50 protein-coding genes and 1 pseudogene are annotated in these 55,530 nt (G+C 62.8%); 21 read left to right on the top strand and 30 right to left on the bottom strand.

The features are described from left to right. Window positions 1-124 precede the first annotated feature (124 nt). Window positions 125-586 carry a MarR family winged helix-turn-helix transcriptional regulator gene (locus PVZ78_RS03100; RefSeq protein ID WP_007931403.1) on the bottom strand — a complete coding sequence of 154 codons (462 nt, stop codon included), beginning with the start codon at window positions 584-586 and terminating at the stop codon, window positions 125-127. 75 nt (window positions 587-661) lie between these two features. Next, complete coding sequence (locus PVZ78_RS03095) at window positions 662-1,612, bottom strand: LysR family transcriptional regulator (protein WP_016704328.1); 951 nt, start codon at window positions 1,610-1,612, stop codon at window positions 662-664. 108 nt (window positions 1,613-1,720) lie between these two features. Here PVZ78_RS03095 and PVZ78_RS03090 point away from each other — a divergent pair, with 108 nt between their 5' ends. Then, the gene (locus tag PVZ78_RS03090) at window positions 1,721-2,470 is read left to right on the top strand and encodes a sulfite exporter TauE/SafE family protein (RefSeq protein ID WP_038577195.1); all 750 of its coding nucleotides are present in this window, start codon (window positions 1,721-1,723) and stop codon (window positions 2,468-2,470) included. Here the strand turns inward: PVZ78_RS03090 and PVZ78_RS03085 are convergent. Continuing rightward, the gene (locus PVZ78_RS03085; RefSeq protein ID WP_028683063.1) at window positions 2,460-3,314 is read right to left on the bottom strand and encodes a LysR substrate-binding domain-containing protein; all 855 of its coding nucleotides are present in this window, start codon (window positions 3,312-3,314) and stop codon (window positions 2,460-2,462) included. The two genes, PVZ78_RS03090 and PVZ78_RS03085, sit on opposite strands and share 11 nt — an antisense overlap. A gap of 97 nt (window positions 3,315-3,411) precedes the next feature. On the opposite strand from PVZ78_RS03085, the gene PVZ78_RS03080 reads away from it, so the two are divergent. Continuing rightward, window positions 3,412-3,633 (top strand): DUF1127 domain-containing protein, encoded by a 222-nt coding sequence (locus PVZ78_RS03080; protein ID WP_273828204.1) that lies wholly within the window; start codon window positions 3,412-3,414, stop codon window positions 3,631-3,633. A gap of 64 nt (window positions 3,634-3,697) precedes the next feature. Continuing rightward, window positions 3,698-4,909 (top strand): winged helix-turn-helix domain-containing protein, encoded by a 1,212-nt coding sequence (locus tag PVZ78_RS03075; RefSeq protein ID WP_103331000.1) that lies wholly within the window; start codon window positions 3,698-3,700, stop codon window positions 4,907-4,909. 50 nt (window positions 4,910-4,959) lie between these two features. On the opposite strand, the gene PVZ78_RS03070 is transcribed toward PVZ78_RS03075, so the two are convergent. Further along, window positions 4,960-6,306 (bottom strand): class II 3-deoxy-7-phosphoheptulonate synthase, encoded by a 1,347-nt coding sequence (locus PVZ78_RS03070; RefSeq protein WP_009050120.1) that lies wholly within the window; start codon window positions 6,304-6,306, stop codon window positions 4,960-4,962. Between the two features lie 162 nt (window positions 6,307-6,468). Between PVZ78_RS03070 and PVZ78_RS03065 the strand changes: the two genes are divergently transcribed. Continuing rightward, window positions 6,469-7,224, top strand: a complete 756-nt coding sequence (locus PVZ78_RS03065) for a spermidine synthase (RefSeq protein WP_009050119.1) — start codon at window positions 6,469-6,471, stop codon at window positions 7,222-7,224. A 77-nt stretch (window positions 7,225-7,301) separates the two neighbouring features. Here PVZ78_RS03065 and PVZ78_RS03060 read toward each other — a convergent pair whose 3' ends face one another. Further along, complete coding sequence (locus PVZ78_RS03060; protein WP_009050118.1) at window positions 7,302-8,093, bottom strand: crotonase/enoyl-CoA hydratase family protein; 792 nt, start codon at window positions 8,091-8,093, stop codon at window positions 7,302-7,304. Next, entirely contained in the window at window positions 8,059-8,394 is a 336-nt protein-coding gene (locus PVZ78_RS03055) for a hypothetical protein (RefSeq protein WP_164485202.1), read from the bottom strand. Before PVZ78_RS03055 ends, PVZ78_RS03060 begins: the two co-directional genes overlap by 35 nt. An 85-nt stretch (window positions 8,395-8,479) precedes the next feature. Between PVZ78_RS03055 and PVZ78_RS03050 the strand changes: the two are divergent. After that, window positions 8,480-10,187: pseudogene (locus PVZ78_RS03050) on the top strand (DEAD/DEAH box helicase). Window positions 10,188-10,298: 111 nt separating this feature from the next. Here the strand turns inward: PVZ78_RS03050 and PVZ78_RS03045 are convergent. Beyond that, complete coding sequence (locus tag PVZ78_RS03045) at window positions 10,299-11,066, bottom strand: DODA-type extradiol aromatic ring-opening family dioxygenase (protein WP_124301947.1); 768 nt, start codon at window positions 11,064-11,066, stop codon at window positions 10,299-10,301. A 101-nt stretch (window positions 11,067-11,167) separates the two neighbouring features. On the opposite strand from PVZ78_RS03045, the gene PVZ78_RS03040 reads away from it, so the two are divergent. Then, window positions 11,168-11,824 (top strand): thiopurine S-methyltransferase, encoded by a 657-nt coding sequence (locus PVZ78_RS03040; protein ID WP_273828203.1) that lies wholly within the window; start codon window positions 11,168-11,170, stop codon window positions 11,822-11,824. A gap of 65 nt (window positions 11,825-11,889) precedes the next feature. Here PVZ78_RS03040 and htpX read toward each other — a convergent pair whose 3' ends face one another. Beyond that, window positions 11,890-12,780, bottom strand: a complete 891-nt coding sequence (gene htpX, locus PVZ78_RS03035) for a protease HtpX (RefSeq protein ID WP_007931437.1) — start codon at window positions 12,778-12,780, stop codon at window positions 11,890-11,892. 303 nt (window positions 12,781-13,083) lie between these two features. Beyond that, window positions 13,084-14,295 (bottom strand): pyridoxal phosphate-dependent aminotransferase, encoded by a 1,212-nt coding sequence (locus PVZ78_RS03030; protein WP_009050115.1) that lies wholly within the window; start codon window positions 14,293-14,295, stop codon window positions 13,084-13,086. Between the two features lie 224 nt (window positions 14,296-14,519). On the opposite strand from PVZ78_RS03030, the gene msrB reads away from it, so the two are divergent. From msrB to PVZ78_RS03015, 3 genes are all read left to right on the top strand, one after another. Beyond that, window positions 14,520-14,912, top strand: coding sequence for a peptide-methionine (R)-S-oxide reductase MsrB (msrB, locus tag PVZ78_RS03025; RefSeq protein ID WP_009050114.1), 393 nt, complete (start codon window positions 14,520-14,522; stop codon window positions 14,910-14,912). A 112-nt stretch (window positions 14,913-15,024) separates the two neighbouring features. Beyond that, window positions 15,025-15,510 carry a glutathione peroxidase gene (locus PVZ78_RS03020; protein ID WP_110175685.1) on the top strand — a complete coding sequence of 162 codons (486 nt, stop codon included), beginning with the start codon at window positions 15,025-15,027 and terminating at the stop codon, window positions 15,508-15,510. After that, window positions 15,507-15,968, top strand: a complete 462-nt coding sequence (locus tag PVZ78_RS03015; RefSeq protein ID WP_028683058.1) for a MarR family winged helix-turn-helix transcriptional regulator — start codon at window positions 15,507-15,509, stop codon at window positions 15,966-15,968. The genes PVZ78_RS03020 and PVZ78_RS03015 overlap by 4 nt, the downstream gene beginning before the upstream one ends. Here PVZ78_RS03015 and PVZ78_RS03010 read toward each other — a convergent pair. Then, entirely contained in the window at window positions 15,952-18,273 is a 2,322-nt protein-coding gene (locus tag PVZ78_RS03010; protein ID WP_009050111.1) for a hybrid sensor histidine kinase/response regulator, read from the bottom strand. The two genes, PVZ78_RS03015 and PVZ78_RS03010, sit on opposite strands and share 17 nt — an antisense overlap. Window positions 18,274-18,437: 164 nt before the next feature. Here PVZ78_RS03010 and PVZ78_RS03005 point away from each other — a divergent pair, with 164 nt between their 5' ends. Together PVZ78_RS03005 and PVZ78_RS03000 are read left to right on the top strand one after the other, a co-directional pair. Beyond that, window positions 18,438-19,328 (top strand): ATP-binding protein, encoded by an 891-nt coding sequence (locus tag PVZ78_RS03005; RefSeq protein WP_009050110.1) that lies wholly within the window; start codon window positions 18,438-18,440, stop codon window positions 19,326-19,328. Then, window positions 19,325-19,807, top strand: coding sequence for a GAF domain-containing protein (locus PVZ78_RS03000; RefSeq protein ID WP_053269649.1), 483 nt, complete (start codon window positions 19,325-19,327; stop codon window positions 19,805-19,807). The genes PVZ78_RS03005 and PVZ78_RS03000 overlap by 4 nt, the downstream gene beginning before the upstream one ends. Window positions 19,808-19,814: 7 nt before the next feature. Here the strand turns inward: PVZ78_RS03000 and PVZ78_RS02995 are convergent, their stop codons facing one another. The 10 genes from PVZ78_RS02995 to PVZ78_RS02950 form a co-directional block, all read right to left on the bottom strand. Beyond that, window positions 19,815-22,763: an HD domain-containing phosphohydrolase gene (locus tag PVZ78_RS02995; RefSeq protein WP_110175684.1), complete on the bottom strand. Its 2,949-nt coding sequence runs from the start codon at window positions 22,761-22,763 to the stop codon at window positions 19,815-19,817. Between the two features lie 219 nt (window positions 22,764-22,982). Then, window positions 22,983-25,187, bottom strand: coding sequence for an ATP-binding protein (locus PVZ78_RS02990; RefSeq protein ID WP_273828202.1), 2,205 nt, complete (start codon window positions 25,185-25,187; stop codon window positions 22,983-22,985). An 8-nt stretch (window positions 25,188-25,195) separates the two neighbouring features. Then, window positions 25,196-25,822 carry a response regulator transcription factor gene (locus tag PVZ78_RS02985; RefSeq protein ID WP_009050106.1) on the bottom strand — a complete coding sequence of 209 codons (627 nt, stop codon included), beginning with the start codon at window positions 25,820-25,822 and terminating at the stop codon, window positions 25,196-25,198. 290 nt (window positions 25,823-26,112) lie between these two features. Then, window positions 26,113-31,071, bottom strand: coding sequence for a hemagglutinin repeat-containing protein (locus tag PVZ78_RS02980; RefSeq protein ID WP_273828201.1), 4,959 nt, complete (start codon window positions 31,069-31,071; stop codon window positions 26,113-26,115). Window positions 31,072-31,182: 111 nt separating this feature from the next. Further along, complete coding sequence (locus PVZ78_RS02975) at window positions 31,183-32,907, bottom strand: ShlB/FhaC/HecB family hemolysin secretion/activation protein (protein WP_428480579.1); 1,725 nt, start codon at window positions 32,905-32,907, stop codon at window positions 31,183-31,185. Between the two features lie 742 nt (window positions 32,908-33,649). After that, window positions 33,650-34,981, bottom strand: a complete 1,332-nt coding sequence (locus tag PVZ78_RS02970) for a deoxyguanosinetriphosphate triphosphohydrolase (protein ID WP_009050103.1) — start codon at window positions 34,979-34,981, stop codon at window positions 33,650-33,652. A 68-nt stretch (window positions 34,982-35,049) separates the two neighbouring features. Continuing rightward, complete coding sequence (locus PVZ78_RS02965) at window positions 35,050-36,213, bottom strand: EAL domain-containing protein (RefSeq protein WP_009050102.1); 1,164 nt, start codon at window positions 36,211-36,213, stop codon at window positions 35,050-35,052. Window positions 36,214-36,352: 139 nt separating this feature from the next. Next, window positions 36,353-36,694 carry a hypothetical protein gene (locus PVZ78_RS02960; RefSeq protein ID WP_038634107.1) on the bottom strand — a complete coding sequence of 114 codons (342 nt, stop codon included), beginning with the start codon at window positions 36,692-36,694 and terminating at the stop codon, window positions 36,353-36,355. Next, entirely contained in the window at window positions 36,691-37,077 is a 387-nt protein-coding gene (locus PVZ78_RS02955; protein WP_009050100.1) for a phage holin family protein, read from the bottom strand. The genes PVZ78_RS02960 and PVZ78_RS02955 overlap by 4 nt, the downstream gene beginning before the upstream one ends. A 1-nt stretch (window position 37,078) precedes the next feature. After that, window positions 37,079-37,393, bottom strand: a complete 315-nt coding sequence (locus PVZ78_RS02950) for a DUF883 family protein (protein ID WP_009050099.1) — start codon at window positions 37,391-37,393, stop codon at window positions 37,079-37,081. A 330-nt stretch (window positions 37,394-37,723) separates the two neighbouring features. On the opposite strand from PVZ78_RS02950, the gene PVZ78_RS02945 reads away from it, so the two are divergent. Beyond that, a complete protein-coding gene (locus PVZ78_RS02945) occupies window positions 37,724-38,932 on the top strand; it encodes an ammonium transporter (RefSeq protein ID WP_009050098.1) in 1,209 nt (402 codons plus the stop codon). 49 nt (window positions 38,933-38,981) lie between these two features. Here the strand turns inward: PVZ78_RS02945 and PVZ78_RS02940 are convergent, their stop codons facing one another. Then, window positions 38,982-40,940 carry a monovalent cation:proton antiporter family protein gene (locus PVZ78_RS02940; protein WP_009050097.1) on the bottom strand — a complete coding sequence of 653 codons (1,959 nt, stop codon included), beginning with the start codon at window positions 40,938-40,940 and terminating at the stop codon, window positions 38,982-38,984. 204 nt (window positions 40,941-41,144) lie between these two features. Here PVZ78_RS02940 and PVZ78_RS02935 point away from each other — a divergent pair, with 204 nt between their 5' ends. The 4 genes from PVZ78_RS02935 to PVZ78_RS02920 all read left to right on the top strand — a co-directional run bounded on the left by PVZ78_RS02935 (window position 41,145) and on the right by PVZ78_RS02920 (window position 43,278). Next, the gene (locus tag PVZ78_RS02935; RefSeq protein ID WP_273828200.1) at window positions 41,145-41,381 is read left to right on the top strand and encodes a glutaredoxin family protein; all 237 of its coding nucleotides are present in this window, start codon (window positions 41,145-41,147) and stop codon (window positions 41,379-41,381) included. Window positions 41,382-41,493: 112 nt separating this feature from the next. Further along, window positions 41,494-41,922 carry a S24 family peptidase gene (locus tag PVZ78_RS02930; RefSeq protein WP_009050095.1) on the top strand — a complete coding sequence of 143 codons (429 nt, stop codon included), beginning with the start codon at window positions 41,494-41,496 and terminating at the stop codon, window positions 41,920-41,922. A 56-nt stretch (window positions 41,923-41,978) separates the two neighbouring features. Continuing rightward, the gene (locus PVZ78_RS02925; protein ID WP_028683052.1) at window positions 41,979-42,299 is read left to right on the top strand and encodes a hypothetical protein; all 321 of its coding nucleotides are present in this window, start codon (window positions 41,979-41,981) and stop codon (window positions 42,297-42,299) included. A gap of 88 nt (window positions 42,300-42,387) precedes the next feature. Then, entirely contained in the window at window positions 42,388-43,278 is an 891-nt protein-coding gene (locus PVZ78_RS02920; RefSeq protein ID WP_028683051.1) for a pseudouridine synthase, read from the top strand. A gap of 85 nt (window positions 43,279-43,363) precedes the next feature. Here the strand turns inward: PVZ78_RS02920 and PVZ78_RS02915 are convergent, their stop codons facing one another. Then, on the bottom strand, window positions 43,364-43,585 hold the full coding sequence (locus tag PVZ78_RS02915) for a YgdI/YgdR family lipoprotein (RefSeq protein WP_007923269.1): 222 nt from the start codon (window positions 43,583-43,585) through the stop codon (window positions 43,364-43,366). Window positions 43,586-43,656: 71 nt separating this feature from the next. Further along, window positions 43,657-44,265, bottom strand: a complete 609-nt coding sequence (gene mobA / locus PVZ78_RS02910; RefSeq protein WP_009050093.1) for a molybdenum cofactor guanylyltransferase MobA — start codon at window positions 44,263-44,265, stop codon at window positions 43,657-43,659. A 79-nt stretch (window positions 44,266-44,344) separates the two neighbouring features. Here mobA and moaB point away from each other — a divergent pair, with 79 nt between their 5' ends. Next, entirely contained in the window at window positions 44,345-44,884 is a 540-nt protein-coding gene (moaB, locus tag PVZ78_RS02905) for a molybdenum cofactor biosynthesis protein B (protein WP_007923271.1), read from the top strand. After that, the gene (locus PVZ78_RS02900; protein WP_053269642.1) at window positions 44,868-46,094 is read left to right on the top strand and encodes a molybdopterin molybdotransferase MoeA; all 1,227 of its coding nucleotides are present in this window, start codon (window positions 44,868-44,870) and stop codon (window positions 46,092-46,094) included. Before moaB ends, PVZ78_RS02900 begins: the two co-directional genes overlap by 17 nt. A 58-nt stretch (window positions 46,095-46,152) precedes the next feature. On the opposite strand, the gene PVZ78_RS02895 is transcribed toward PVZ78_RS02900, so the two are convergent. Beyond that, the gene (locus PVZ78_RS02895; RefSeq protein WP_009050091.1) at window positions 46,153-46,416 is read right to left on the bottom strand and encodes a hypothetical protein; all 264 of its coding nucleotides are present in this window, start codon (window positions 46,414-46,416) and stop codon (window positions 46,153-46,155) included. A gap of 224 nt (window positions 46,417-46,640) precedes the next feature. On the opposite strand from PVZ78_RS02895, the gene yegS reads away from it, so the two are divergent. Then, window positions 46,641-47,543 carry a lipid kinase YegS gene (gene yegS / locus PVZ78_RS02890; RefSeq protein ID WP_273828199.1) on the top strand — a complete coding sequence of 301 codons (903 nt, stop codon included), beginning with the start codon at window positions 46,641-46,643 and terminating at the stop codon, window positions 47,541-47,543. Here yegS and PVZ78_RS02885 read toward each other — a convergent pair. The 3 genes from PVZ78_RS02885 to PVZ78_RS02875 form a co-directional block, all read right to left on the bottom strand. After that, window positions 47,540-48,199, bottom strand: coding sequence for a response regulator (locus PVZ78_RS02885; RefSeq protein WP_009050089.1), 660 nt, complete (start codon window positions 48,197-48,199; stop codon window positions 47,540-47,542). The genes yegS and PVZ78_RS02885 overlap by 4 nt on opposite strands. Continuing rightward, window positions 48,196-49,089 carry a sensor histidine kinase gene (locus tag PVZ78_RS02880; protein WP_009050088.1) on the bottom strand — a complete coding sequence of 298 codons (894 nt, stop codon included), beginning with the start codon at window positions 49,087-49,089 and terminating at the stop codon, window positions 48,196-48,198. Before PVZ78_RS02880 ends, PVZ78_RS02885 begins: the two co-directional genes overlap by 4 nt. Window positions 49,090-49,592: 503 nt before the next feature. Next, entirely contained in the window at window positions 49,593-50,060 is a 468-nt protein-coding gene (locus PVZ78_RS02875) for a hypothetical protein (RefSeq protein ID WP_009050087.1), read from the bottom strand. Between the two features lie 540 nt (window positions 50,061-50,600). On the opposite strand from PVZ78_RS02875, the gene PVZ78_RS02870 reads away from it, so the two are divergent. Together PVZ78_RS02870 and PVZ78_RS02865 are read left to right on the top strand one after the other, a co-directional pair. Continuing rightward, window positions 50,601-51,536 (top strand): chemotaxis protein CheV, encoded by a 936-nt coding sequence (locus tag PVZ78_RS02870; RefSeq protein ID WP_009050086.1) that lies wholly within the window; start codon window positions 50,601-50,603, stop codon window positions 51,534-51,536. A gap of 99 nt (window positions 51,537-51,635) precedes the next feature. Beyond that, the gene (locus PVZ78_RS02865) at window positions 51,636-52,439 is read left to right on the top strand and encodes an MOSC domain-containing protein (RefSeq protein ID WP_198919204.1); all 804 of its coding nucleotides are present in this window, start codon (window positions 51,636-51,638) and stop codon (window positions 52,437-52,439) included. Window positions 52,440-52,521: 82 nt separating this feature from the next. Here PVZ78_RS02865 and ppnP read toward each other — a convergent pair whose 3' ends face one another. The 3 genes from ppnP to PVZ78_RS02850 form a co-directional block, all read right to left on the bottom strand. Next, a complete protein-coding gene (ppnP, locus tag PVZ78_RS02860; protein WP_007930001.1) occupies window positions 52,522-52,806 on the bottom strand; it encodes a pyrimidine/purine nucleoside phosphorylase in 285 nt (94 codons plus the stop codon). A gap of 82 nt (window positions 52,807-52,888) precedes the next feature. Next, on the bottom strand, window positions 52,889-53,431 hold the full coding sequence (locus tag PVZ78_RS02855) for an exonuclease domain-containing protein (protein WP_273828198.1): 543 nt from the start codon (window positions 53,429-53,431) through the stop codon (window positions 52,889-52,891). Window positions 53,432-53,500: 69 nt separating this feature from the next. Further along, window positions 53,501-55,462 (bottom strand): acetyl/propionyl/methylcrotonyl-CoA carboxylase subunit alpha, encoded by a 1,962-nt coding sequence (locus PVZ78_RS02850; RefSeq protein ID WP_273828197.1) that lies wholly within the window; start codon window positions 55,460-55,462, stop codon window positions 53,501-53,503. Window positions 55,463-55,530: the final 68 nt, after the last annotated feature.

Raw genomic sequence — 55,530 nt, 5'->3', positions numbered from 1 at the left:
AATGATTTAAATAATATTTTTATCGAGAAATTTTTTCGTCGATACGCTGGTGGCGGCATCGAAATAGAGAGGATCGCGAGCAAGCGCTGCTGCAGGAGGGGCAGGCGTGCTCGCGAGAGCGCGGTTAAAGGCTGTCTTGCAGATGGCCGCGCAGGTTCAGCAGGTCGGCCTGCAGTTTGCGCAGCTGTTCCAGGGTCAGGCCGCTGGCGCCGAGGATGCATTGGGGAACGCCGCGCGCCCGGTCATACAGGGCCCGGCCTTGCTCGGTCAGCTCGATGATCACCACCCGTTCGTCTTCGCGGCTGCGGGTACGGCTCAGCAATCCCTCGGCCTCCAGGCGCTTGAGCAAGGGCGTCAATGAACCGGGATCGGTCAGCAGGCGGCTGCTGATTTCGCCGACGGTCAGGCCGTCCTGCTCCCAGAGCACCATCATCGCCAGGTACTGGGGATAAGTCAGGCCCAGCTCCTGCAGCAGCGGTTTATAGACTTTGGTCATCAGCAGCGAAGTCGAGTGCAGGGCGAAGCACAACTGGTTATCCAGCAGCAGATCGTCGCATTTTTCCGGGGTGGAGCCTTTGGTGTTCATGGTCGGGCCTTGATCGATACTCGCCCTGAATCTAGCGGGCGAATCTTTAATGCGCCAGATAATTCTCGCCGGCTCTCAGCCCATGGCGCTCTGCAGGGCCAGATCCCATGGCGGAATCGGGCTGAAGCGAGTCTTCAGGTATTCCAGCAACAGACGGCTGCGGGCGTTGGTGTGCTGTTCCAGGCGCAAGGCATAGATACCGGCGCTTTCCGGTTTGGGCAGGCCGGTTTCGCAGAACAGCGGCAATAGCTCCCCGCGCAACAGGTATTCGCTGGCCAGCCAGGTCGGCAGGTGGGCGATGCCCAGCCCGGCCAGGGCTCCGGACAACAGGGCCTCGGCATTGTTGGCGCTCAGGCGGATGCGTTGTGGGCGGTGAGTCTGCAATTGCCCGTCCAGTTCGAAGCGCCAGGCGAACAGCGGAGCCAGGCCGTCCCAGTCCAGGCCATCATGCTGACTCAGCTCGGCGGGATGGACCGGAGTGCCGCGAAGCTTGAGGTAGGCCGGGCTGGCACAGGCGATGCGCACGATGCTCGCCAGCGAGGTCGCCACCATGCGGGTATCGACCCTTTGCCCGGCGCGCAGCACCAGGTCGACCTTGCCCAGGTGCGAGCCCTGCATGTCGACGAAGCTGTCGATCAGGTGCAACTGCACATCCAGCCCCGGATAGAGCATCAGGAAATCGGCGATGGCCGGCGCCAGGTGTCGCCGGCCGAACGCCGCGGGCGCGTCGATGCGGATCAGGCCTTCCGGCGCATGGCTCAAGGACACGGCTTCCGCCCGGGCCAGTTGCAGTTCGGCGACGATGCGCCGGGCGCGTTCGGCGAAGGCCTGGCCAGCCGCCGTCGCCACCACCGCGTGGGTGGTGCGCATGAACAGCTTGCTGCCGACCGCGTTTTCCAGGCTGTCGATACGCCGGGCCACCGCCGAAGGGGTCAAGGGATGCCGGCGCGCGGCGGCGGAAAAACTCCCGGCTTCCAGGACATCGAGAAACAGGCCGAGCTGGTCGGTGAGGGCGTTGGGGTTCATGGCGGGCATTTGCCTGTGCGAAATTGGCAAAGCCATTGTGCGTTGCTGTGCGTTTCCGCACCAGAGCCGACTGCGTAGCATGCAAGGCCTGAGGTGAGGAGAGCGGCGGTGATCGATTTAGCGATGTATGTGGTGTTGGGCGCGGCGCTGGGCACGGTGGGCGGCTTGTTCGGGATCGGCGGCGGCCTTATCGCGATTCCGGTGCTGGGTGTGCTGTTCGGGCTGGACCAGCAGATCGCCCAGGGCACGGCGTTGGTGATGGTGGTTCCTAACGTGATGCTCGCGTTGTGGCGCTATCACCAGCGCAACCGGATCGAGGCGCGGCATGCGCTGCCATTGGCCTTGATGGGTTTCTGTTTTGCCTGGCTCGGTTCGATCTGGGCGGTGGGCATCGATGCCCAGGTCATGCGGATCGGCTTCGTCGCGTTCCTGGTGGCCTTGTCGGCCTACAACCTGCTGCGCATGTTCCTGGCCAATGTCCCGGCTTCGGCGCAGATGCGTTACCCCTGGCCGTGGCTCGGTGTGCTGGGTGCAGCTTCCGGAACCATGGGCGGGCTGTTTGGGGTCGGTGGCGCGGTGGTTGCCACGCCGGTGCTGACCAGCGTGTTCGGCACCACCCAGGTGGTCGCCCAGGGGTTGTCGCTGGCCCTGGCCTTGCCCAGCACCGGGGTAACGCTGGTGACCTACGGAGTGCATCAGGAAGTGGACTGGATGATCGGTCTGCCGCTGGCGGCGGGTGGTCTGCTGAGCATCAGTTGGGGGGTGAAAATCGCCCACGCGCTGCCCGAGCGAATGCTGCGCGGGCTGTTCTGCGGTTTCCTGGTGGTCTGTGCGGTGATGCTCGCCTTTAAAGTTTGAAGCCTTCAACTATGTGCTCGGCCAGGCATTCGGTGATGGGCGAGGGCGTGTTGAGGTTGCGCACCAGCATGATGCTGGCTTCGGGCAGCTGGGGCAGGTCTTCGGCGGCGCCCAGGATGCGCATGTCCGGGGTGATCAGGCTTTCCAGTTGCGCGGTGATCGCCAGGCCGGCGCTGACCACGGCCATCAGTGCCGACAGGCTGGAGCTGTTATAGGCAATGCGATAGTCGCGCCCGGCGGCGTCCAGCGCATTGCAGGCCCACTGTCTGCAGAAGCAATCGCTGTTGAACATCGCCAGGGGCAGCGGCGTCTGTTCGTGGGGACAGAAGCCCTGGGCCTCGGCCCAGACGAAACGCTCCTTGCGCAGCAACTGGCCGATTTCGCTGCCCGGCTCGCGTGTGACGATGGACAGGTCCAGGTCCTGGCGCAGCAACAATTGCTTGGACGACTCGCAATGCACTTCGATCTGGATCAAAGGGTAAGCCTGGGCAAAACGCGACAGGATCCCCGGTAGAAAACGCATCACGTAATCGTCCGGCGTACCGATGCGCACGGTGCCGACCATGTGCGGCTCGCGCAGGGTATTGAACACCTCGCTGTGCAGTTTCAGGATGCGCCGCGCGTAACCCAGCAGCACCTGGCCTTCGGCGGTCAGGCGCACTTGCCGGCCCTCACGCTGGAACAGCTGGCGTTGCAGCACATCTTCCTCGAGCCGCTTCATCTGCATGCTCACCGCGGACTGGGTGCGATTGACCTGCTCCCCGGCCTTGGTGAAACCGCCCTGATCGGCGATGGCGACGAAGGTGCGCAGGACCTCGGTATCAATGCTTGGGTAGCTGGACAATTCATCAAACTCCGAGATGTATTGCATAAGAAACATTCGTTGGATTGATCTTAGCCCCGGGTGGAGACTTGAGCCATCCCCACTGGAGGGCAAGACGATGAAAGGTCAAAAAGGTTTTGTACTGGCTCACCGATTTGCATGGCATGGCATTTCCGTGCGGCATCTGCTGCAGAGGATTGTCCGCTGGCATGAGCTGCACCGTGAACGGATCATGCTGGCCTGCATGAGTGACGAAGCGCTGAAGGATATCGGCCTCAGTCGCGCGGATGTGGAACGGGAGACCGTGCGGCCGTTCTGGGACGATCCGATGCACAAGTGAATGTCAAAGCGCTACACAAGCCACTTCTCACTGAGGTAGTTTGCGGGCAGACAAGGAGATTGCCATGCCCGCAGAACTGTCCTTTTCCCTCAAGCAAGCTCGGCGTCTGGCGCTGGCCGCCCAAGGTTTTTCCGGGCGGGCGCTGCCTGCGACGATCAGGCCGGCACAGGTCAATCGCCTGATCGCGCGCCTGGGCATCCTGCAGATCGATTCGGTCAACGCCCTGGTGCGTTCGCACTACCTGCCGCTGTTTTCCCGCCTTGGCGACTATCCCGCGCAACTGCTGGACCAGGCCGCCTGGAGCCAGGGCCGGCAACGCACGTTGTTCGAGTACTGGGGGCACGAAGCCTCGTTGCTGCCGCTGTCGCTGTACCCACTGATGCGCTGGCGCATGCAGCGGGCCAGCCAGGGGCAGGGGATCTACCAGCAGTTGGCGCGTTTCGGCCAGGAGCAGCAGGCGACTATCCGCCGGGTCCTGGCCGCGGTCGAGGAACAGGGCGCCCTCGGCGCGGGCAGCCTGTCTACCCGCGAGGAACGCGCCGGCCCTTGGTGGGACTGGAGCGCGGAGAAGCACGCGCTGGAATGGCTGTTCGCCGCCGGTGAGGTGACGGTCGCCGGTCGGCGTGGATTCGAGCGTTTGTACGACTTGCCGGAGCGGGTGATTCCTTCGAGCATCCTGCAACATTCGCCGCTCAGCGAGGCTGACGCCCAGCGCGGTTTGCTGTTGCATGCCGCCAGTGCCTTGGGCGTGGCCACCGAGAAGGATCTGCGCGATTACTTCCGCCTGGAACCGGCAGACAGCCGGGCACGCCTGGCGGAGTTGCTGGAAGGCGGCGAGTTGCTGGCCTGCGAGGTGGAAGGCTGGAAGCAAGCGGCCTATTGCCTGCCGCAGGTGAAGGTGCCGCGTAGCGTGCCGGCCAGTGCCTTGCTTTCTCCCTTCGATTCGCTGATCTGGGAGCGCAGCCGCACCGAGCGCCTGTTCGATTTCCGCTATCGGCTGGAGATCTACACGCCGCAGCACAAGCGGGTGTATGGCTATTACGTGTTGCCGTTTTTGCACCACGAACGGATCGCCGCCCGGGTCGACCTGCGGGCAGAAAGGGCGCAGGGACGCCTGGCGGTGCATGCCGTACATGAGGAAGAGCAGGGGCTGGACGAGCAGGGCATGCAGGCGCTGGCGAGCAACTTGCGGGATATGGCCAATTGGTTGGGGCTGGCCGACGTCCAGCTCAATTGCCCGAGGGCCAGCGCCCAGCGCTTGCGAGGGTTTCTTTGAAGCGCGTCGATCATCCAGCAGCGTTTCCTGGATGATCGAGCGCTACAGGTTCAACGCTTGACCTGTTTCAAGGTCTCGGCAATCAGGAACGCCAGCTCCAGCGACTGATCGGCGTTCATCCGTGGGTCGCAATGGGTGTGGTAGCGATCCGACAAGGCATCTTCGGTAATCGGCCGCGCGCCACCGATGCACTCGGTGACGTTCTGCCCGGTCATCTCGATGTGGATACCGCCGGCATAACTGCCCTCGGCTTCGTGGACCTGGAAGAACTGCTTCACCTCATTGAGGATCTGCGCGAAATCCCGGGTCTTGTAACCGCTGCTGGCCTTGATGGTGTTGCCATGCATCGGGTCGGAGCTCCACAGCACCTTCTTGCCTTCGCTTTCCACCGCGCGGATCAACTGCGGCAGATGGTCGCCGACCTTGTTCACACCCATGCGCACGATCAGGTTCAGGCGGCCCGGATCGTTGTCCGGGTTGAGGATGTCGATCAGGCGGATCAGCTCCTCGGTGTTCATGCTCGGGCCGACCTTGACCCCGATCGGGTTATTCACCCCACGCAGGAATTCGACGTGGGCGCCGTCGAGCTGGCGGGTACGGTCGCCGATCCACAGCATGTGCGCCGAGCAGTCGTAATAGTCGTTGGTCAGGCTGTCGCGACGGACGAAGGCTTCTTCATAGTTCAGCAGCAGCGCCTCGTGGGCGGTGAAGAAACTGGTCTCGCGCAACTGCGGCGAGCTGTCCATGCCGCAGGCGCGCATGAAGGCCAGGGTTTCGTCGATGCGGTCGGCCAGCTGGCTGTACTTCTCGGCCAGGGCGGAGTTGGCGATGAAGTCCAGGTTCCATTTGTGCACCTGGTGCAGATCGGCAAAACCGCCCTGGGCAAAGGCGCGCAGCAGGTTCAGGGTGGCGGTGGCCTGGTGATAGGACTGCAGCAGGCGGTCCGGGTCCGGCACCCGGCTTTTTGCGTCAAAGCCGATGCCGTTGACGATATCGCCGCGGTAGGCCGGCAGGGTCACGCCATTGATGGTTTCGTCATTGGCCGAGCGCGGCTTGGCGAACTGGCCGGCCATGCGCCCGACCTTGACCACCGGGCAGCCGGCGGCGAAGGTCATGACGATCGCCATCTGCAGCAGGACCTTGAAGGTGTCGCGGATCTTCGCCGCGGAGAACTCGGCGAAGCTCTCGGCGCAATCGCCGCCCTGCAGCAGAAAGGCGCGGCCCTGGGTCACCTCGGCAAACTGGCGGCGCAGCTCGCGGGCTTCGCCGGCAAACACCAGCGGCGGGTAGCTGGCCAGGGTCTGCTCGACCTGCAACAGGTGGGCGGCGTCGGGGTAGGCGGGTTGTTGCTGGATCGGCAGGGCGCGCCAGCTGTCAGGACTCCAGGGTTGGCTCATCACGGACTCGGGTGTTTTTTAAGGTCGGACAGGCATGTTATCAGCAATTAGTGCGTGACCTGTTCCCGCTGGTTCGCGGACAATCGCGCCTTTCCCGCTCGGCGCCGAGCGGCCGGTTTATCGCGACGGCGAGGTTGAGCCCCGTCGCGGCTAGGAGAAGAGATGACTGAGGAGCGCGTCGAGCGCCTGCTCGCCGAAGTGCATGATGAGTTCGGCATGATTCGGGTACTGGAAGTGGCGGATTACCGCTTCCTCGAATTTGGTGATGCCATCGAGCAGAGCTGCGTGTTTACCGCCGACCCGAGCTGGCTGGAGTACGACTACACCCGGGCCATGCTGATCGGTGCGCTGTGCCATGAACAGCCCGAGAGTGCGCTGTTTCTCGGCCTGGGCGCTGGCACCCTGACCCAGGCCTGCCTCAAGTTCTTGCCGCTGGAAGATGTCGAGGCCATCGAGTTGCGCCCCGACGTACCGCGCCTGGCCATCGAGTACCTGGGGCTGGATGACGATCCGCGTCTCTATATCCGGGTCGGCGATGCGCTCGAACTGCTGGACAGCGCCGAGTCGGCGGACCTGATTTTCGTCGACCTGTATACCGACGTCGGACCGGGCGTCGGGCACCTGGCCTGGGGCTTCCTGGAAAACTGCCAGAAGCGCCTCAACCCGGGCGGCTGGCTGGTGATCAACCAGTGGGCCACCGACGATGGCAAGCCACTGGGGGCGGCCTTGCTGCGTGGGCTTTACCACCGGCATTACTGGGAGCTGCCGGTGAAGGAGGGCAACGTGATTCTGATCGTGCCGTCCGACCTGGACCAGGATCTGGACATGGACGGCCTGAGCGCCCGGGCCGAGGCGCTGGCGCCGCGCCTGGGCTATTCGTTGCAGTCGTTGATCAAGTGCATTCGGCCGGCGACCTGAGTCGGTTGGCCGAGCGCATCTGTAGGAGCGAGGCTTGCCCGCGATAAGGCCTCACATTTGGCAACTGCCTGAAGCGTTCAACACCCCTTGAACACCCCCGGCCGCTTCTCGACCATCGCTCGTACACCTTCCTTGGCGTCCTCGCTGTTCAATAGCTTCTTCACCAGCGGCGGCAGCCCCTGCGCCGCCGCGCTTTCCCCTTCGAGCCGGGCTTGCCGGGCCGACATCAGGGTCGCCTGAACCCCCAGCGGCGCCTGGCTGGCGATCCGTTCGGCGAGGGCCAGGGCGCGGGGCAGCAGGTCTTCGCTGGCCATGACTTCTTGCACCAGCCCCAGGCGCAGGGCTTCATGGGCGTCGAATTCGTCGCCGGTGAGCAACCAGCGCATGGCGTTGCCCCAGCCGGCGATCTGATGCAGGCGCAGGGTGGCGCCGCCGAACGGAAAGATGCCGCGTTGCACTTCCAGCTGGGCGAAGCGGGTATTGCTGGCGCACAGGTTGATATCCGCCGCCAGCATCAGCTCGATGCCTATGGTCAGGCAGTAGCCCTGCACCGCGACTATCACCGGTTTGCTGACCCGTGGCCCGGCGAAGACGCCCCAGGGATCGCAACCGCCGGCCGGCGCCTGCCAGCCTTTGGCGAGCTTGGCCCCGACGTTGGCCAGGTCCAGCCCCGCGGTGAAGTGCTCGCCATGGCCGAACACCACGGCGACGCGGGCTTCGGCACAGGCCTCGAACTCGCCATAGGCCAGGCTGAGTTGATCGAGCAACTGCAGGTCGAAGGCGTTGCGCTTGGCGACCCGGTCCAGGCCGATGAGGAAGAGATGACCACGTTGTTCACGGCTGACGCGACTGCAACTGGGCTGGCTCATGGGGCATTTCCTCGGACGGTAAAGAGTGTCTCGGACCGACGGTATCGGCCGGCAAGATGAACCGTTTAAGCGTCATCCCCCGACAGGCGTGGGCCTGTGCAAAATAGACCTTTGCCGGATTATCCGCAAAGCCTGTGACAACTAGGTATTCAGCGGGTTTTTCCGATAAAAAAAACTCCCTTTTTTGAGTAATTCCGGTATAGTGCGCGCCGGCCTTTAACCGGGCCTCGTTTAGGTGATGCAATTCCCCGAAGTCAGCTTCGGCTGCTTGTCCGCTGCGCGGACTATCCTTGACGTTCATTTCTTTCAATCGTTTTCGCAAATCCCCGCCGACAAAGCTGCCAGGGTGACTCTTGAGTCTTACACGGCATGCGCAGCTTTGGAGCATGGGTCTTTGCGGATGCACTTAGAGGCAGACCCATGACCCAGGAAATCGGCGGCTTCGCCGCTCTTGAACTTCATCCCAATATTGTCGCTGCAGTAGTCGCTACCGGCTATGAAGAGCCTTCGGCCATTCAGCAGCAGTCGATCCCGATCATCCTCGCCGGTCACGATATGATTGGCCAGGCGCAAACCGGTACCGGTAAGACCGCCGCGTTCGCCCTGCCTATCCTGCACCGCATTGATCCGTCCAAGCGCGAGCCGCAAGCTCTGATCCTGGCCCCAACCCGTGAGTTGGCGCTGCAAGTTGCAACCGCTTTCGAAACCTACGCCAAGCAAATGCCGGGCGTAACTGTTGTGGCTGTCTACGGCGGCGCGCCGATGGGCCCACAACTGAAAGCAATCCGTAATGGCGCACAGATCGTTGTCGCCACTCCGGGCCGTCTGTGCGACCACCTGCGTCGCGACGAAAAAGTCCTGGCGACCGTGAACCACCTGGTTCTCGACGAAGCCGACGAAATGCTCAAGCTGGGCTTCATGGATGACCTGGAAGTGATCTTCAAGGCCATGCCGGAAACCCGCCAGACTGTACTGTTCTCGGCCACCTTGCCGCAGTCGATCCGTGCGATCGCCGAGCGTCACCTGAAGGACCCGAAACACGTCAAGATTCAGAGCAAGACCCAGACCGTCACCGCGATCGAACAGGCTCACCTGTTGGTTCACGCTGACCAGAAGACTTCTGCCGTTCTCAGCCTGCTGGAAGTGGAAGATTTCGACGCCCTGATCATGTTCGTGCGCACCAAGCAAGCGACCCTGGACCTGGCCAGTGCCCTGGAAGCCAAAGGCTACAAGGCCGCTGCGCTGAACGGCGACATCGCCCAGAACCAGCGTGAGCGCGTGATCGACTCCCTCAAGGATGGTCGCCTGGACATCGTTGTGGCGACCGACGTTGCCGCCCGTGGCCTGGACGTACCGCGCATCACCCACGTATTCAACGTGGACATGCCGTACGACCCGGAATCCTACGTGCACCGTATCGGCCGTACCGGCCGTGCCGGTCGCGAAGGTCGTGCGCTGCTGCTGGTGACTCCACGCGAGCGCCGCATGCTGCAAGTGATCGAGCGTGTAACCGGTCAGAAGGTGGCCGAGGTTCGTCTGCCGGACGCCCAAGCCGTTCTCGATGCGCGCATCAAGAAGCTGACCAACAGCCTGTCGCCGCTGGTGGCTGACGCTGAATCGACCCACGGTGATCTGCTCGATCGCCTGACCGCCGATATCGGTTGCAGCCCGCGTGCCCTGGCCGCGGCCCTGCTGCGCAAGGCCACCAACGGTCAGGCGCTGAACCTGGCAGCGATCGAGAAGGAACGCCCACTGGTGCCGAACAGCGCGCCACGTGGCGACCGTCCCGAGCGTTCCGGCGATCGTCCTGATCGCGGCGAGCGTGAGCGTCGTGCACCGATGCCTCTGGCTGAAGGTCGTGCCCGTTGCCGTACCGCGCTGGGCGCGCGTGACGGTATCGCGGCCAAGAACCTGCTGGGCGCCATCCTCAACGAAGGCGGCCTGGCCCGCGAAGCCATCGGTCGCATCCAGGTGCGTGACAGCTTCAGCCTGGTCGAGCTGCCGGAGGAAGGTCTGGAGCGTCTGCTGACCAAACTGAAGGACACTCGCGTGGCCGGCAAGCAGCTGAAGCTGCGTCGTTATCGCGAAGACTGATCGGCGTTGAGCTGATCGGTTGAACGAAAAAATCCCCGCCTGGTGCGGGGATTTTTTTGCCTGGTGTTTTGATCCGGTAGGGCTCGCCAGGCTTCATGCCCGACAGTGGCATCAACCGAAGCGATAGATATCCATGCCCAGCGCGCCCATGGTGAAGCCTTGATGGGCGATGCTGAAGTCGCCGCCGGCGCCTCTGGCGAAATACAGCGGCAGCAGGTGTTCATCGCTGGGATGGCTGCGCACGGCATTCGGTGCCTGGCGACGGTAATCGTGCAGCGCGGCTTCGTCGTTGGCGGCGAGTTTCTCGATCATCCAGTCGCGAAAAGCCTTGGCCCAGGGCTCGACGCTTTCCGGGCCGGCGTGCCAGTCCAGTTCGCGCAGGTTGTGGGTAATGCTGCCCGAGCCGATCAATAGCACCCCTTGTTGTCGCAGGCTGGACAGGGCATGGCCGACCTGAGTCTGCAAGGCCGGGCCCATTCGGCTGGGCAGGGAAACCTGGACCACCGGAATGTCCGCCTGTGGGTACATCAGCGACAGCGGCACCCAGACCCCATGGTCGAACGGGCGCTGGTCGTCGAGCTGCGCCGGCAGGCCGTCGGCCCTGAGCAGCTGTGCCACCTGTTCCGCCAGTTCAGGCTGGCCGGGGGCCGGGTATTGCACGGCGAACAGCGCCGCGGGGAAACCACCGAAGTCATGCCAGGTTTGCGGTTGCGGGTTGCTACTGACCCGCAGGTCCTGGCTTTCCCAGTGGGCCGATACCACCACTATGGCCTTGGGACGTGGCAGCTCGGCGGCCAGGCGGGTGAGGGCCGGGCCGCTGGCGCCGGGTTCCAGGGCAAGCATCGGCGATCCGTGGGAGATAAACAGGCTAGGGAGCATGAATAAGGTCCTGAGCGTTAAGATGCACCATCTTTAATCAGATCATTGATCTAAATCTAATATAAGTTTTTGTGGTTTTTGATCGAATTTCAGGGTGATTTATGCAGCCGGAGTTTTGGCACAAACGCTGGGAACAGAATCAGATCGGCTTCCATTTGTCCGAGGTTAATCCTTATCTGCAACGCTACTGGCCCCAACTGGAGCTGGCGCCGGGTTCGCGGGTGCTGGTGCCGCTGTGCGGCAAGAGCCTGGACCTGAGCTGGCTGGCCAGCCAGGGGCATCAGGTGCTGGGTATCGAGTTGTCGGAGAAGGCCATCCAGGACTTTTTCAGCGAACAGCAGTTGCAGCCGCAGGTCAGCCTTCGAAGTGGGTTCAAGGTCTATGAGTACGGTCCGATCCAGCTCTGGTGCGGCGACTTTTTTGCCCTGCAGGCCACGGATGTCGCCGACTGCCAGGCGTTGTACGACCGGGCGGCGTTGATCGCCTTGCCGCCGGAGATGCGCGAGCGGTATGCGGCGCATTTGCAGTCCATCCTGCCCCAGGGCTGCCAGGGGCTGCTGGTCACCCTGGATTACGACCAGGCGCTGATGGCGGGGCCACCTTTCGCCGTGCTCGATGACGAGGTCAAGGCCTTGCTCGGTAAACGCTGGCAGCTGCGGGTCGAGGAGGAGCGGGACATTCTTGGCGAGAGCTGGAAGTTTCTCCAGGGCGGCGTGACCCGCCTCGAAGAGCGGGTCTATCGCTTGCTGGCACGCTGAGTTCCGGTTTCCACAGGCAATAAAAAAGGGCGACCTGGGTCGCCCTTTTTTGTGTTGCGCCAGCATTATCCGCGACGACGACTCAGTGCGTCGATACGCTCTTCCAGCGGCGGGTGGCTCATGAACATGCGAGCCAGGCCTTGCTTGAGGCCACCGTTGATGCCGAAGGCATTCAGGGTGTCGGGCATGTGCACCGGCAGGCCCTGTTCCGAGCGCAGGCGTTGCAGGGCGCCGATCATTGCCGCGGTACCGGCCAGTTGCGCGCCGGCTTCGTCGGCACGGAATTCGCGCTTGCGCGAGAACCACATGACGATGGCGCTGGCCAGGATGCCCAGGACCAGTTCGGCGAAGATGGTCGCGATGTAGTAGGCGATACCCTGGCCTTCTTCGTTCTTGAAAATCACCTTGTCGACGAAGTTGCCGATGATGCGCGCGAAGAACATCACGAAGGTGTTCACCACGCCCTGGATCAGCGCCAGGGTAACCATGTCGCCGTTGGCCACGTGACCGATCTCGTGGGCCAGCACGGCTTTCACTTCATCGGGCGAGAAGCGCTCGAGCAGGCCCTGGCTCACCGCGACCAGTGCGTCGTTCTTGTTCCAGCCGGTGGCGAAGGCGTTGGCCTCGTAGGCCGGGAAAATACCGACTTCTGGCATCTTGATCCCGGCTTCGCGGGACAGTTGCTCGACGGTTTGCAGCAGCCATTGCTCATGACGAGTACGAGGCTGGGTAATGATCTGGGTGCTGGTGCTCATTTTCGCCATCCACTTGGAGATGAACAGCGAGAACAGGGAACCGGCGAAACCAAAGACCGCACAGAAAACCAGCAGCTGATTGAGGTTGAGATCAACCCCATTGGCCGCCATGAACCCGTTGAAGCCGAAAAGGCTCAGGGTGATGCTGGCAATCAGCACGACCGCCAGGTTAGTGGCCAAGAACAGCAGGATGCGCATCATGGTTGTAGAAATCTCCTCATGCTAAAGATGTAGCGTTCTGCGGGGTATATAAGGTGCGGCACCGGCCTATTCAACCGGGTGACTATTTCAAACTGTGTCCTGCAGGCTGATTTTAGACGCTTGCATGAGCTTTCTGTCGCAGGTGGGGAAGGCACCGAAAGCTGACCAGCGCTTCAGAGGCGTGTTACCACTGGGCACGAGGTGCAAGGCAAAGATACAGAAGGGTAGGCGCAGCAGGGAGTACAGAAGTGTTGCTGAATTAATCGCAGTGCGACCCGGGGCGGTCGCACTGCGTCGCAAGGCTTACTGGCGATACGACTTGAGGAAGCTGCCGATACGGCCGATCGCCTGTTCCAGGTCATCGACCCGCGGCAATGTCACGACACGGAAGTGGTCCGGCCATGGCCAGTTGAAGGCGGTGCCCTGAACCACCAGCAGTTTCTCCGAGAGCAGCAGGTCCAGGACGAACTTCTCATCGTTGTGGATCGGGCAGACTTTCGGGTCGATTTTCGGGAAGGCGTACAGCGCGCCCATGGGCTTGACGCAGCTGACGCCGGGGATGTCGTTGAGCAGTTCCCAGGTGCGGTTGCGCTGTTCCAGCAGGCGGCCCGGCGGCAGCACCAGGTCGTTGATGCTCTGGTAGCCACCCAGCGCCGTTTGAATGGCGTGCTGGCTCGGCACGTTGGCGCACAGGCGCATGTTGGCCAGCATGTCGATGCCTTCGATGTAGCTCTGGGCGTGGTGCTTGGGACCGGAAATGGCCACCCAGCCGGAACGGAAACCGGCCACCCGGTAGGACTTGGACAGGCCGTTGAAGGTCAGGCACAGCAGGTCCGGCGCCAGGGAGGCGGTGCAGACGTGCACGGCGTCATCGTAGAGGATCTTGTCGTAGATCTCGTCGGAGAACACCACCAGGTTGTGCTGGCGCGCCAGTTCGAGCATCTCCAGCAACACTTCCTTGGGGTATACCGCGCCGGTCGGGTTGTTCGGGTTGATGATCACCAGGGCCTTGGTGTTCGGGGTGATCTTGGCCTTGATGTCGGCGATGTCCGGCCACCAGTTGGCCTGCTCGTCGCACAGGTAGTGCACCGGGTTGCCGCCGGCCAGGCTCACGGCCGCGGTCCACAGCGGGTAGTCCGGGGCCGGTACCAGCACTTCGTCACCGTTGTTGAGCAGGGCCTGCATGGCCATGACGATCAGTTCGGAAACGCCGTTGCCCAGGTAGATGTCTTCGATGCCGACGCCTTCCACCTGCTTTTGCTGGTAGTACTGCATGACTGCCTTGCGGGCGCTGAACAGGCCCTTGGAGTCGCTGTAGCCCTGTGCGGTCGGCAGGTTGCGGATCACGTCCTGGAGAATTTCGTCCGGCGCTTCGAAACCAAAAGGCGCCGGGTTGCCGATGTTCAGCTTGAGGATGCGATGGCCTTCCTCTTCCAGGCGTTTGGCGTGCTTGAGCACTGGGCCGCGAATGTCATAACAGACGTTGGCGAGCTTGTTCGATTTGCTGACCTGCATGGCGATGTGTTCCCGAAAATGAACGATCCAGACGGTGAGTGAGCTACCGTACTGGGAATCCTGCGTTTGCACACAGGCCTGAAGCCTGGGTTCGCGGCGGCAAAATCCGTTTGAACCCGTGTAACACGGCTGCCAGACTGGCGTCTAACGAGGCGCAATCATACGTGCCGCCCGATCCGTGGAAAAGATACAGATCGGGCTTTTTCAGTTGCAGAGGAAGGACCATGGAAAAGCTGGAAAAAACCCTTGAAGAATGGCGTGCCATGCTCGATCCGGAGCAGTACAACGTCTGCCGCCTCAAAGGCACCGAACGGCCGTTCTCGGGCAAGTACAACGCCACCAAGACCGACGGTGTGTATCACTGCATCTGCTGCAATGCGCCACTGTTCGACTCCAAGGCCAAATTCGACTCCGGTTGTGGCTGGCCGAGCTTCTACGAGCCGATCGGCGAGAGCGCCATGGTCGAGATCCGTGACCTGAGCCACGGCATGATCCGCACCGAAGTGGTCTGCGCCAAATGCGATGCGCACCTGGGGCATGTATTTCCGGACGGTCCGCCGCCGACCGGCCTGCGCTACTGCATCAACTCGGTGTGCCTGGACCTGGTTCCACGCTGATCGTAGTGGGCGCCCAAGGCGATTTTTCGAAATCGCTTTTTGGCTAATTAAATTGCACGCAATTTAATTGAGCGCTATTTTTATCGCACCTTTCGTTTCTGGAGTCCGCGCCATGAGTGACACATTGCTGAACATTCCGTGCACCACCATCAAGGGTGAGCAAAAGACCCTGGCCGACTTCGCCGGCAAGGCCGTGCTGGTGGTCAACACCGCGAGCAAGTGCGGTTTCACCCCGCAGTACAAGGGCCTGGAAGAACTGTGGCAGACCTACAAGGACCGGGGCCTGGTGGTGCTGGGCTTTCCCTGCAATCAGTTCGGCAAGCAGGAGCCGGGCAACGAAGGGGCGATTTCCGAGTTCTGCGAGCTGAACTACGGCGTCAGCTTTCCGCTGTTCAAGAAGATCGACGTCAATGGCGCCGAGGCGCATCCACTGTTCGTGCAGTTGAAAAAACGCGCGCCGGGGGTATTGGGTTCCCAGGGCATCAAGTGGAACTTCACCAAGTTCCTGATTGGCAAGGACGGCGCGCTGGTCAAGCGTTTCGCCCCGGCCACCAAGCCCCAGGACCTGACCCGCGAGATTGAAGCCCTGCTCAAATGACCGACCTGTCCGCCGATTCGCTGAAACTCGACAGCCAGCTGTGCTTCAAGCTGTACGCCGCCTCGCGGGCCGTAGTGCGGGGCTACAAGCCGATGCTCGACCAGTTGGGCCTGACCTATCCGCAGTACCTGGTGATGCTGGTGCTCTGGGAATGGCAGGCCACGCCGCCAGAGCTGCCGACGGTCAAGGCACTGGGGGAACGCCTGGCGCTGGATTCCGGGACCCTGACACCGCTGCTCAAGCGCCTTGAACAGCTGCAACTGGTGCAGCGCCAGCGTTCGTCCCGCGACGAGCGCGAGGTGCACCTGAGCCTGAGCGAGGCCGGCCTGGCCCTGCGCGATCAGGTGCCGCCGCTCAAGGCCGCGCTGTTATGCGACAGCGGTGTCGACCTCGACAGCCTGAGCGAATTGCGCAATGGCCTGGACCGTCTGCTGGCCCAGGTCAAAGCGCTGTCGTAGTCGGCACCCAGAGGTCCAAGAGGGCGATCAGCTCTTCACGGCGGAAGGGTTTGGCCAGGTAGTCGCTCATGCCCGCGGCCCGGCAGCGCTCGCGCTCTTCGGGCATGGCATTGGCGGTCAGGGCGACGATCGGCAGGTCCGGCCAGCGGCCGCTGCGGCGGATCTGCCGGCTGGCCTCGTAGCCATCCATCACCGGCATGTTGCAGTCCATCAGCACCAGGTCGAAATGCTGGTGCTCCAGCACGTCCAGGGCTTCGGCGCCCTGGGAGGCGACCGTCACTTCGCAGCCGAGCTTGCTCAGCATGCCTTTGGCCACCAGCTGGTTCACCGGGTTGTCTTCCACCAGCAGGATGAAGGCGCGGCGCAGGGGCGCCAGGGTTTCCAACTGGGTTTCATTGATCACCGCGGTTTCGGCCAGCAGGGCCCGGCGCAGGGTCTGATACAAGGCGTTGCGCGCCAATGGCCGCGCCTGTTGCTGCAACGGCGCCAGGGCGCTGGCTTCTTCGCTGGGCAGGAAACTGCCGTAGGCGGTGACCAGCAGAATCGGCGCGCTGATGCTCGGGCGCAGGCCGAACAGGCATTCCGGGCAGTCGGTGATCAACAGGTCCGGCTTCTGCCCGAGCAGTGATTCATCGAGATCGCAGCGCCGATATTCCAGCCCCCAGAACGGCAACTGCACGCTCAGCAGTTCGGCCAGCCCGCTGCCTTCGGAGGTAATGGCCAGCACCTGGCCGTGCAGAGGCGACGGTGGGCTGGCAGGCGTGTGGCAGGGCAGCGGCAGGTCGGCACAGAACTGGCTGCCAAACCCCACTTCCGAGCTGATGCTCAGGCGCCCCTGCATGGCTTCGCAGAGGTTGTAGGTCAGCGCCAGGCCCAGGCCGGTGCCGCCGTATTGCCGGGTGATCCCGGCGCCGGCCTGGGTATAGGGCTGGAAGATCTTCACCTGGGCCTCGCGGGCGATGCCGATGCCGGTGTCGCAGACTTCGATCCTGACCCCGTCTTCGAGCCTACGCAGGCGCACATCGACACGGCCGAAGCGGGTGAACTTGAGGGCGTTGGACAGCAGGTTGCTGACGATCTGCCGCACGCGCGTGGGGTCGCCGAGGACCAGCGCCGGGAACTCCGGCTCGATCAGGCAGGCCAGCTCGACACTCGGCGCGGCGTTCTGCGACAGCAGGTTGGCGGTGTCCTCCACCAGCACCCCGAGGTCGAAGGGGATGCGCTCCAGCTCCAACTGGCCGGCGTCGAACTTGGACATGTCGAGAATATCGTTGAGCAGCTCCACCAGCACTTTGCCGGAGTCGTGGGCGATCGACAGTTGCTGGCGTTGTTCGGCGTTCAGCGGACTGTCCAGCGACAGGGCGATCATGCCCAGCAAGCCATTGAGCGGCGTGCGGATTTCATGGCTCATGTTGGCCAGGAAAGCGGCTCGCGCCTGGGCCATGTCGAGGGCGGTACTACGAGCGATTTCCAGCTCTTCGTTGGACTGGCTCAGCCGGTCGTTGATCGCCTTGAGCTCGGTGGTGCGCGCCGAGACGATATTTTCCAGCTGCCCGAGGTAGTCGGTCAGGCGGTTTTCGGCATTGCGCCGTTGCTGGATCTCGGTGGCCATGTTGTCGAACTGCTGGTTGGCGACCTTGACCAGCACGCCGATCTCGTCCTGTTCGTGGCTGGGCGGAAAGTCCAGTCGCGTCTGGTCGGGGTTGCGCGGATCGCGGCCGCTGAGCTCGCGAATGACGCCGACCAGGGGTTTGGTCAGCATCACGTAGAACAGCGCCAGGAGCAGCCCGGTGAGGATCAGGCTGCGCATGAAACCGTTGATCAGGGTGATTTCCGCACGGCGCAGGAAGCGGCTGCCGAACGAGTAGGTGTCGACTTCCAGGTGCAGGACGCCGAGGGATTCCGAGGGCAGGTGATCGAGGTACAGGCGGTCCTGGAACTCGCGCTTGGCGCCGAACAGGAAGTCGCTGAGCATCCGGTAGGGGCTTTGCTGGGCCGGTCGGGTGACGTTGGCCAGCAAAGTGTCGTTGTTGTCGATCAGCCGGGCGCGGATGATCGCCGGCGAGCGCAGCAGGCCGAGCGTCAGCTCCTGGGCGAGCTCGGAGTCGATGTTGTAGGCGATACGCGAGGCCGGATTGTGGCTGATTTCCAGGAGCGCGTTGATTTCCCGGTTGATGGAGGCATCTTCGCTGGCATAATCGATGCCGATTTGCAGCAGACTGAGCGCCGTCCCCAGGACAAACCCGACCAGCACAGTGAGCCTGGCTTGCTTGTAAGACAGGCGGTTGGTGAACTTGATGTCCATGGGGTGTTGAACCAATTTCCGTTTCCCTTCGCTGGGCAAGCATAGCTGATCGTCAGTGTGTGCCGGCAGGGCCCGGCACCGTTCGCCTGCGATAGACCTGGGCGGCGGAAGGTCGTTTCGTCTGCGTGCCACATCATTACTGGGAACCTGCCCGAGGAGAAGTCGTGGAATCTCGATTGAATGCTTTTCTTGAACGCGCCGACGCGGTTCTGGCGCGTATCGAGCCGCTGTTGCCCGCGCCGCGACAAGCCATCGACTGGAGCCAATGCCTGGCCGCGCGCTGGCAACGTGAAGGCCGCAGCGGTTTTCTGCTGCCGCTGGAGGTCAGCCTGGACATGCGCTTGTCCGACCTGATCGGTGTCGACAACCAGCGCGACCAGTTGGGGCGTAATACCCGGCAGTTTCTCGACGGCCTGCCGGCCAACCACGCCTTGCTGTGGGGCTCGCGCGGCACCGGTAAATCGTCGCTGGTCCGCGCGCTGCTGGCCGAGCATGCCGAGCATGGCCTGCGCCTGATCGAAATCGAGCGCGATCACCTGGCCGACCTGCCGCGGGTGGTGGAGCAACTGGTCAAGCTGCCGCAACGTTTCGTGCTGTTCTGCGACGACCTGTCGTTCGAGTCGGGCGAGGGCGACTACCGGGTACTCAAGAGCGTGCTCGACGGCTCGCTGGAGCAGGCCCCGGATAACGTGCTGCTGTATGCCACCTCCAACCGCCGGCACCTGGTGCCGGAGAAGGAAAGCGACAACGAGAACTGGAAGCGCGTCGATGGCGAGTTGCACCCGAGCGAGGCAGTGGAAGACAAAATTGCCCTGTCGGACCGCTTCGGCCTGTGGCTGTCGTTCTATCCCTTCACCCAGGAGCATTACCTGAACGTGGTCGAGCACTGGATCGGCGAGTTGGGAAGCAAGGCTGGCCTGCAATGGCAGCGTGACGAAGCCCTGGACATCCTCGCCGTGCGCTGGGCCACCGGCCGCGGCAATCGCAATGGTCGCTGCGCGTATCAGTTCGCACGCTACTGGGTAGGTTTGCAGTTGTTGGAGCAAAAAGCATGATCGATCTGCAGAACACCGGCAAAGGCCTGGACGGCTATGCCTTGCTGTGCGCCCAGCTGGAATCGTTGCTGGCCGACGAGCGCGATTTCATCGCCAACGCCGCGCAATTCTCGGCGTTTCTGTTCAATCAGATGGACGACTTGAACTGGGCCGGGTTCTACCTCAATCGCAACGAGGAACTGGTGCTCGGCCCGTTCCAGGGCCAGATCGCCTGTGTGCGCATTCCCTTCGGGCGTGGCGTGTGCGGTGCGGCCGCGGCGAGCCTGCAGACCCAGCGGGTCGAGGATGTGCACGCGTTCCCCGGGCATATCGCCTGCGACAGCGCTTCCAACAGTGAGTTGGTGGTGCCCCTGGTCAAGGCTGGGCGGCTGATTGGCGTGCTGGATCTGGACAGCCCGAAAATCGCCCGCTTCACCCTCGAGGATCAGGCCGGCATCGAGCGCCTGGCGGCAATTTTCCTGCGCCTGACCGACTGCTGAGCCCGCGTCAGGCCCTGAGGCCGGCCTTGCCCAGCACGCCCTCGGGATCTACCGCATCGATCTGCTGCGGTTCCATGAAGCGGTCGGCGTACTGCTGGTAGATCCCGGTCTGGATGAACAACTCGAACAGCTGCGGATCGATATGGGCATCGCGGCACATGGTCGCCATGATGCCCAGCGCTTCGCTCAGGGTCTTGCCCTTCTTGTAGGGGCGATCGGCCGCGGTCAGCGCTTCGAAGATATCGGCGATCGCCATCATCCGCGCCGGCAGGCTCATCTGCTCCCGTTTCAGCTGCCTGGGATAACCGGTGCCATCCATTTTCTCGTGATGGCCGCCGGCGATCTCGGTGATGCTGTTCAAGTGGCTGGGGAAGGGCAGGTGGCTGAGCATCCGGATGGTCTGCACCATGTGGTGATTGATCACGTAGCGCTCTTCACGGGTCAGGGTGCCTTTGCCGATTTTCAGGTTGTACAGCTCGCCACGGTTGTACTTGTAGGGCGGCACATCGAGCTTGAAGCCCCAGGGATTGTCCGCCGGAATCAGCTCGCAAGGGTTGCGTTCGATCAGATGCTCGGGCTTGTCGGCCAGCAGCGGTTCGGTGACCGGCAGGGTCGCCGCCGGGGTACGTTGCTGGCGGCGGTTTTCTTCCCAGGACACGCCCAGGCGATCGTCCAGGGTGCGGCTCCAGGTGCGTTGGGCAATTCGTTCCAGGTGTTGCAGATCGGCCTCGGCCATGGCTTCGCTGCCGAGGTTGCAGCGGGCGATAAAGGCAAAGTCGTCGTCCAGTTCCGCCAGGCCGGCATCGCGGATCGCCGCCAGCGAAGCCTCATCGCCACCCTGGGCACGAGCCTGCCAATAGTCGATCCAGAGATCGCGCTTGAGCACCTCGAAGCGGGTGCGGATCTCGTGGATGCGGTCGTTCAGGGTTTCCAGCTTGGTGGCCTTGTCCACCACGTACTCGGGGGTCGTGATCTTGCCGCAATCGTGCAGCCAGGCCGCGATATGCAACGCCTCCCACTCGTCCTCGGTGGGCTGGTAGGCGCTGAACGGCGGTTGCTGGCTGGCCGCGGCGGCCTGGGCCAGCATCAGGGTCAGCGCCGGCACCCGCTGGCAATGCCCGCCGGTGTACGGGCTCTTGGCATCGATCGCCCCGGCCAGCAGCTGGATGAAGGCGTCGAGCAATTGCTTTTGCCGGTTCTGCAAGCGCTGGCTGTCGATGCTGACCGCCGCGGCGCCGGAGACTGCCTGCAAGAAAGCGATGCGGTCCGGGCGCAGCTTTTCCAGGTCGGCTTCCTGGCCGCTGTCGGCCAACAGCAGGACAAGGATGCCGACGGTTTCGTTGTGACGATTGTGCAGGCGGATACCGATCAGATGGACGCTGGGGCAGTTCATGGCCAGCAGCACGCTTTGCAGGTCGGCCGCCTGCTCGAACCCCAGGGTCGTGACCACGTTCTCGCTGTTCGCCAGTTGCCGCAGCCACACCGGGCTTGCGTCGTGCTGGGCATCCTGGCTCCGTATGTCGAATGCCGGCAGGTCCTGGACATTGCCGGCAATGATCAGGCCGTGAGGCTCCAGGCTCATGCCTTCGTTTTCCCGCAGGTAGATCAGCCCGGCCTGGGCCTGGCCGATCTTCATGGTTTCAAACAGCACCCGTTGCAGCAGCGGGTCGAAGCGGGTTTCCGCGGAAAGGCTGGCGGTGATTTCAAAAAAGCTGGCCAGGGTGTCTTTCATGCGGGCCATCGACACGCTCAACTGGTCGACTTCCAGCACCGGCGAGCGGCGGGTCAGCGGGTAGTTGAAATCGAAGCTGCGGACGGCGTCGGCTTCCTGCACCAGGGCGCGCAACGGCCTGACCAGCACCCGTGAGGTCAGCCAGCCGAGCGGCAGGCACAGCAGCAGAATGCTCAGGGTGATCAGCGCGCCTTGCCAGCGCATGCGATAGGCGTCCGCCAGCAACTCGTCCTCGGGCACCAGCAGCGCCAGCTGCAAGCCACGGGGCCCACCTTCCTGCAGATGACGACTGGCAACTATCCATTGGCGATCCTTGAGTCGCAGGCGATTACCCTGGGCCTTGCCCTGCAACAGCGCATCGAGGGCCGGGTTCAGGTCGTTGGCGCGGATCAGCCGGGCACTCTGTTCTTCGACGATCAGCCGACGGCTGTCCGGATAAGCCACGGCATGGCCATTGCCATCCACCAGGGCGATTTCAGTGCTGGGCGTGACCCGATGCTTGGCCAGGGTGGCCGAGAGTTGTTCCAGGGTCAGGTCGGCGCCCATCACCGCGTTATGGCCACTGCGGCGGGCGAGGGTGGTACCGACGTTGCGGGTGGAGAAAAAGACGTACGGCTCGGTGGTGATCTGATCGGTGTCGGCCTTGGCGTTGGCAAACCAGTTGCGGCTGCTCGGGTCGTAGGCTTCCTGGGAATTGTCCCGGCGGCTGACCAGGGCGAGGTCGGCGTCGTAGAACAGCGACTGTGAATGCAGTTGCCCGGTATGGCGGTCGCGCTCGATGCTCCAGACTTCATAGGCCGCGGGTCCGGGGGCCTGGCGGGCCTCCTTCAAGGCCTGGCTGCGCAAGGGCCGGACCATGAAAAAGTCCCCGTCGGCATAACCCACATAGAGGGAAGCCAACTCGGGATTGTCCTTGAGCGATTGGCTGAAAGGCCCGAGCAGCGCCAGGCGTTGCCCCAGGTCGGTGGCCTGGACGGCCGGATTGCCCACCAGCAGGCTGAGCAGATGGCGAATCGGTTCGTAGGTCGCTTTCAGGTCCAGCTGCACGTCCTGTTCGATGCGCTGGAACAGTTTTTCGCTGCTGGAAAGGATGATGCGGGTGGTCTGCTGGTAATTGAAAACGCCCAGCACCACGCCGGTCAGCAGAAGCAGGCAAGTGAACATCACGCTGATATGCACATGGAGAGGAAATCGGCGTTTATCGAACGACAGCGTGCTCGGCATTACAGCTCTCTCCAGGGGGCGCGTGATGCGCAGCTCAACGTCTCAGCATAGTTAAGGCAGGTGCATTGTGCTCAGGGGAGGCGGCTCCGGAGGCGTTGCGAATTGCAGTCTGATGGAGACTCGCCATGAGGCTTTTGCGGCCGACTGACAGGATAGTGGCTTTTTGATATTTATCTGGCAACTAGCGGCAAACACAAGCTGTTGCGTTGGTGATGGGGCTCAGGTCAGGGGCGCGCTGGGCTGTTGATCGATCTGCCACAGCAGGGCCCGTTCGAGCTTGAGCATGGCCTGTTCCAGGGCGGTTCTGCGCTGCGTCAGGGTTTGCCTGTCCGCGTCTTCCAGAACGGCCTGCTCAAGGGCTTCGCACTGCGCTTCAAGGTCTTTGGCCTGCACCATCAGCGCCGAGCCCTTGATCTTGTGGGCCAGTTCCGCGAGTGCCCGGGGCGGTGGCTCGCAGGGCAGGGCCATCAGTTGCTGGCGGTCCCGATAGCTGCAATGCAGCAGTTCGGTGAGGATGCGCAGGGCGAACTGCGGTTTGCCACGGGACAGGGTGCGCAGCGCTTTCAGGCTGAACACGCCATTCCAGGGCCGCGGTTGCAGGCCAGCCAGTTTGTGGCTGAGGGTCGCCAAGCCGACAGGCTTGAACAGGCAGTCATCGATGCCGGCCTGTTCGCACTGCTGTCTCTCTTGCGGTCGGGGGCTGGCGGTCACCCCCAATACCCGGCAGGCCGCGCGGGACTCCAGGCGTTCATGCTCGCGGATGGCGCGGATCAGCTCGTAGCCGTGCATGCCCGGCATGTTGCAATCGACAATGAGCAGGTCGAAGAACCCCTTGCACCAGAGCTCGAAGCCTTGCTCGACGTCTTCGGCGGTGCGGCAGCGGTGCCCGAGAAAATGCAGTTGTTCCCCCAGCAGCAGGCGGTCCGCCGAATGATCGTCAATCACCAGTACGTTCAAGGCCCGGGTGGCAGGGGCAATGAGTGGCTCGACGAGGGTCGCGGGTTTTCGCGCAGGCTGACAGGCCAGCGGCAACAGGACCCGCACTTCCGTGCCTATGCCCGGCTGGCTGGCCAGTTGCAGCGTGCCTTGCATGAGCTCGCAGAGGTGACGGCAAAGGGTCAGGCCCAGCCCGGCGCCGTCAGGCCGGGAAAGGGGGCGAGCCTGGACCTGGAAGAAGGGTTCGAACAGCCTGTGCTGATCCTGCTCGTCGATGCCGATGCCGCTGTCCGTCACTTGCAGCATCAGTTGCACGTATTGCGGCTGCGTGGCCGCTTGCAGGTCGAGATGGACCCTGATCTGGCCCTGTTCGGTGAACGTGATCGCGTTGTGCAGCAGGTTGCCCAGGACCTGCCTGAAACGCAGCGGGTCGAGCAGCACATCGACCGGCTCGAGGCTGGAGTGGAAGGTCGGCAGCAGCTTGAGATGCTTCTCCCGGACCTGGCTGTCGAACTCGCTGACAACGGTTTCGACAAGCAGGTGCGGGTCGAGCCATTCAGGCTTCAGCGCCAGGCTGCCTGATTCGATGCGGGCGATATCGAGGGTATCGTCGACCAGGGCCTGCATTGTCCGCGCCGAGCGATAAGCCATTTCAATGACCGGACCATCCTGGGACTGGCTGGCGGAGCGCTGCTGCAGCAGTTCCAGCGCACCGATCAGCGCATTCATCGAGCGGCGCAGTTCGTGGCTGGTGCTGGCCAGGAATGCACTTTTCGCCCGGCAGGCCGCTTCGGCCTGTTGCCGGGCGGCCTCGAGGCTGTCGCTGAGCCGATGGCGTTCGCTGATATCGACCCAGCCGCCGATGATGCCCCGGACCTCGCCGTTCGCGTCCCGATAGGGCAGGACCCAGTGCTGGACGGTCAGTTCCTGCCCGTTCAGGCGCAGTGGACGGTCACGCAGCAGCGGGCGGCCTTGCGCCATGACCCGCTGGTAGTCAGCGTGATATTCGCGGGCCTGCCCGGGATCGTCCATGGCGCCCTGCAACAGGGTTTTGCCGATGAGCGCTTCGCGGTGGGCGGCGAGACTTTCCAGGTAACTGGCATTGCAGCTTTGCAGCAAGCCCTGGCGGTCGCGCACGTAAGTCGGATGCGGCACGCCGTCGATCCAGGCCTGCATGAATGCGAGCTGCTGCCCAAGATCATGCGCGGCCTGTTGCTGGCGGGCCAGGCGCCGGTGCAGCCAGGCATTCCAGCCCAGGGACGCCAGCAGCGGCACGCCAAGCCCCAGGCCAGCGAGCAGGAGCAGCCCGCGATGGCCGTTATCGAGAGGTGGGTCGGCAGCCGATTCAAGACAAGGCGCGGTGCCAGTGCACTGAGGGGCGGATGTTATTCCGGACTCTCGTTGCCCGGCCTCGACCAGGCCAAGAAACAGCACCGCCAGAACGGTCGTGGCCGTCAGGGTTAAATAATAAGAAATGTGTTTGAACATCCTGTTTCTCACACCAGTTCGTGACGTTGTGCCAACTCGATAAGTTCCGCCATGGAAGTCGCGCGAAGTTTGTGCATGATTCTTTTTTTATAGGTGCTGACGGTCTTGCCACTGAGAAATATGCTGTTGGCTATTTGCGTACTGGTGCTGCCCTTGGCAAAAAGTTGCAACACCATGAGTTCCCGATCACTGAGCAACATCAGGCGGTTCAGTTCGTCGTTCGAAGTTTCATCCTGCCTTGGCGTTTGCAGGGCATGACTCGGAAAGTAGTTGTAGCCGCACAGCACGGCCTTCATGGCGCTGAGCACTTCGCTCAGGTCTTCCTGCTTGCACACATAGCCGCAGGCCCCGGCCTGCATGCAGCGCCCGGCGAACAGGGCTGGCGACTGCGCCGTCAGCACCAGCACCCGCAGCGACTTGTCCAGGGCGCCGAATCGCAACAGCAGCTCCAGCCCGTCGAGCTTGGGAATGCTGATATCGAGCACGATCAGGTCCGGCATGCTGTCACGGACCATTTGCAGGGCATCGACCCCGTTATCGGTTTCGCCGACGACTTTATAACCTTCATGTTCCAGCAACATGCGGATGGCCAGTCGGATAACGGGATGGTCGTCGATGATGAAAACAGAACTCATGGTCAAACCCGTGGGAATAAATACAGGGCTGGACCTTAGCGCAGGCAGGACAGTGGATATATGCGGGTTAAGGCGGGGTTGGGGACAATAAGGCAGTTCTTACATGAAAGACGGTTTCGGATTACAGCGGTTTTTCAGTTGAAAGTAGGAATGAGTATCCAGCCATGTAAAAGGTAAGGAGATGTTGGCGGTTTAGTGCAGTTTTCGCAGGGCAATAAAGGGAGGAGGGAAGGGAACAGAGCGAGGCTGCCCCCCGTTCATGGGGGGCAGCCGATCACGGAGCGCTTGCCTCAGGGCGCTTTCTGATCGATGCCGGCCTGCAACAGCTGGCTGTCGCTATGGCCGCCGACGCGCAGCGGCCCCAGGTTGAACGCCTGATCCTTCTGGGTGGCCTCGTCCTGCTTGCGGGTCAGCTCATCCTTGGCGCCGAGGGCCAGGTTGACCGGCGACTTCGACAGGTTCAGCCCGACGTCGGCACGGTAATCCGTACCGGCCAATGCCGTGGTGCTGACGGTCGAGCCGCCGAGGTCGACCTTGCCCTCGCTGGCGCCGATCCGCGCGCCGCTCAGGCGGGTCTCGCCCGACACTTGCAGGCTCACGCCCCGGGTCCCGCTGATGCCTGAAGCCTCTGCCACGCTGTCCTTGCTCTGACGGCTGACATTCAGGTTCAGGGTCGGCGTGTAGGAAGTGTTGCCGCTCTTGTCGCCGAACAGCACGCCTTCCGCGGTGTTGGTCAGCTTGCTGCCAGCGCCGGTTTTCTCGCTGACGGCGTAGCTGTCGCTGGTTTTCGGCCAGACCCGTTCCTTGAGGCTGGAGAAGCGATCGCCCAAGGCTTCGGTCTTGTCGGCGAGGTAGCCCTTGGCTTTATCCACGCCGCGACCGAAGGCGCCCTTGGGTTCCGGGTTGACGTCATAGCTGCCGCTGCGGGTGAATTTCTCGCCCAGGCGCTCCTTGGCGATTTCGGCCTTGTTCACCAGGTTGTCCTTGGCCGCCACCAGGCGCTCGGTGCCCTTGTCGACGGCGTTTTCCAGCTTCTCGCGGTGCTTGTCGAAACTGCCTTCGGCCTTGGCCTGCAGCTTGTCCTTGAGCGGGCCGGTCTGCTTGGTCAGCTTGTCGACCACGCCAGGCTGGTTCTTCTCGGCGTCCAGGCGGGCGTCGAGGTTGACCGTGGTGCTGCTGAGCTGGTCCTTGCGGCTCTCCACCTTGAGATCGCCACCGATCCGTCCATCCACCTGATTGGCGTCGATGCGCGCACCCGCCAGATGGGTATCGCCGCTGCTGACGAGCGTCACCTGGTCGGCCTTGATCAGGCTGTTGTGCTGGGTGTTGCTGTGCACCTGCGCGACATCGATCTTGGCCCGGGCGTGGATACCGCGATCGGTTTTCGGCGAGTCGTGTTCGCCGGCGTCGGCGCGGGTGGTCTTGCCGCCGTTGCCGCCGGCGCCCAGGGTCAGGCCCCAGTTGTTGTGGGCCTGGGTGGATTGCGCCGACTCCTGGTAGATCCCGCCGCGGTCAGCGCTGAGGGTGACGTTTTTGCCCTCGACCTGGGTGCCCTGCAAGTGCAGCGCGGTGTTGCTGTCGGAGCCGCTGGCGAGTGTTACCTGGCCATTGCTGTGCAGTTGCCCGCCGGTCTGCTTCTGGTCCTGTTCCGAGACCCGGCCGATGTTGAAGTTGGCGCTCAGGTTGGCGCTCTTGCCGCTGCTCTGCTCGCTGCTGGTCTTGCTGGCGCCGCCGGTCAGGCCGCCACCGAGGTTGCTGCCCTGGCTGCTGTGGGTGTCGACCGCGGCCTGCAGGTCGAGTTTGCCGCCGGCGTTCAGGTTGATGTCGCCGGTCTTGGCGGTTTTGCTGCCGATGGTAGTGCCCTGCAGGATCAGGTCGCCACCGCTGGTCAACTCGACCGGGCCTTTGCCCTGGATGGTCGCGACCCGCGCCTGGCTGTCCTGTTGGTCCAGGCGCTTGTGGTCCAGTTGCACGCCGGCGCCGAGGTTGAGGTTATTGCCGTTGGCGCCCGGGGCGCTGCCGACGGTGAGCGAGGCATCGCCGCGCAGGCTGGAGTCGCTGCTGTTCTGGCGGTCATTGGCCTGGTTCAGCGCCAGTTCGCCGCCGCTGTGCAGCTTGACGCCGGCTTCGCCGCCATCGAACCGGCTGCCTTCGTACTGGCCGTCGCCGCTCAGCGCGATGTCCACGCCCTGTTTGCCGACATAGCTGCCGACCACCGCCTTGCTGCTGTCGCTGCGCTTGTCGCTGCTGCCGCCAGCGCCGCTACCACGTACGTTCAGGTCCTCGCCCGTGGTGGTGTAGACCCGTACGCCAGCCTTGGCGTCCAGCGCCTGCTCGCTGCTGCTGTGGGTATTGCTGGCGGCCTTGGCCACCTGGCTGCCGGCGTCGATCTTCAGCGTGCCTTGGGTGGCCTCGTAGCGGCTGCCCTCATCCTGCAACTGGCCGGCTACCTTGACCTCCACCTGGCCGCCCTGGAACTGGCTGACCACGGCGTTGCTGCCTTGCTCGGTGCGCTGTTTGTTCTGGTGGCCGACTTCCACGTCCAGGCCAACGTTGGGTTGTTCCAGGGCGTCGAGCAGGCCTGGCTGATGGAACTTGCGCTGGGCCACGCCTTCGATGGCTTTTTCCACCGGGCGGGTCAGGCCCTTGTATTCGACGTTGGCGCCGACATCGGCGCTCCAGGTGTTTTCCTTGTGGCTGGTGGACTCAGTGTTGTGCACCGCGCGGTTGTCGACCTGCTCGGCATTCACCAGCAGCTTGCCGCCGGCCTTGACCTGGGCGCCCTCGGTCACCAGGGTGTTGCCGGCCTTGATGGTCAGGTTGCCGCTGGCGGCGATGCCGGTGGTGTTGGCGGTACCGGTGTCATGGGTGTCCTGGGTGCTGCTGTGGGCGAACTCCACACCGTTGCCCGCGCGGTCCAGGCCGCCGGTGTAGTAGAAACCGCCGCCGGTGGTGCGGGTGTCGGTGCTTTCGGTCTTGCTGTCGTGATCGGCCAGCAACTCGACCTGCTGGCCGCTGAGGCTGGCATCGCCGTGGGTGGCCTTCAGGTCGCTGCCCTTGATGCTCAGGTCGCCGCCCGCAGCGACTTGCAGGCTACCGCCGCTGAGGCTTGAACCCTGCTGTTGGGTGTCGCTGGTCTTGACCGTTTTCTGCTGGTCTTCGTAACGCACGCCGGCGCGGTATTGCCGGGTGCCCGGGGCATTTTCCTTGGCATAGGCGTCGAAGCCACGGGTGTGGGTGGTGCTTTCGCTCTGCGAGGTGTTTTGCGCCGAGTCGATCTTGATGTCGCCGCCAGCCTTGGCTTCGAGCTCGCCGGTCGCGGCCACGTGCGCGCCGCTGATGGCGATGTCCTGGGTGCTTTGCAGCTTGAGGTTGCTGTCCGAGCGTAGGTCGCTGGTGACGGTGGTGCTGTCTTTGCGGTTCTGCCGGCTTTCATCCTTGGTGATGCCGAAGAACTTGCTGTCCTTGCTGTAGCTGTTGTCGTGGGAGCGGTCTTGCACGCCGTCGATGGTCAGCGAGCCGTTTTCGCTGATCACGCTGGCCTGCTTGCCGCCACGGGCCTGGCTGCCGCTGATGCGGACCTCGTCGGCCTTGACGATTAGGTTGCCCTTGGCGTTGACCTTGCTGCCCTTGTTCAGGGTCTTGCCCTTGTCGCCGTCGCCGTTCTTGCCGAAGAAGCTGCCGCCGACCAGATCGCCGGAGTAGGACTTGTCGCTGTTGCTCTGGGTGCGGCTGGCACTGGTGATGTCCACCTGGCGCCCGGTCAGCTCGATATTGTTGCTGGCCAGTTCGGCGCCCTGCAGTTGCAGCTGCTTGCGACTGGTCAGTTGTAACTGTTCTTTGGCCTCCAACTGGCTGGTGATACTGCGCTGTTCGCTGCTGGACTTGTCCCAGTCGGCTTTCCACAGGTGTTTGCGGTGGTGGCCCTGGTCGCGTTGTTCGTGGGTTTCGGTGGCGGCGGTCAGGCGCAGGTCGGCGCCGCTGTCGACCGTCAGGTTGTTGCCGGCCTTGATCTGGCTGGCCTTGAGTTCGGTGTTGGCGCGGGCCTTGAGCTCGGCATCGCGGCGGGCGGTCAGCTGGTTGCCGTGCTGACGGCTGTCGCTGTCGGTCAGGGTGCGGTCGTAGGTTTCCCAGGTGATGCCGATGGTGCTGTTGCTCCACTGCTCGCGTTTTTCCTGGAGCTTGCGGCTTTCGATGGCGCTCAGGGTGAGGTTGCGTCCGGCATCGAGCTTGATGTCGCGGGCGCTGACATCGGTGGCGGCGAGGGTCAGGTCCTGGCCGCTGCGCAATTGCACGTCGCCCTGGCTGCTGTGCACGCCGGCACGGACGGCGTCGAGGCTGTCGGGCTTGGCCTGGCCGCTGATCTGCAGGTCGCCGGCAGACGCGATATCCACCCCGTCGTGACCTTTGACCTGCACCGCGCCGACCCGCACGCCGGCGCCTTCGGCGGTGCTGACAATGTTGATGCGCCCGGCCTGCATGGCGCCGAACAGGCTGGCGTCGATGCGCTGCTCTTTGGTGTTACCGGCCGGGTCGGTGCTGAGCACCTTGCCGCTGGCCGGGTCCACGCGGTTGCGTCCGACGGTGAGGTTGAGCTGGTTGCTGGCGGTGATGTCGCCCTGGCTGTCGATGCGCGGGGCGATCAGGTTGATGCTGCCATTGTCGTTCTTCAGGCCTCGGCCCTCGACCGTCAACTGGCCTTTGGCGTCACCGGTGCTCAGGGCTTGCAGCTTGCCGTCGTTGAGCTCGGGGCGACCGACCAGCAGGCTGGCGTTCGGCGTGTTGATGAAGCTGCCGCCGTTGACCGAGATGCCATTGGGGTTGGCCAGCACATAGTCGGCGGCGCGGCCGAAGATCTCCTGGGTACCGTTGAGCGCCGAGGCGTTGCGGCTGATCACCTCGTTGAGAATCACACTGGCGTCCTGGCCGTGGAACTGCGGGTTGGCAGCCAGCTGCCCGGCCAGTTGCGAGGCGCCGGATTGCAGGGAGTTGTTCAGCACCACGCCCTGGCGATCGACGTTGTAGTCGAGGAACTGGTTATGGGAGAGCCCGGCGCCGTTGGGCGCGACGATGTTGACGATCGGCACGCCGTTCTGGTTTTGCAGCTGCGGGATACCGCCCGGGCCCGGGGCCACGGTGATACCGCCGGCCAGCGCCTGCGGCAGATGGGAGACCAGGAGCAGGCTGGCGATGGCCAGGCGCAGTTTGCCCCTGGGGGACAGGTGAAACACAGATGTGTTGTCGGGCATAAGAAGCTCTCTATGTGTGGGCCGAGTGGCGGTGCGCGCTGTTCGTTGCAACGCTGCTGTGGTGTTCAGGCTCGGCTGTTTTTTTCAGGCTGATGCACGGTTCGCGGGACCTCAGATCTGCACACTCAGGCGGGTCAGCCAGGCGGGCGATTCATGGTGAAAACGCTGGGGTGTTTCCAGGCTGTGCTGGTAGTCGACATCGACTTGCACGTTCTTCCAGCTCAGGTTCAGGCCGATGCTGGCGCTGCTCAGGCGCTCGCTGCTGGCGCCTTCTTGCGCCTTGATCCGGCCGTGGTCGAAGGCCAGGCGCGGGGTCAGCTTGACGGGCAGGTCGTTCTGCAACGGCAGGCGCAGGGTGTTGCGCCAGATCCCGCCGATGGCGCCCGAGGCGCTGTTCTCGCGATAGCCGCGCACGGCGGAGTCGTCGGTGCCCAGCAGTTGTTCGATGGCCGGCAGCGGGTCTGGGCTGTACTGCAGCGACAGCTGGCTCTGCCACTGCCAGGGCTGGCTGGCGAAGTGGCCATTGCGCCATTGGCTGAGGCTGGCGCGGTACTTGCGAAACTGCGCCTGCGGCAGGTTTTTCTGCACCTGTTGCGAGTCGCGGTCGGCGCCGAACCAGGTCAGGCCCTGGGCGTAATTGACATCGAGGTTCCACACCGCGCTGTCGAGCCAGAACAGGTTGAGCCCGGCTTCGGCCACGGTCAGGGTCGGGCTCTGGATGCCCAGGCGGACTTTCTCCAGGTAGCTGTCGACATCCTTGTGGGCCAGTTGCAGGTTGGCGCTCAGCTGGTGCCCCTGGTCGCGCCACAGTACGCGATCGGCGCGCAGGCTGAGCAGGTCGGTGCGCCCGCTGTTGTAGAAGGTCACGCTGCTGAGCTTGAACGGCGCCCGGTACTCGGCATGGCTGGCGAACAGGCTGTAGGTCCAGTAGCCGTAGGGGATCGAATAGAAAACGCTGGCGCTGCGGCTGTAGCGCGGACCGTGATTGAGGGTGTCGCTGAAGTTCAGGTTGAGCGCGTCGTTGAGTTGCAGCGGGCTGTCGAGGCTCAGGTTGACGGAGTTGCGGTCGCGTCCGGTACTGGCGCTGCCGAGGTTATCCACACCCAGCCCGAGGGCCCAGCGCGAGGCGCCGCTGCTGCGCGAGCGCAGGATGATCCGCGAGGCGCCGGGCTGGCTGCCGGGGGCGATATCGGCAGTCAGGTCCAGGGAGCGCAGGCGATTGAGCTGGTCCAGGCCCTGTTCCAGGTCGCGCAGGTTCAGCGGTTCGCCGAGCATGCCGGGAAAGGCCCCGGCCAGGGAAACCGGCAGGCTCTGGTCGGCCAGTTCGACGGCCTCGACATAACCTTCGTCGACCACGATATCCAGCGAATGGCCGGCGGCGGGAGCGCTGCTCAGGTAGGGGCGGCTGGCGATGTAACCGGCCTCGACATAGATCCGGGTGATCTGCGCCAGCAGGTGGTTGATCCCATTCACCCCCATGCAGGGCGCGATATAGGGTTCGAGCTGGCGGTTCAATTGGTCTTTCTTGAACAGCGTGACGCCGGCGATCCGTGTGCCGCTCAGGGCCCAGCACTGTTCATCCTGGCCACCCTGGGTGGTTTCGGCGGGAGTGACCGCCGGGGTCCCGAAGCTGCCGCGCTGTAACTGGCGCTGGCGCTGTTCCAGTTGCAGTTGTTGCAGGTCGCGCTGTTGCTGTTGCTGCAGACGCAGGGCTTCCTGACCCGGTTGTGGCATATCGGCGGCGGCCACCGGCAGGGACCCGGCCAGCAGCGAGAGCAGCAACCAGCGACGCAGGCTGGTATGGCAACTTGGGTGACTTGAGGACGTATGGGGCACTCGACATCCTTAACAGTGAAAAACGGACGAGGAAGTGCGGGAACAACTTATCGACACGGATTCATTCCGTGTACTCACTTCCATTTTGACGCTTGAGTCCTGGGCGTGCTCTTTGTTACAGCGAGGGGTGAAATTATTTTCGAACTAACCGTTGGCTTGAAGTTTGAGTGAAGGTACTTAGTTCGCTTGCTATTTGTTTTGCCGGCGATCATTCGGCCTGGGGTCATGAACGGGGAACGATCTATCGAGGCGTGAAATTAACCTTGTTAAGCCATTACGGTTCGAGACTAGCGGAAACGATAAAGTTGATTTGTACGGAATGTGTAATCGACGGGAACCTGCAGGGGCCTTGTGTTGCAAGGGGTTTGGTCCGACGGGTGAGCAGATGTATCGAAAGGTAAAGGTAGGATGTCTGGTTGTTTCGTTAACGGTCTGTTTAATTCAGGTTAGTTGGATTGATTGTTCAGCTACATATATCGGTCACTATCGCTAGTTATAGAGCAAGTGCTCTAGGTGCTGAAGGCTGCCTGGAATAGTGTCGAGACTTGATGGATGTCTAGTGAACGAGGTGGAAGTGAAGGCGCTGTCGAACAGTGCGCAGAAGGCAGCTGATCAAAGTTGAAGTAACGATTGCATCGGGATATTGCCTGATAAGGGACTAGGGGAATCCCTTAGTTGCCGACTCACACAAGACCGCTCGAACGGCCACCTCGATAACGCGAGGCAGCCGTTCAACGACGGGTCATTGCGGGCTGGAACGCCCGGTCATTTCCCGGGCCATTTCGCTGGCGTAGCTGTCGGTCATGCCGGCGATGAAGTCGATCATGCGCAGGAAGGAGGTGTGCAGCGAGCCGTTCGGATCCGGCGCGTTGTTGCCGAGCAGGTCGAGGATCCGCCGGTTCTTGAACGACGGTGTGCGTCCGCCGTGCTGTTCCAGCGCGGCGCCGCAGAACGAGTTGAGGAGGATTTCCAGGGTGGTGTAGGCACCGATCTCGTGCAGGGTCTTGCGCTTGTCCTGGAAGATCTTCTTGCGCGCGATGTCCTTGGCATTGAGCACGCAACGCTTGGCCGGGCCGTGCATGTGTTCCACCAGATCGCCGGGCAGGGTGCCGCTGAGCAGGGCGTCCTGCTGTTCGACGAAGGCCCGGGCGGCGGCGTTGGTCAGGTGCTCGATGGCCTTGCCGCGCAGGATCGCCAGCTTGCGCCGGCGCGAGTCCCGCGGGCCGAGCTGGCGATAGGTTTCCGGCAGGTCGTCGCCCACCAGGCCGAGCAGCAGCGACTCGACTTCGGCATAGTCGAGCAGCTCCATCTCCAGCCCGTCCTCGAGGTCGATCAGGGCATAGCAGATGTCATCGGCGGCCTCCATCAGGTACACCAGCGGATGGCGGGCCCAGCGTTGTTCCTCGAGTTGCGGCAGGCCGAGCTTGTTGGCGATCTGTTCGAGCAACGGCAGTTCGCTCTGGTAGCAGCCGAACTTGTGCTTCTTGTAGCCCAGGGAGTCGGCGTGGCGTGCGGTCCAGGGGTACTTCAGGTAGGTGCCGAGGGTGGCGTAGGTCAGCCGCGTGCCACCGTCGAACTGGTGATATTCCAGCTGGGTCAGCACCCGGAAGCCCTGGGCATTGCCTTCGAAGTTGAGGAAGTCGTTGCGCTCGTTTTCGCTCATGGCGTCCAGCCAGCCGCGCCCGGCGGCCTGCTGGAACCAGTGGCGGATCGCATCTTCGCCGGAGTGGCCGAACGGCGGGTTGCCGATGTCGTGGGCCAGGCAGGCCGATTGCACCACCATCCCCAGGTCGCTCGGTTCGCACCACTCGGGCAGGGCGTCGCGAATGGTTTCGCCGACCCGCATGCCCAGGGAGCGACCGACACAGCTGACTTCCAGGGAGTGGGTCAGGCGCGTATGGATATGGTCGTTGCTGGACACCGGGTGCACCTGGGTCTTGCGGCCCAGGCGGCGGAAGGCACCGGAGAAGATGATGCGGTCGTGGTCCTTGTGGAAGGGGCTGCGGCCCAGTTCTTCAGGGCTGTGCAGCGGTTTTCCGAGGCGTTCGCGGGTAAGCAGGGTATGCCAATCCAAGGCGGGGTCTCTCCGTCGAATGACTGATGGGCTAGCTTCCCGGTTCGCGCCAGCGCCTGCAAGTGGAACTAAAGCCCCGCGGCATCGATATCGATCAACAGCAGGCGCTGGCCATTGTCGAAGAACTGCCCGGCGGTCAGGCAGTACTGGTTGCTGGTGGCGTCGCGGTAGGTGTTGGACAGGGTCAGCCGCCGCTCGTCCCAGCCTTCGGCCAGCAGGTGGTAGAAGTATGGACGCCACGACCAGTTGTGGCCGACGTAGCTGTGGTCGGCCTGCCAGCGCTCGTGGCGCCATTCCAGGTTCGGCGTCAGCTGGGTGCCGTGGCGATCGCATTGATAGAAGCGCAACAACCAGGGAAAGGCATCCACCTGCGGTAACCGTTCGATCGGGGCCCGGGCCTGGGCCCAATCCTGCAGCAGGGTCATCAGCTCCGCGAGTTGCTGGCGCATCTGCATCAGGCGTCCGCGTTCGGCCAGTTTCTGCTGCACATAGCGCTGGCGCGCCCGGGCAAAAGGCGCGACGAAAGCATCGCTGGCGAAGAACGCCTGCTCGGCCCGGGCAAACAGGAAACCCTGGACATACCGCGAGCCGCATTCCAGGGCGAAGTTGAGTTCGGTTTCGCTCTCGACTCCTTCGGCGATGATCCAGCAGCCGGTCTTCTCGGCCATCTGCGCCAGGGCCTTGACCACGTCACTGCTGGGCCCGCCACGGGCCGCGGCCTGGAACAGGCGCATGTCGAGCTTGAGAATGTCCGGTTGCAGGGCCAGCACCCGGTCGAGCTGGGAGTAGCCGGCGCCGAAGTCGTCGATGGCGATCCGCGCGCCGGCTTCGCGGTAGCGCGCCACCACTTCGCTCAGGCGCTGGCTGTTGCCGCTCAACTCGGTGATTTCGAAGACCACGCGCCGCGGATCGACGCCCTGTTGCTGCAATTGCCTGAGGCTCGGCAACGGCTGGCCGGCGCGCAGGCGGCTGATCCAGCGGGGCGAGATATTGAGGCTCAGGAACCAGTCCGCGGGCGCTTCATGCAGGCGGCTCAGGGCGTCGGCGCGAATCAGCCGGTCGAGCCGGCGCAGGGCGGTGGAAGAGGTCCGGGGATCGTTGAACAATGGGCCGACCGACAGCAGTTGGCCGTTCGGTTGGCGCAGGCGGCCCAGGGCTTCGACACCGGCAATGCGGCCGGTGGCGGTGTCGATGAAGGGTTGAAAGCAGGCAAGCGGTTGCCCGTCGATCACGGGGCCTCCTTGGTTGATCTTGTTGATCTTGGGCGGCGCGCCGACGCAACAGGCAGGCAAGGCCCGACCTCTCGTGAGAGAGGCCGGGGGCGCAGCTATTGCGGGAACGGTTGCAAGAATGCAGCCAGATAGCGGCGGCTCAACGCTTGCTCGAAGAACCTTGCATGACCAGCTTGATCAGCGGCAACAGGCCGGCGCTGAGCCGTACCAGTCGGGCGAAGTTTCTGACGCTGCCGCTCTTGGCGCCCTTGCCGGTGAGAAACCCCAACAGGGTCACGGCGGCCACACCCCACAACGGCGCGTGCTTGATGCCGAAGCCCTGTTGCCAGCTTTGGCCAAGGCCACGGACCCGCTGCAAGGGTTGCAGCAATTGATGGGATTCGTGGCGGATTTCCTGGCGATGCATTTCCATGCGCAGGCGGATCAGCGCCTTGCGCATTTCGCGCCGGGAATTGGTTTGCGGAATGTCCGGCAGGCTCATGGCAGCAGGCGCTCCCTGTCATTGGCCAGCTCTTCGAGGGTGGCATGGAAGGGCGAGGATTCATCGAAAATCGCCGCCTTCAGGCGCAGGGCGCAGAACAGCGCGGCCAGCGTATAGAAGACGCACAGCCCGGTGATGGCGGTCAGGCGATAGGTGTCCCAGAACAGGATCAGCACCAGCGTCGACAGGCCTACCAACAGCAGCAGGGCGAACACCAGGGTCAACCCGGCGAACAACAGCAGGCTGACGGTTCTGGCTTTCTGTTCCTGCAACTCGATACCGAACAGTTCGACGTGGCTGTGCAACAAACCCAGGAAAGCAGCGCCCAGGCGCCGCGTTGAGGAGCCTTGGCCCGCGGTGGAGCCGGATTCATCGATAGCCATATCAGCGCCGGGTCGCCAGCAGGCCGATCAGGAAGCCCACGCCCGCCGCGATGCCCACTGCTTGCCAGGGGTTGTTCTGCACATAGTCTTCGGTGGCAGTGACCGCCGCCTCGCCGCGTTCGCGCAGCGATTGCTCGGTCAGTTGCAGGGTCTCGCGGGCGCGCAGCAGGCTGTCGTGAATCTGTGTGCGCAATTCGTCCGCCTGTTCGCCCGCCAGGGTGGCGGTGTGTTCCAGCAGGCGTTCCGTGTCACTGACCAGTGCCTGAAAGTCCGCCATCAGGGTTTCTTGAGCTGTCTTGGTGGTTTTGCTGGCCATGATGATCTCCATAGTGGCGTTCTGAAGGGTTCGAGTATGAGCCTTGCGCGAAGGTTCAGTGCAATTGTCTGGTACAGCTTTTGCTTTGTCCTGGTGCGTAAACACGGGTGGTTGCGCCGAAAGCGCGCAGGATGCGGTGCCTGGCAGCTAAAACCTTACCCTAAAAAATCAACACTTATGGAAACACCCCCGAGCGATACACCTCTCTCGAAAAAGCGTCGCGCCAAAATGGGTCGCAATACGTAGGTCGACAGGACCTTAGGTGCCAAGTTGGTGCAAAAACGCTCGAGCGGCTCGCGGATAATTCCTGCTATCAGGTCTGCCCATTCCATGGAAAATCTGCAAAGCGCTGTGGACACTCTGGTCCATGGTTCCAATACCCTGTTTATCCTCATCGGTGCGGTCATGGTCCTGGCCATGCATGCCGGCTTCGCCTTTCTCGAGGTGGGCACGGTGCGCCAGAAAAACCAGGTCAACGCCTTGTCGAAGATCCTCAGCGACTTCGCGGTCTCGACCCTGGCCTATTTCTTTATAGGCTATTGGATCTCCTACGGCGTCAGCTTCCTGCAACCGGCGGCGGTGATCAGCGCCGATCACGGCTACGGGCTGGTGAAGTTCTTCTTCCTGCTGACGTTCGCCGCGGCCATTCCGGCGATCATTTCCGGCGGCATCGCCGAGCGTGCGCGGTTCGTCCCGCAGCTCTGCGCCACGGCGCTGATCGTGGCCTTCATCTATCCCTTCTTCGAAGGCCTGGTGTGGAACGGCAACTACGGCCTGCAAGCCTGGCTGCAGGAGAGCTTCGGCGCAGGCTTCCATGATTTCGCCGGCTCGGTGGTGGTGCATGCCATGGGCGGCTGGCTGGCGCTGGCCGCGGTGCTGTTGCTCGGGCCGCGCAACGGGCGCTACCGCGACGGCAAGCTGGTGGCGTTCGCGCCGTCGAGCATTCCGTTCCTGGCCTTGGGTTCGTGGATCCTGATTGTCGGCTGGTTCGGCTTCAACGTGATGAGCGCGCAGACCCTGCAGGCGGTCAGCGGGCTGGTGGCGGTGAACTCGCTGATGGCCATGGTCGGCGGCACGGTGGCGGCGTTGATCGTCGGGCGTAACGACCCGGGCTTTTTGCACAACGGCCCGCTGGCCGGGCTGGTGGCGATCTGCGCCGGCTCCGACCTGATGCACCCGGTGGGAGCGTTGATCACCGGGGCGATCGCCGGCGCGCTGTTCGTCTGGTGCTTTATCGCCACCCAGACGCGCTGGAAGATCGACGATGTGCTGGGTGTCTGGCCATTGCATGGTGTGTGCGGTGTGTGGGGCGGTATTGCCTGTGGGGTCTTCGGCCAGAGCGCCCTGGGTGGCCTGGGCGGTGTCAGCCTGATCAGCCAGTTGATCGGTACCGGCCTGGGCGTGCTGGTGGCGCTGGTCGGCGGCTTCCTGGTGTATGGCGCGATCAAGGCGCTCTGCGGCCTGCGCCTGACCCAGGAGCAGGAGTACTACGGCGCCGACCTGTCGCTGCACAAGATCGGCGCGGTCAGCCAGGACTGAAGCCTTGCGGCCCGGGCTGGAGCCTCCAGCCTGGGCTGCTTGCCGCTGATCATTGGCCGCCGAGCAGGCGCGCCTCCGACGCTTCGATGGCCGCCAGCGGGCCGGACATCAACACCGTATCGCCGGCTTGCAGCAAGGTGCCGGCGGTCAGCTCCAGGTCACGGCCATCGCGCTGCACGCCTTGCACATCCACACCCAACTGTTCCAGGGCCAGCTCGCCCAGGGCCAGGTCGCAGGCGTGGGCCGCGCTGCCGAGATTGACCGCATGCATCAGCACCCGTGGCTGGCCGCGGTTGTCCAGCAGGTCGGTCTGCGCGCCATGGTAGAAACCGTGCAGCAGGCTATAGCGGTTGTGGCGGACTTCATCGACCTTGGCCTGTACCTGGTGTTCCGGCAGCCCGAGCATCACCAGCGCATGGGACGCCAGCATCAGGCTCGACTCCAGCAGCTCCGGCACCACTTCGCTGGCGCCGGCGGCTTTCAGTTCGGCCAGTTGGCTGTCGTCCCGGGTGCGTACCAGGATCGGCACGTCGCTGTTGATCCGGCGCGCGCTTTTCAGCACGTTGAGGGCGATGTCGGTCTTGTCCACGGCAATCACCAGCAGCCGCGCGCGTTCGAGGCCGACCGCCGCCAGCAGCTCGGCGCGGCGGGAGTCGCCGTAATGCACGCAGCTTTCGCCGGCCGCGGCTTCCTGGACCCGCACCGGGTCATCGTCCAGGGCAATGAAACGCTGCTGTTCGCGGCGCAGGAAGCGGCCGATCGACTGGCCGACGCGGCCATATCCACAGATCACCACATGGCCCTGCAATGCGGCGTTGAGGGCGCTGATTTCTTCCAGGTGGGCCTCCTGGTTCGGCTTGCGGTGCAGGCGCGCGGCAATGCCCGGGGCGGCGCGCAGCAGCAAGGGGGTCAGCAACATCGAACAGAAGGTCGCGGCCAGCAGCAGGCCGCTCAGCTCGGCCGGCATCAACTGGCTTTGCTGCATCTGCGCCATCAGCGCAAAACAGAACTCGCCGCCCTGGGCCAGGGCTAGGCCACTGCGCCAGGCCGTCTCGCCGTCGCTGCCGCGCAGCTTGAGCAACAGCGCCACCACGGCGCCCTTGATCAGCATCAGGGCCAGGGTCAGGCCGAGGATCAGCAGGGCATGGCTGGCGAACAGTTGCAGGTCGATCAGCATGCCGATGCTGACGAAAAACAGCCCCAGCAGAATGTCGCGGAACGGCCGGATGTCAGCCTCGATCTGGTGTCGGTAGCGGCTTTCCCCCAGCAGCATGCCGGCGAGGAACGCGCCAAGGGCAGGGGACAGGCCGAGCAGGTGGGTCAGCCAGGCGGTCAGCAGGACGATGACCAGGGCCAGCAGCACGAACAGCTCGGCGGAATGGGAGGCGGCCACCTCATGGAACAGCCGTGGCAGCAGCCAGCGGCTGGCCAGCGCCAGGCCGATGAACAGCAGGGCGGTCTTGCCCAGGGTCAGGGGCAGGGCCCAATACCAGGCCTGCTCGGTATTGCCGGCGAATACCGGCACCAGGGTCAGCAACAGCACGGCCACCACGTCCTGGAACAGCAACACGCCGATCGCATTCTGCCCGTGGCTGCTGAAGATTTCCCCTAGGCTGCCCAGCTCCTTGCTGACGATGGCGGTGGAGGACAGCGCCAGGCCCGCGCCGAGCAGCAAGGCCGGGATCAGCGGCCCGCCGGCGAGGATCAGCAGGCCACCGAGGACGGCGCCGCTGCACAGCACTTGCAAGCTGCCCAGGCCGAAGACCACCTGGCGCAGGGCCAGCATCTTCGATACGGAAAACTCCAGCCCCAGGGAAAACAGCAGGAATACCACCCCCAACTCCGCCAGGTCAGGCAGGTTTTCGTTGTCGTTGACCCAGCCGAAGGCGGTCGGCCCCACCAGCAGGCCCACGCACAGGTAGCCCAGCACGGGCGGCAGGTGCAGGCGGCGGAACAGGGCGATCACCACCAGGGATGAAGCGAGGATGATCAACAGATTGGCAAACACAGGCATCTCCGGCGGCGGGTTGGAATACAGAGCGTAGAGGCAAAAAAAGCCGCGAGGGTCGCTCAATCGCAAGTTGGCGACGCTGACCTGCATCAGCTGTTTGGCAGAATGCCCGACGATGACCGCACGCTGCCGTGTTCATCGGTCGACGGCTTTTTATCGCGGGCCTAGAATAAGCGCCTGTCTCTTTTCGGTCTGTATGTCATGCCTCCTGAATGTAAGCTGTTCGGCACCCTGGGTTGCCACCTGTGCGAACTCGCCGAAGCGGAGTTGATGCCGTTGGTGGAGCACGGGTTGTTGGTCGAGCTGGTGGATATCGCGGAAGACGAAACCCTGTTCGAGGCGTATGGCCTGCGTATCCCGGTCCTGCGCCGGGTGGACAACGGCGCCGAGCTGGGCTGGCCGTTCGATGCCGAACAGGTGGTGGCCTTCCTGCGCTGAGCCGGCTGTCGCTGGCACGACCCTTTCCGTTTGTCGCCTTCGCTGCAATCCCTTGGCGGGATCCCGATTATTCGGTTACTGTATATGCGTACAGTTATCGGGATGGTTCGTCATGTCTCTCACAATCCTTGCCCGCGCCGAGCGTTTGCAACACCTGTCGCCCGAACATGCGGAGCACGGCGGGTTTGCTGCCGGGCTCCAGTTCGAAGGCGGTTTTTCGCTGGATCGCACCGTGGGTCTCGGAGCCCCGCAGATCCGCGCGGTGCTGGTGGATGACGACAGTCTGCTGGGCTTCGGTATCTATCCCGGCGACCGGCTGATCGTCGATCGTTCGGCAGCCCCGGCAGTGGATCAATACGTGGTGGCCCATCTCGATGGCGAAGACGCCTATGGCGTGCGCCTGCTGGCTCCCGACCCCAAGGGCGGGCTGCTGCTCAAGGCGGCGCGACCTTCGATTGCACCGATTCCCCTGGACGATCGGGATTCGGCGCAAATCTGGGGCGTGGTGTTGTGGGTGGTCAGTTACGTCGGCCGTGGCTGATATCGATGCGCAGGGCGTGTGCTCAGTGGATGAATGAGAGGGTAGAAGGACTGATGATGGTCAATGTCGAACAATTGAAGAGCAGTGTGAACCGCATGTCCGCCGATGTGGTGCGCGAAGCGGTACTCGAGCTGCGCCTGGACGGGCTGGTCACGGAGGGCAAGACACCGTTCAACAAGCTGCATTTCAATACCTGCTTCGCGGAAATCGAAGCGCTGTTCCAGCGTGCGGGTTATCACCGGCAACTGGACGTGGTGGGGTATCAGGGTTTGTTGTATGCGTTGTATGACCCGGCCCGCTGGGAAGCGGTCGATGTGCTGCGCTGGCTGAAGGAGTTCACCGATGCCGCCGCGCAGGCCAACGTGGCTCGCGCCTAGTCGTTGGTCCCGAAGGGGGAAACTCTCCTAGGTTCCCCGGGACCCATGTTGGATAATGCCGCTCTGCATTGTCCGCTCGAGCTTTTGTATGTCCTCCGTACCTTTTTCCGCCGCACAGCATCAGGCCAGCACCCTGTACCTGCCCCCCGGGTCATGGCCAACCGTACTGGACTGCCTGTGTGATCACTTCAGCACCATCAGCCGCGAGCAGTGGCTGAGCCGGATCGTCCGTGGCCGGGTGCTCGATGGACAGGGTTTGCCGATCAGCGTCGACCTGGCGTACCGCGAAGGCCTGCGCATTCATTATTTCCGCGAAGTGCCCGACGAAAAGGTCATCCCGGTGCAGGAATCGATCCTCTACGTCGATGAGCACCTGGTGGTGGCGGACAAGCCGCATTTCCTGCCGGTCACCCCGGCGGGGGAATATGTCGAGCAAACCTTGCTGCGCCGCCTGATCCGCAGCCTGGGCAATCCCCACCTGGTGCCTCTGCATCGCATCGATCGGCATACGGCGGGCCTGGTGCTGTTTTCGGCCAATCCGCAAAGCCGCTCGGCTTATCAGTCGCTGTTTCCGACCCGCAGGATCGACAAGCGCTACGAGGCCATCGCCCCGGCCTTGCCCGGTCTCGAGTTCCCGCGGGTGCATAAAAGCCGTCTGGTCGATGGCGAGCCTTTTTTCCGCATGCAGGAGGGGCCTGGTACACCTAATACGGAAACAGCAATTGAGGTCCGGGAAAAGAACGGTGACCTCTGGCGTTATGGGTTGTATCCGGTGACTGGCAAAAAGCACCAGTTGCGGGTGCACATGAGTGCGCTGGGGGCGGCAATCTGCAACGACCCGTTCTATCCCGATGCGCTCAAGGATGTGGAGGACGATTACGCCAAGCCGCTCAAACTGTTGGCTCAGGGGCTGCGTTTTACCGACCCGCTGAGCGGGGAGGAGCGTGAGTTCGAGAGTCGGATCACCTTGCAGTGGTAATCCAGGCCACTGCTGGTTGTTGCCCGGAAACGATAAAGCCCGCGAAAGCGGGCTTTATCGTTCAAGGCTGTTGTAACGGTATGGATTACAGCTCTTTTACCGTACGAACCTGATCCTTGTTGATACGGGTTTGTTTGCCGTCCAGTTGTTCGAACTCGTAGAAGCCGGAATCCTCATCGTATTTCGGCGTATCGACGGCCTGGATTTCGCGACCGTCATTCAGGGTGATCACAGTAGGCGATGCGCAACCGGCGAGAGTGGCAAGGCCCAGTGCGAGCATGAGAGTGGCGAGAGTCCGCTGAATCATTATGTGTCTCCGAGATGAATACTTTTAGTTGCTGTGCTTGAGACGTATACAACGCCTGCAAGTTCCTTGAGTTAAGGGCATTCTGACACGCCGTGCTGCTGGCTTAACAGCGCTGGTGTATTCAGATTAGCCAATCGGGGATCGTTTGCCGGACATTGCAGGGCCTGAGCATCCAGCCCGCGCATGATACGTCCGGGGCTGCGTTCACCGTTCTGCCAGGCGCCGTCGAAGGTGCCGAGCAGGGCGCGCGGAATGATACACAGCAGGGGTTCCCAGTGCTCGCCATGGCGCAGCATCAGTGGTTTGTCCGGGTGCCGGGCGGCGCTTTGTCGCATGGCGTCGATCAGTTGCGCGTCGATACGCGGTACGTCGCAGGGCAATACCAGCAGTCGGGCATGCCGGGCGACCGCCAGTCCGGCACGAATACCTGCCAGCGGCCCGGGGAAATCGTTGCTTTCGTCCTGCACCAGTTGATCGGCATAAGGCGCGTACTGCTGCTGATTGCGGTTGCAGGAAATGATCAGGTCATCGCTCAGGCTGCGGGTCAGTCGATGCAGGTGGGCGATCAATGGCCGGCCCTGCCACTCGATCAACCCCTTGTCCCTTCCGCCCATGCGTTGGCCGCGCCCACCGGCCAGGAGCAGAATGGAGCAGGGCGGCAAATCTGCGCGCTGGGTCATGGCACGTCTCCACAGGGGCGGGCAAAGAGAGCGCTGTGATATAACACCGGGCTGTTTCTCCTACAACTGGATCGAGCCTATGAAAGCCAAGGCTGATGTACCTTTTGCACCCCTGAACATCGCGGTGCTGACTGTCAGTGATACCCGGACCCTGGAGACCGATACATCCGGCCAGGTCTTCGTCGATCGTCTGAGCGCTGCTGGCCATAACCTGGCCGCGCGCGTCCTGCTCAAGGACGATCTCTACAAGATTCGCGCACAAGTGGCGACCTGGATCGCCGACGATCTGGTCCAGGTGGTGCTGATCACCGGCGGCACCGGTTTCACCGGCCGCGACAGTACCCCGGAAGCCGTGTCTTGCCTGCTCGACAAACAGGTCGACGGATTTGGCGAGTTGTTCCGCCAGATCTCGGTGGCCGATATCGGCACTTCCACCGTGCAGTCCCGAGCCCTGGCTGGCCTGGCCAACGGCACGCTGGTGTGCTGCCTGCCGGGTTCGACCAATGCGGTGCGTACCGGTTGGGACGGCATCCTCGCCGAACAGCTGGATTCGCGGCACCGTCCGTGCAATTTCGTCACCCACCTGAAACAGGCAGCGCCTTGTGAATCCCGTGGGTAAGCCGGGCAAGACCGGTGCCTTGATGCCGGTCGAGGTCGCACTGGCCCGTTTGCTCGAGATGGCCGAGGCTACCCCCATTCTCGAACGCGAACGGTTGCCACTGGCGGCTGCTCAAGGCCGGGTATTGGCCGACGACTTGATTTCCACCCTGGATCTTCCGCCCTGGCCCAACAGCGCCATGGACGGTTACGCCTTGCGTGCCTCGGACTGGAAGGGCGAGCCCCTGGTGGTCAGCCAGCGCATCTTCGCCGGCCAGGCGCCTGAGCCTTTGGCACCTGGCACCTGCGCACGCATCTTCACCGGGGCGCCGGTCCCGGCGGGAGCCGACTGCGTGGAAATGCAGGAGAACGCCAAGGTCCAGGCCGATGAGCGGGTGGCTTTTACCGAGCCTCTCGGCGCGGGGCAGAACATTCGTCCGCAAGGCCAGGAAACCACGGTTGGCGAGTGTGTGCTGGTGGCCGGAACGCAGCTGGGGCCGATCGAGCTGGGGCTGGCTGCGTCCCTGGGTTGCGCGGAGCTGGATGTGGTGCGCCGCGTGCGGGTCGCCGTGCTCTCCACTGGCGATGAACTGGTCGAACCCGGGCGGGCGCTCGGTCCCGGGCAGATCTACAACAGCAACCGTGTCCTGCTGTGCAGTTGGTTGCAGCGTCTGGGCTGCGAGGTGATCGACGGCGGAATCCTGCCGGACGACCTGCCCATGACCCGGCGTCGTCTTGCCGAGCTGGCGGATGTGGATCTGATTCTGTCCACCGGCGGCGTATCGGTGGGCGAAGCGGATTTCCTGGGGATCGCCTTAAGAGAAGAGGGTGAACTGGCCCTCTGGAAGCTGGCGATCAAGCCTGGCAAGCCGTTGACCTTCGGGCATTTCCGCGGTGTGCCGGTAATCGGCCTGCCCGGTAACCCGGCCTCGACGCTGGTGACCTTTGCCTTGCTGGCCCGCCCCTATATTTTGCGGCGCCAGGGAGTGAAGCAACTGCATCCCTTGCAGTTCCAGGTTCCGGCTGGATTTGCCTGGCCGAAGCCGGGGAACCGCCGAGAGTATCTGCGCGGGCGCCTGGAGCAGGGCAGGGCAATCATCTACCGGAACCAGAGTTCCGGGGTCTTGCGCAGTGCCGCCTGGGCCGAGGGGCTGGTCGAGGTGCTGGAAGAGCGAACGCTGGTCGAGGGCGATTGGGTCAACTTCATTCCGTTGAGTGAAGTCCTGGGCTGACGCCAGGGGAGGCGGACCTGGTCGGCAGGGCCGGGTCCATCCTCCAGAGCCCCACCTATCAACGCAGCAGTAGAAGGATCAGCAAGCCAAAACGGCTGTTCAGGCCCCAGGACAGCAGTGCCGATAGAAACCCGGCATAGGCCAATATCCACGCGAGTTTCTTGAGCAAGGCGTGAAGCTTGCTGTCGGGCTTATGCTCGCGGTCATGGGCATGTACTTGATGGACACTCAGTTCCGGGTGTTTGCCTGTACTGAGCAGGATGCTTCCTTCCAGCCGGTTGAGTGCGGAGTTCGAGCGTTCAAAGCATTTCTTGTCATCCATGTGTTTCGCTTCCCTGTTTGAGGCGTCGTTCGCCTGCCATGAACATTCTCCGATTGTCTGTTTCGGGTCAATTCAGGTGATTCTCAATCTGCGGTCAGAAAAGTTACCGGTCAGCCAGCAGACGGCCTGATGGGGACAAATTCATTACATTCCGGTCGGACTTTTTCTCATGGGGCGAGGGTCAACATCCTTCAATGGCCCTCGAATGACAGGAGTGATGAGCGATGAGCGAACGCAAGGCGATGCTGATATTGCACGGCAAGCAGGCCCTCAACGAAGAGGTCCGCGACGCTGTCGAACGCAAGCGCGAAGAGGGTTGGGAGCTGGCGGTCCGCCTGACCTGGGAGGCGGGCGATGCCCTGCGCCTGGTGGATGAAGCCCTCGCGGGCGGTTATACGCGCCTGATCGCAGGAGGCGGTGACGGCACCTTGCGTGATATCGCCGAGGCCATGGCGGCGCAGGCCAACGATGCCAGTCTGGTGTTGCTGCCGCTGGGGACGGCCAATGATTTCGCGCGGGCGGCCGGCGTTTCGTTGCTGCCCCATGAGGCATTGAGCCTGCTCGACGTGCCGGCACGGACGATCGACCTCGGTGAGGTCGGTGGCCAGGTATTCCTCAACATGGCCACGGGTGGGTTCGGTAGCCAGGTGACGGCCAATACCTCCGAGGACCTGAAAAAGATCCTGGGGGGCGCCGCCTATCTGTTCACTGGTTTGTCCCGCTTCAATGAGCTGCATGCGGCCTATGGCGAGCTGCAGGGGCCGGATTTCCATTGGCGCGGCGAGCTGCTGGCCCTGGGGATCGGCAACGGGCGCCAGGCCGGTGGCGGTCATCTGCTGTGCCCTGAGGCGATGGCCGATGACGGGTTGCTGGATGTCAGTATCCTGCCGGCCCCTCAGGAGCTGGTGGGCACCTTGAAGGATCTGCTGGCCGGCGGCTGGGGGATCGACAATCTGTTTGTGCGTACACGCCTGCCCTGGGTGGAAATCAAGGTGTCCGAGGGACTGGATATCAATCTCGACGGTGAGCCCCTGCAAGGCGAAAACCTGCGTTTTCGCGCGCTTCCAGGGGCATTGCGGGTGCATTTACCGGAAGACTCCCCGCTGTTGGGAGCTTTGGCGCCTTAATCGTCGAGGCTGATGATCTGCTCGCGGACGGCAAACAGGACCAGGCCGGCTACGTCGTAGATCTGCAGGCGTTTCATGATCTGCGAGCGGTGGGTTTCCACAGTCTTGATGCTCAGGCCCAGCCCGTGAGCGATTTCCCGGGTCGATTTGCCGCGAACGATCAGGCGCAGGATCTCCAGCTGGCGGGCGGTCAGGTTATGGGTTTCAACGGGTTCTGGATGGGGCTTCTGCACGCGGATCAGCGCCTGGTTGATCACCGTATGGGCAATGGCCGGGCTGAGGTAACGCTCGTTGTTGCGCAAGGCGTCGAGCGCGTGCTCGAGCTCGTTGGCGGTGGTGTCCTTGAGCAGGTAGCCATGAGCACCGGATTCCAGGGTCTGCATGATCAGCGCCGGATCGGTATGCATCGAGAGAATCAGGACTTTGCTCTGCGGATGCACCACCTTGAGTTTCTTCAGGGCTTCAAGGCCGCTGACATCCTTCATGGAAATATCCAGCAGGATAATGTCTGGCGACAGCCTTTCGACCATTTCCAGTACTTGTGCGCCATCGTTGGCTTCGCCGATCACGGCATAGCCAGGAATGTCCATGACCAGGGCACGCACGCCAGCCCTGATGAGCGAGTGGTCATCCACCAGAAGTAAATTGCAGGTCAATGTAAAACCTTATTCGTACTGGCCCGTTCGAGTGCGCGAGGCGCCCAGGGGAAGAGTGCTTCGATTTGTGTGCCCTGGTCGGGCTGGCTGGAAACCTTCAGGGTGCCACCCAGTTGCGCGATTCTTTCCGACATGCCCGCCATGCCGCGTTGTCCTTGTGCGCCAGGATTGGCCGCCGGGGAAAAACCACGGCCATCGTCGCTGATAAACAGCGAAAGCCCCTCGGGCAGGCGTTGCAGGCGTACCAGCAGGTTATCCGCCTGGGCGTGACGCAGCATGTTGGTGACGGCTTCCTGGGTGATGCGAAAGGCGGCCACCGCCATCTCTTCGGGGATGCCAGCCAGGCGTTGCTTGCATTCCAGGCTCCAGTGCACGGAGGTGTTTTCCAGGGTCTTCAGCAAGTGGGCCCGCAGGCTGGCTTCCAGGCCCAGGCTGGCCAATTGCCGGGGATTGAGAATGGCCGATACATCGCGGACCTTGGCCAGGGTTTCTTCCAATGTGCTTTGAAGCGTCGTGCAATGCTGTTGCAGCTCTTCGGGCAGGCGGCGCTTGAGCCATTCGCTTTGCAACTTGGCGGCGGTCAACAACTGACCAATATCATCATGCAATTCACGACTGAGTCGATGGCGCTCGTTTTCCTGGACTTCCAGCAAACGGTCCGCCAGTTCCTGAGGCTGGAACTTGATCGATTTGCGCGAATCGCCGTAATAGGCCCAGACACTGGCCAGGGCCGCCAGATTCAGGATCAGCAGGCTGAGGGGAAAGGTAGTCGACAGGCAATAGACGGCCAGGCTTCCAAGTGCCGAGCATGAGCACAGCAACAGGTTGAGCCGGCGCAGGTGTATTCGAGAAAGAAGCCTGGTGGCGGTTGACTTGAGGCTGGCGTACATAGCGGATGGAGCCAATGAATGTTCGCTGCGGGGAGACCGGTCAAGTCGGCTGACGGGCCCCGGTTTGGAAAACGGTATTGTTTGAGTATGCGGCTTCAATTAACGCGGTCTATTCGTTGGGAGCAAGCCTTGCACTGATCCGGTGTGTAACAAGATCAATCTGAAGTCACAGTGCCATTAAGTACATCGGTTAGTGGTTGGCATAGTACCAGCTTAGCTACCGTTGGTCGCGCCTCTATATATGTCCAGAAAGTCAGGAATATCGCCTTTTGGGACGTATGTGCCGATTTGCTTGTTTCAACTGGCCACCCTGAAACAGTGACTGTATCTCGCCTTGAGCGAACGGGCAGGCGAAATTCAGGACACTTGAAGTCTCGGGATTGGTTTTATTTAGTTGCGCTAGTTGGTTCTGTCGTTAACAGGCATGAAATATTGAATAACGACATGATGCTGATCAATGTCACAACATATCTAACGGCTGAAGTTAGGGATTAACGACAGGTTTATGCGTTTCTCTTGGCGATCGAAAAAACTTTAAACGAGTTGTGTTGGCAGGACAGGGGCGCAGGCAGAGGATCCATTTGCACGGCGAGGGTTTCGATGAGGGTGGCCTGTTCGTTGCCGTCGAGGTTCAGTTGCCCGGTCACCGGATCGACGAGTTCAAGCTGCCAGGCCATCAGGCTGAAGCACTCCCCGAGGGTGTCGAGAATCTGCTCGTTCATGTCCGGATGAGGATGGGAATGATCCAGCAACGCATGAACCTGGCGCGAGAATTCGGCGGTGCTGCGCAGCGCCAGCGCGTCGGTTTTCTCGGCAAGCTTGAGCAGAGTGGACAACATGCAATCGATGGCGTCCTGATCGTTCTTGATCAGATTGAGATGGTTCAGGCACTCAACCGACTTGGCCAATAGTGCTTCTGCCTCAAGCAGAAAGTCAGGTGATTGGTGCCACGTTTGATCGTCGATCAGCATGCTTGTCTCCACGACGCCACGTCAGATGATGGAATGGTCCGTTTTGTGAGCGGCTGTAAGGTATTACGCCGGTTATGCCGTGGGATATAGGACGAATCTGATTGGTTCTGAATGGACGAAGACGATGGGCTGGTGTTTAGTCTGCAGGATGCAACTCGTCGGGCACGGTCTATCGACCACGCTTGGACAGCGGAGGTGGGGGGGCTCGAAAGGGCACCAGCCCATCTTCCTGCGATCACAAACAAAAGCCTGACTCCATTCATGCAATGAGAATGGCGTCACATTAATGGCTATTGGATATTGCGAATATCAGGTTGGTCCTGATTGCCGATAGGGGATTCCCTTACAGAGGGGAACCAAGCGCTGAAATAGAGGTCGCGGCGGGGAAGTTGCGTGGATGAAATCGCGAAGCCAGTAAAGCATGATGTTAATGTGACATCAATGCCTTTGCATGGCATTTTGTATGCGGGTCAAGATTCGGCGAATTGCGCCGATAACCCGCGTTAGTGAATTCATCAGAACAAGCCCAGGAGTCATTACATGGCCGGCATTCTCGACACGGTAGATCAACGCACGCAACTGGTGGGTGAGAATCGCCTGGAAATCCTCATGTTCCGTCTGGCCGGGCGACAGTTGTTCGCGATCAACGTGTTCAAGGTGCAGGAAGTCCTGCAATTGCCGAAGCTGACGCTGATGCCCCAGCGCCATCCGTTCGTCTGTGGCGTGGTCAACCTGCGGGGGCAGACGCTGCCGGTCATCGACCTGTCCCAGGCGATCGGCATGCGGCCGCTGGTGCCGGGGCCCAACAGCACCATCATCGTCACCGAGTACAACCGCTCGGTGCAGGCCTTCCTGGTGGGAGGCGTCGACCGCATCGTCAACATGAACTGGGAAGCCATCCTGCCACCGCCGACCAGTGCCGGGCGCCAGCATTACCTGACGGCGATCAGCAAGGTCGACGATCAACTGGTCGAGATCATCGACGTGGAAAAGGTCCTGGCCGAAATCGTCCCGTACAACGCCAAGGTCTCTCGCGACAAGCTCGACGACCCGGTACTCGAACGTGCCCGCGGCCGTGAAGTGCTGCTGGTGGACGACTCCAACGTGGCGCTGACGCAATTGCGCGACACCCTGGGCCAGCTGGGGGTGAAGATGCACATTGCCAGCGACGGCCTGAAAGCCCTGAAGATGCTCAAGGCCTGGGCCGATACCGGGGTCGACATGACCGACAAGCTGCTGATGGTGTTCACCGACGCCGAAATGCCGGAAATGGACGGCTATCGCCTGACCACCGAAATCCGCAACGATCCGCGTCTGCGCGGTCTTTATGTGGTGTTGCACACCTCGCTGTCCGGCAGCTTCAACGAGTCGATGGTGAAGAAGGTCGGTTGCGACAACTTCCTGTCCAAGTTCCAGCCGGACAAACTGGTCGACGTGGTGCGCCAGCGCCTGATGCTGGACGAAGTTCCCGCCTGACGGGAGCAGTGGCCGGAGTGATGCCTGCGCCGCAGGTGCTTCTTTGATTCGCGGGCCGGCTCGTATAAGGTTGCTTTTTTTGCCTCCCGGGAGCTGGCCATGCGTCTCAGCGCGCTTTATCGATACCCCTTGAAGTCCGGCAAGGGCGAGTCCCTGCAACAGGTCGCGCTGGACAGGCTGGGGCTGGAAGGAGATCGACGCTGGATGCTGGTCGATGAACCCAGCGGACGCTTCCTGACCCAGCGCGCGGTCCCGCACATGAGCCAGCTGTCGGCGCTGTGGAACGCCGACGGTGGGCTGACCCTCAGCGCTCCCGGCTATCCAGCCCTCGATGTGCCAGTGCCTGGTGCGGATGCCCCTTTACGTGGCGTGACCATCTGGCGCGACACCCTGCGCGTGCCGGATGCCGGCGAGGCGGCCCATGCCTGGCTGAGCGAGTTCATCGGCAAGCCGACCCGCCTGGTACAGGTGCCCCTGGAGCGCGCGCGCACCACTCAGGCCGGTTACGGCAAGGATGACGATCAGGTGGCCTTTGCCGACGGCTTTCCGTTGTTGCTGATTGGCGAGTCTTCCCGGGAAGACCTGTCCAGTCGCGTCGGCCGTCCCCTGGAGATGCTGCGTTTTCGTCCCAACCTGGTGATCGAAGGCTTCCCGGCATTCGCCGAGGACGGCTGGAAGCGCATCCGCATCGGCGATATCGAGTTTCGGGTGGTCAAGCCTTGTGCGCGTTGCATCCTCACCACCATCGATCCGCAGACCGGCGAGCGCAGCGCCGACCGTGAACCGCTGGCCACGCTGCAGCAGTACCGGGCGCAAGAAGGTGGGGCGATGTTCGGGCAGAACCTGGTGAACGATGGCATTGGCCGGCTGGAAGTCGGCATGCCGGTCACTGTGCTGGAATAGCCAGCGGCGCTGCAACGAAAAATGCCCGTATCGTCAGATACGGGCATTTTTTATGACCAGCAATCAGTCCCCGGGGGAAGGATCAGCCGCGGTATTCGCACAGGTAGGCGGTGTCGACGGCGACCTTCAGCTGGAACTTGCTGTTGGCCGGTACGTTGAACTGGCTGCCGGCGGCGAAGGTTTCCCAGTCGTTGCTGTCAGGCAGCTTGACGGTCAGGGCACCGGAAACCACGTGCATGATTTCCCGTTGGGCGGTGCCGAACTCGTATTCGCCCGGAGCCATGACGCCGATGGTGGCTGGACCTTCGGCCGTGCCGAAGGCAATCGACTTGACGGTGCCGTCGAAGTACTCGTTGACTTTAAACATGGGCGATTCCTCAAAAAAGGGGTCAAAAAGGCCGGCCAGTATGCACAAGGCCTTCAGATGCGTCACCTGTTGCGCAGACGGATCAGCCGGGAAGAATCAGAGGCAATAAACGCGCCGTATTGCGGGCATCTTCCAGGGCGCGATGCTGCTGGCCGGTGAACTGCAGCCCGGCGAGTTGCAGCGCGCCGTTCAGGCCCAGCGGCCGTTCGAGGCGACGCGCCTTGGCGAAGCGTTGCTTGAGGTTCGTGTGCGGCAGTTGGGCGAGGGCGCTGTGCAGTTGCGAGCGTTGCCACTCCTGCAGCAGCTGCTTGCGATCGTAGTCGCCCCAGCTGGCCCAGCCTTCCAGGCGCGCATGGTGCTGGCCCAGCCAGCGTTCGAACAGAGGCCAGACTTCGCTCAACGGTTGGGCGCCGTCGATCTGGGCCTGGCTGATGCGGGTCAGTTCACGGCAGAACGGCGTCAGCATCGGCCGCCGCAGCGGGCGCACGAAGCGCTGGAAATGGTCCAGTTCACGCCCTTCGCGGTTCACCAGGGTGGCGCCGATCTCGATGATTTCCATATCGGTCACCGGCCAGCCTCCTTCGTCCGTGGTGGCTTCCAGATCAATTACCAACCAGTGGGGCATCACAGGCTCCAGCTTCAACATCCCGATGAGGCTTGAGCGTAGCCAAACCCGACGCCTGCGCCTAGCGGCTTATTCCACCTCCAGCAGAACCTGGCGGTTTTTCACCTGATCGCCGAGGTTGACCTGCAGCCGCTTGATCACGCCATCGATCCCGGCCTTCAGCGGATGCTCCATCTTCATCGCCTCCAGCACCAGCAGCAGCTGGCCCTTGCTGACGGTCGCGCCCTCGCTGACCAGTACGTCGACGATGGCGCCGTCCATGGGCGCCTTGAGCATGCCGCTGTGGGCGCCGGCCTGGCTGGCGACCGGTGCGTGGCTCAGGTCTTGAAGGTGCAGGCTGCCGGGACGGGTAAACAGCCAGAGCTGCCCGGCTTCCAGGGTATAGGCGTAGTGGCGGCGGATACCGTCGATGGTCGCGCAGGCCCAGCGGCCATCCGCTTCCAGCAGCTGTACCTCGAAGCTTTCGTCGGCGTGTTGAATCTGCAGCGTCCCGGCTTGCTGGTTATTCAGTTCAAGGTTCCACACGGCTTCACCCGAGCCCAGGCGATAGTGCAGCGGCACACTGGCGTTGTTGCGCCAGCCGGCCAGCGCCGCGCCGTGGCGTTGGGCCGCGTGCTGATACAGCAGCGCCGCGGCCAGGGCCAGTTCGGCGCCGCTTGGCGGCTGGGGATGCAGACTTGGGTCGTCGGCAAAATGTTCGGCGATAAAGGCAGTGCTGAATTGGCCGCTGACAAAACCGGGATGGCGCAGCAGGTTCGCCAGCAGTTTCTGGTTGCTCGCCACACCCGTCAGCACCGTGTCCTCGGCCGCGCGCAACAGCTTGCGGCGCGCTTCTTCGCGGGTGGCGCCGTGGGCGATGAACTTGCCCAGCATCGGGTCATAGAACGGGCTGACGCTCTGGCCTTCCAGCAGGCCGTGGTCGATGCGCACATCGGCGCCCAGCGCCGGCTCCCAGCGCCGCACCTGCCCGGTTTGCGGCAGGAAATCCTGCGCCGGGTCCTCGGCATACAGCCGCACTTCGATGGCATGGCCCTTGAGTTCGACCTGTTCCTGGAGCAGTGGCAGCGGTTGACCGGCCGCCACCTGCAGCTGCAGGGCCACCAGGTCCAGGCCGGTGATCATTTCGGTGACCGGGTGTTCGACCTGCAGCCGGGTGTTCATTTCCAGAAAATAGAATTGCCCCCGCGCATCGAGGAGAAACTCCACGGTGCCGGCGCCGACATAGTTCACCGCGCGGCCCGCCTTGAGGGCGGCTTCGCCCATGGCCTGGCGCAGTTCGGCGGTCATCACCGGGCAGGGCGCTTCTTCGACGACTTTCTGATGACGGCGCTGGATCGAGCAGTCGCGTTCGCCGAGGTAGATCAACTGGCCGTGGCGGTCGCCGAACACCTGGATTTCCACATGCCGCGGTTCGATCAGCGCCTGTTCCAGAATCAACTCGTCGCTGCCAAAGGCGTGCAGCGCCTCAGAGCGAGCGGTGCGCACCTGTGCCAGCAGTTCATTGGCGTGCTGAACGAAGCGCATGCCGCGTCCGCCGCCACCGGCGCTGGCCTTGATCATCAGCGGGTAGCCGATGCGTTCGGCTTCCTGTTGCAGGGTCGTATCGTCCTGTTCCGCGCCCTGATAACCGGCGATGCAGGGCACGCCCGCCGCGAGCATCGCCAGCTTGGACAGGCGCTTGCTGCCCATCAGTTCGATGGCCTCGGCGCTGGGGCCGATAAAGGTGATGCCGGCCGCCTCGCAGGCGCGGGCGAATTCGGCGTTCTCCGACAGAAAGCCGTAGCCGGGATGCAGCGCATCGGCGCCCGTGCGCAAGGCTGCATTGAGGATTGCCTGGCTGTTCAGGTAGGACTGCTGCACCGCTGCCGGGCCGATGCGCACCGCCTCGTCGGCCATCCGCACATGCAGCGCATTGGCGTCGGCGTCGCTGAACACCGCCACGGTGCGATAACCCAGGGCTTGCGCGGTGCGCTGGATGCGGCAGGCGATTTCGCCACGGTTGGCGATCAGGATTTTGCTGAAGGCGGGCATGGAGTGGTTTCCTGAGATCGGTGGTGTTTGGTCGGGCGTTTCGCGAGCAAGCTCGCTCCTACAAGGAG

This window comes from Pseudomonas sp. SBT1-2, from assembly GCF_028640875.1.
GTDB lineage: Bacteria > Pseudomonadota > Gammaproteobacteria > Pseudomonadales > Pseudomonadaceae > Aquipseudomonas > Aquipseudomonas chlororaphis_I.
The sequence above is the reverse complement of the archived record's forward strand: the minus strand, read 5'-3'. Positions and strand labels throughout refer to the sequence as shown.

Excerpts from the sequence above, each read along its gene's own strand:
- PVZ78_RS03100 (WP_007931403.1), bottom strand. The coding sequence starts at position 586 with ATGAACACCAAAGGCTCCACCCCGGAAAAATGCGACGATCTGCTGCTG.
- PVZ78_RS03095 (WP_016704328.1), bottom strand. The coding sequence starts at position 1,612 with ATGAACCCCAACGCCCTCACCGACCAGCTCGGCCTGTTTCTCGATGTC.
- PVZ78_RS03080 (WP_273828204.1), top strand. The coding sequence starts at position 3,412 with ATGAAAGGTCAAAAAGGTTTTGTACTGGCTCACCGATTTGCATGGCAT.
- PVZ78_RS03075 (WP_103331000.1), top strand. The coding sequence starts at position 3,698 with ATGCCCGCAGAACTGTCCTTTTCCCTCAAGCAAGCTCGGCGTCTGGCG.
- PVZ78_RS03070 (WP_009050120.1), bottom strand. The coding sequence starts at position 6,306 with ATGAGCCAACCCTGGAGTCCTGACAGCTGGCGCGCCCTGCCGATCCAG.
- PVZ78_RS03065 (WP_009050119.1), top strand. The coding sequence starts at position 6,469 with ATGACTGAGGAGCGCGTCGAGCGCCTGCTCGCCGAAGTGCATGATGAG.
- PVZ78_RS03060 (WP_009050118.1), bottom strand. The coding sequence starts at position 8,093 with ATGAGCCAGCCCAGTTGCAGTCGCGTCAGCCGTGAACAACGTGGTCAT.
- PVZ78_RS03055 (WP_164485202.1), bottom strand. The coding sequence starts at position 8,394 with ATGAACGTCAAGGATAGTCCGCGCAGCGGACAAGCAGCCGAAGCTGAC.
- PVZ78_RS03045 (WP_124301947.1), bottom strand. The coding sequence starts at position 11,066 with ATGCTCCCTAGCCTGTTTATCTCCCACGGATCGCCGATGCTTGCCCTG.
- PVZ78_RS03040 (WP_273828203.1), top strand. The coding sequence starts at position 11,168 with ATGCAGCCGGAGTTTTGGCACAAACGCTGGGAACAGAATCAGATCGGC.
- htpX (WP_007931437.1), bottom strand. The coding sequence starts at position 12,780 with ATGATGCGCATCCTGCTGTTCTTGGCCACTAACCTGGCGGTCGTGCTG.
- PVZ78_RS03030 (WP_009050115.1), bottom strand. The coding sequence starts at position 14,295 with ATGCAGGTCAGCAAATCGAACAAGCTCGCCAACGTCTGTTATGACATT.
- msrB (WP_009050114.1), top strand. The coding sequence starts at position 14,520 with ATGGAAAAGCTGGAAAAAACCCTTGAAGAATGGCGTGCCATGCTCGAT.
- PVZ78_RS03020 (WP_110175685.1), top strand. The coding sequence starts at position 15,025 with ATGAGTGACACATTGCTGAACATTCCGTGCACCACCATCAAGGGTGAG.
- PVZ78_RS03015 (WP_028683058.1), top strand. The coding sequence starts at position 15,507 with ATGACCGACCTGTCCGCCGATTCGCTGAAACTCGACAGCCAGCTGTGC.
- PVZ78_RS03010 (WP_009050111.1), bottom strand. The coding sequence starts at position 18,273 with ATGGACATCAAGTTCACCAACCGCCTGTCTTACAAGCAAGCCAGGCTC.
- PVZ78_RS03000 (WP_053269649.1), top strand. The coding sequence starts at position 19,325 with ATGATCGATCTGCAGAACACCGGCAAAGGCCTGGACGGCTATGCCTTG.
- PVZ78_RS02995 (WP_110175684.1), bottom strand. The coding sequence starts at position 22,763 with ATGCCGAGCACGCTGTCGTTCGATAAACGCCGATTTCCTCTCCATGTG.
- PVZ78_RS02990 (WP_273828202.1), bottom strand. The coding sequence starts at position 25,187 with ATGTTCAAACACATTTCTTATTATTTAACCCTGACGGCCACGACCGTT.
- PVZ78_RS02985 (WP_009050106.1), bottom strand. The coding sequence starts at position 25,822 with ATGAGTTCTGTTTTCATCATCGACGACCATCCCGTTATCCGACTGGCC.
- PVZ78_RS02980 (WP_273828201.1), bottom strand. The coding sequence starts at position 31,071 with ATGCCCGACAACACATCTGTGTTTCACCTGTCCCCCAGGGGCAAACTG.
- PVZ78_RS02960 (WP_038634107.1), bottom strand. The coding sequence starts at position 36,694 with ATGAGCCTGCCGGACATTCCGCAAACCAATTCCCGGCGCGAAATGCGC.
- PVZ78_RS02955 (WP_009050100.1), bottom strand. The coding sequence starts at position 37,077 with ATGGCTATCGATGAATCCGGCTCCACCGCGGGCCAAGGCTCCTCAACG.
- PVZ78_RS02950 (WP_009050099.1), bottom strand. The coding sequence starts at position 37,393 with ATGGCCAGCAAAACCACCAAGACAGCTCAAGAAACCCTGATGGCGGAC.
- PVZ78_RS02945 (WP_009050098.1), top strand. The coding sequence starts at position 37,724 with ATGGAAAATCTGCAAAGCGCTGTGGACACTCTGGTCCATGGTTCCAAT.
- PVZ78_RS02935 (WP_273828200.1), top strand. The coding sequence starts at position 41,145 with ATGCCTCCTGAATGTAAGCTGTTCGGCACCCTGGGTTGCCACCTGTGC.
- PVZ78_RS02930 (WP_009050095.1), top strand. The coding sequence starts at position 41,494 with ATGTCTCTCACAATCCTTGCCCGCGCCGAGCGTTTGCAACACCTGTCG.
- PVZ78_RS02925 (WP_028683052.1), top strand. The coding sequence starts at position 41,979 with ATGGTCAATGTCGAACAATTGAAGAGCAGTGTGAACCGCATGTCCGCC.
- PVZ78_RS02920 (WP_028683051.1), top strand. The coding sequence starts at position 42,388 with ATGTCCTCCGTACCTTTTTCCGCCGCACAGCATCAGGCCAGCACCCTG.
- PVZ78_RS02915 (WP_007923269.1), bottom strand. The coding sequence starts at position 43,585 with ATGATTCAGCGGACTCTCGCCACTCTCATGCTCGCACTGGGCCTTGCC.
- mobA (WP_009050093.1), bottom strand. The coding sequence starts at position 44,265 with ATGACCCAGCGCGCAGATTTGCCGCCCTGCTCCATTCTGCTCCTGGCC.
- moaB (WP_007923271.1), top strand. The coding sequence starts at position 44,345 with ATGAAAGCCAAGGCTGATGTACCTTTTGCACCCCTGAACATCGCGGTG.
- PVZ78_RS02895 (WP_009050091.1), bottom strand. The coding sequence starts at position 46,416 with ATGGATGACAAGAAATGCTTTGAACGCTCGAACTCCGCACTCAACCGG.
- yegS (WP_273828199.1), top strand. The coding sequence starts at position 46,641 with ATGAGCGAACGCAAGGCGATGCTGATATTGCACGGCAAGCAGGCCCTC.
- PVZ78_RS02880 (WP_009050088.1), bottom strand. The coding sequence starts at position 49,089 with ATGTACGCCAGCCTCAAGTCAACCGCCACCAGGCTTCTTTCTCGAATA.
- PVZ78_RS02875 (WP_009050087.1), bottom strand. The coding sequence starts at position 50,060 with ATGCTGATCGACGATCAAACGTGGCACCAATCACCTGACTTTCTGCTT.
- PVZ78_RS02870 (WP_009050086.1), top strand. The coding sequence starts at position 50,601 with ATGGCCGGCATTCTCGACACGGTAGATCAACGCACGCAACTGGTGGGT.
- PVZ78_RS02865 (WP_198919204.1), top strand. The coding sequence starts at position 51,636 with ATGCGTCTCAGCGCGCTTTATCGATACCCCTTGAAGTCCGGCAAGGGC.
- ppnP (WP_007930001.1), bottom strand. The coding sequence starts at position 52,806 with ATGTTTAAAGTCAACGAGTACTTCGACGGCACCGTCAAGTCGATTGCC.
- PVZ78_RS02855 (WP_273828198.1), bottom strand. The coding sequence starts at position 53,431 with ATGCCCCACTGGTTGGTAATTGATCTGGAAGCCACCACGGACGAAGGA.
- PVZ78_RS02850 (WP_273828197.1), bottom strand. The coding sequence starts at position 55,462 with ATGCCCGCCTTCAGCAAAATCCTGATCGCCAACCGTGGCGAAATCGCC.